The following is a 57,671-nucleotide window of genomic DNA, read 5'->3' as shown; positions in this document are numbered from 1 at the left end:
TACTGGCGTTGATTTTGTGATTATCAACGCTGCTGGGTGCGGCCACACTTTGAAAGAATACGGTCATATTTTAGCAGATGACCCTGATTATCGGGAGAAAGCTGAAAAATTTGCTGTTAATGTTAAGGACGTGCAAGAGTTTTTGGCAAGTGCAGGAATTACGGCGAAACTCAATCCTTTGATTGACGGAGATTTGACAATTGTTTATCAGGATGCTTGTCATTTGTTGCACGGGCAAAAGATTAGTTTGCAGCCGCGTCAGTTGCTGCAACAAATTCCGGGGGTGAAGTTAAAAGAACCTGTGGATGCGGCTTTGTGCTGCGGGAGTGCGGGGGTTTACAATATGCTTCAGCCGGAGATTGCTGATGAATTGGGAGTGCAAAAGGTGGAGAATTTGCTGAATACTGGGGCGGAGTTGATTGCTTCTTCTAATCCGGGTTGTTCTTTGCAAATTAAGAAGCATTTGGAGTTGCAGGGAAAAACAGTTACTTTAATGCACCCAATTGAGCTTTTGGATTATTCGATTCGCGGGGTGAAGTTGCTGAGGAAGTAGTTTTGTAGGGCGGGCGGTGTCTGCCCTATTTTCGATGCGCCCCGCCTGTGAATGAGATTTTTTTAATGAATTGCAGGAATTCACAAACGGGACACCTGTTCCACAGAGGAGCGGCAGGTGAAGAGTGGCAAATTTATCGCCCTGACGGTCCACCGTTTACAAGTTATGAGGAGGTTTCTCGCAGCTTGGAACAAGCCGAACAGCGGGCAGAACAAGCCGAACAGCGGGCTGCTTTACTGGCAGAAAGACTGCGAGCGATGGGAATTGACCCGGAACAATTGTAAACTAGATTGGGAAAAGGGCGATCGCACTTTTAAATTTTAGCAAAAGTGCGATCGGCATAATAACTAATAACTAATGACTGATGACTATTTCCCCTCTTCTAACCTCAAAAAATGCACCTGTCCCGAAGCTTCCGCCACTACGATTGTCACCCCATCAGGTGCAATAGCGCAAGCTTTCAAAGCACTATCTCCCCTGAAACTAGCAATTACTTCTCGACTTAACAAATCCCAAACTTTGAGAGTATTATCGTCCGAAACAGAAATTGCCTTTGTTCCCATAGTCGCCACAGATGTTACCGCATCAGCATGACCTACCAAAGTAAAAACTTCTTTTCTACTTGACAAATCCCAAACTTTCAAATTGTGTTCCCGCCCGCCAGAAATCGCCCCTTTGCCATCCGCCGTAACTGCCACAGCATTCACAAAACTCTCATGACCTTTGAGAGTAAAAAGTAGATTTTTGACGGCTAAATTCCATAAATTTGCCAAAATATTCTTTTCTTTTCCCAAACTCCAAATTTTCAGAGTTTGGTCGCCGGAAGCCGAAATAACCCGCTTGCTGTCGGGAGTAACTGCCACAGCTTTTATCCCGTCCTCATGACCTGAAAAAGTAAAAAGTTCGTCTCCTGTTTCTAAACTCCAAACTTTAATAGTTTTGTCTCCCGAACCGGAAATCGCCATCGTTCCGTCCGCAGTCACTGCCACAGAATTTACCCAGTCTGTATGACCAGTGAAAGTAAAGATTTCTTTTCCGGTTTCTAGATTCCAAACTTTCACAGTTTTGTCGCCGGAACCCGAAACTACTCGCTTGCTATCCGGTGTAGTTGCGATCGCTTTTACCCAATCTTGGTGTCCAGAAATAGTAAAAATTTCCTGTCCGTTTTTGAGATTCCAGACTTTAATGCTGTTGTCTCCTGAACCGGAAATCGCTTTCGTACCGTCCGCCGTCACTGCTACAGCATTTACCCAGTCATCGTGACCTGCAAATGATAAATTTTCTTTGCCTCTTTCTAAGTGCCAAACTTTGAGAGTTTTGTCAGAGGAACCAGAAACTATCCGCTTGCCGTCGGGGGTAACAGCCACAGCATTCACTGGGGCGATGTGATTGGTAAAAGTGAAAAGTTCTTCTTTTGTTTCCAGATTCCAAACTTTCAGCGTTTTGTCACCTGAAGCCGAAATTACCCGTTTGCCGTCGGGACTGACTGCCACAGCTTGAACGAAACTGCTGTGTTTTCCTAAAGTGAAAAGTTGCTTTCTTTCTGACAAACTCCAGACTTGAACAGTTCCGTCGTAACTGCCGGAAATTATGAGTTCGCCGTCGGGAGTAACTGCTACACTTTTTACCCAGTCTTCATGACCCGTGAGAGTAAAAAGTTCTTTTCCAGTTTCTAGGTTCCAGACTTTCATGCTGTTGTCTCCCGACCCGGAAATCAACCGTTTGCTATCAGGAGTTACGGCTACGGACTGGACAAAACTGCTGTGACCTTTGAAGTTAAAAATTACTTCTCTGCTTGTCAAATCCCAAACTTTAATACTGCCATCCCAAGAACCTGAAATTACTCGCTTGCCGTCGGGAGTTACTGCTACTGCTTCTACGGCAAAAGTATCGCCTGCAAAGGTAAATATTTCTGTCCCTGTTTCTAAATCCCAAATTTTAATCGTATTGTCCCAAGAACCGGAAATTACTTTAGTGCCGTCGGGGGTGACAGCTACAGCATTGACGTAGGTAAGATGACCTTTTAGGGTGGCAAGTTCTTCTCCTGTTTCTAAGTGCCAAATTTTGAGATTGTGGTCGGAGGAGGCAGAAATTGCCCGCTTGCCGTCGGCGGTGATTGCTACAGCTTGTACCCAGTCTGTATGTCCGGTGAGGGTACGCAACAATCTCCCGCCAGGAGGGGTAAAGCTGGGCGTTAGCGGTCGCAGCCAGGGGGTTGTTTGGTGTTGTGCCTGTGCTAGCATTGCTTGAATTTCTGGACTTTCAAAGCACATCAAGCGGGCTATTAGTTGGGTGGCTAGTTGGCTTTTATCTGTGGCTAGAATGTGGGCAGACAGCCGAATTGCTTCTTGGATTAATTTGAGTTGGTCGGCTTTTTTGTCTGAGATAATATCGGGACTTGTTGCTAAATCGTAATCTTCTATTAGCGCCTGTACTCCCGATGCTGACAGCTTGGCTTTAATAAAGTTGTAATCTATTAGTAAGCTGTATAATTTTTCTGAGTCTGAATTCGCTGCTAGCTGACTGGGCACGATTCCCAGGTAGTGCGTCTGTTCTGCGGGCTCCATTTTATCCAGCCCTTGTTTAAACTCGGTCATAAATTTACGGATGTGTTTTTTAAATGTATGCGATCGCTAGCTGCACCCTACCGAAAAGCCGATCGAGAATCTTGTCTCTTAGACTTAGCATGACATATTTGAATGCTATGTGCTACGGGCTTGCTGTCCTCGGTTTGGTGATGGTTCGATGAATTGCTTGTTTTTTAGTCGGAGTCTGCTTTGAGAATTTTCAAGCAGTGCGATTACAATAAATCGTCGCTAATATAATTAAACTCAGCAACGCCCAATTTACCGATCAATTGACAAAAGCTCACATATATCGTTGCTTTTCTTAACATAGCTGGTGTTTGGGCGATGATGGTCGCTCGATCAGCACTGTCAATCGATTTTAGATTTTAGATTTTAGATTGAAGCCTTGACCCCACGGATAAATTCGGGGGGCAAGTTTCTCGGATACAAGTTTTTTATTTCTGGACGGATGAATCCGGGGGCTTGTATCCTGGAGGCTTTCGGTCAAAGCTAAAAAATTTCAGGTATCGTAATCCTATTTAATGTGCGAAAAAGACTTTTTATAACGAAAATATGATGGCGGATGCTCTAATTTTCTGTCAAGTCGGCCACATCAGCGAGGCAGATGTCCCCCTGGTTGGGTTTCGTACCAGGGCGGCATCTGCAATCTGTTTCACCCAAAGCTCTCAGAAAGCTTTGCAGGTGCGTCCCCTTCCTCTAAAATATAGAAAAGGACTTGCACTCTTAAACCGGGTTTCTAGACAAAATCATTGGTTTGACCGCTAGGTACGTAGGAAGAAACCGGGTTTCTGACTCCATAGCGCGCAAGTCACGATCGCAAATAAAGCAGTATTGACTTTAGAGACAAATTTCATGGATGTTATCGAGTTTTTCGAGTTAAGTGCAGGCAAATGGTTTTCTCAGCGTACCGTACACAATCTCAATTCTGGGGAATTGCAGGCCGGTAAATCCGACCTCAAAATAGAACTACTGACAGCTAGCGATGCAGCAGTCGTCAAACTTTGCCAACAACACTCGATTAACCCGGCTTCAACTGGGCTAACCAGCGTTCGGATTAGTTGGGACGGTATTCCCGATCGCGACAAAGCTAAACAAATCGGTTCTACAATACTAGCGATCGTACCAAATCCCGACAATCCAAGCGAAGGCAAAGTGTTGCAAGACAAGGGTAATAGTCGCTACGTGATGGGCGACGACGTGCTGACATTGATTACAGAATCAGACACCCTCCATGCCGAAGAAAGGCTGTGGTATCTCATGCCCAATTTGCGGCTGCGGACTAGCTTTGTTAAGCAAGCTAACGGTACGGAACAAGCTTCTTTTTGTTCGGAAATTCGGATGGGAGTAAGTGCCCCAAGTGAAAAGTGAAAAATAACTATCTATAGCGGTTCTTAAGCGTTGTGAGGTATGGGGGCGAGTCCTATGCCCTATTATGCCCTATGCCCTATGCCCTATGACCACCTCATGTTACTGAGAAAGGCTATAGTTCCCAAAGTTTAAACTCTATTTCTGCTTTCTCCCTTCTTTCTTCGGCCTTCTCTGGCAATCGCTTTTAACTTGGTATGAAAATCAGTGTGTTTGACAACTGGGAATGATTTTGCCACAGGTTTGTCCGCTAATTTTTGCTCGGCTTCGGCTCGATCGGCTAGGGCGGTAACAGCCACATCTTCATATACAACAAATTCTGTATTTTCTTTTGTGCGATCGTCGGCTGCGGGCAATTTTCCTGTTTCCTCTGCCTCTGTGTTTGGGACTTCTGCATGAAGCGCCACATCAAGTGGCGCCTCTGAGCTCCCAAGCAAATCTAACTCTGCGGCAGTTACTTTGGATTCCGGGTCAGATAAAAGTATATCTTCCTGTGGTAGTTGAGCAGCATTTTCCCCGGTTAAATTTTGAGGAAAATTATTGCATACCAAGCGTTCAAACTCGCGATTGAAATGATAGAGAGGTTGACCTATCCGATGCCACATACTCAATAGCTGTCCCACAGAAACAGCCTTGTAGCGGCCTTGATAAAGCGCTTCAACCACTGCTAAACGCAGCCAATAGCCGGGATACTTGGTCAGCCATTCACCCGCCAATTTCTCGGCTTTTTTGCCACCTAGGTCAAAACCGTAGTGAACCAGCAGAGCCGCTGCTTGTGCAGATATTGCGGTCACTTCTGTCATTTGTTGTCTATTGACTGTTGACTGTTATCTGTTGACTGTTGACTGTTGACTGTTTTCTGTTGACTTTTGACTGTTGGTTCCAAATTCCCAATGACCAATGCCCAATTAGCAAATTGAATTAATCGGATAAACGCACCCCTCCTTCTACAGTTCGCGCGTCCCCGGAAAAAGGTTCGGGAGTCCCATTCCAGTTGAAGTCGCTAACTCTAAAAGTCAGGCTGCCGACTTGACGCTCAGGATTAAAACGCAAAATGATTGCGTAGCTGCGGCGACTGTATTCTAAAGTGTAATTCGTACTGATTGTTTCCCCGCTTTCTAAATTAATAGCACTTTGAAATCCAACTCGAAAGCCTCCGTAAACTTGCTGGACAAGTCCAAAAGACAGGACTCTCAAATCTACTAAGCGATCGAATAAAAACGGCGATATACCGTCCCGTCCCACCTGGGTATAAGTCACGTTAAAACCAGTGTAATCGAGGAAAGGGCGGGAGAAATGGCCGAACTGCCCTTGAATGCCGACGCTGCCGGCGAGGGAATTTTGTCTGTCGCCACTGCTGTAATAAGTTCCAACCCCCCGGAGTCCCAAGGCCAGTTGCAAGAAAGGAACCACCGGCGTCCGCGTATACCTCAAACCCTGGGTGGGAGTGCGAGGCAGCGGTTCGCCCTCCCACAGGTTGAAGCCGCGACTCAAGGCAAAGCTGAGCTGGGAACGCCCCAGATCGACGCGGTTGTTTTCCCGCACTGGTTCGAGCAAGTCTGCTTGATCGGTGTCAGCATTGATAAATTGATACCCAGCTTGGTAGCTGAGATTGATGCCCGTGCCTCCGAGTGGGATGACTGGGGAAGTCAGGACTGCCCCGAGACTGCTCTGCACGGTTTGATAGCCCAGAGAACCGTTAAACAGCCGATCGCGATAACTGTATTCTGCTGCCAGAGTGTGAGTGCCGATCAACTGTCGCAGGCGCAAATTGCCCCTAAAGCTGTCTTCCGGCAAGTTCGGGAAATTTTCAAAACTCAGAAATATTGCCGATCCGTCCAGGCTGGTGCGCGGGCCGAGACTAGCGCCCAACCTCGCTTTCAGCCCGTAGCTATCGGGAGACAACGGATTGCCACCGTTCTCTGCCACGATCCGCTGCAGGTAAATTTGGGGTGTCAGAGTCAGTCGCACCGGCCCGTTTTGCAACACCTCAAAACCGCACTCGGCATACAAACCGCCTCTTTCGCCCCCGTCGTAGCCAAAGGTCAAACACGGGCCGTTTTGCTGCCGGCTGTCAAACACTTGCCTGCGGGGATACACGGGTATTTTCACCCGGTTGTCGAACACCAAGCGGGGTTTAGTTGTGACCAATTCCTCTGCCGTGGGCGAAATCCTTCTAATCGTCGCCCTCCGGGCCCTGTATTCAAATTCCGGCGGGGAAAACGGGTCGTTAGTAAGCCGAATGTTGGTTGCTACCCTCGCGCCGTCTGGTAGCAGTTCGATGCGTTCTGCTTCAAAGCGGATGCGGTTGACGGCACCAGTAACTTGGGGGGCTGCTAGCTGTCCACCGCCACCGAGAGTCACTGTAGCAGCGCCGGGGGATTTGACTCCGCGCAGGGGCTGCTGGCTGGTAATTCGATCGCTCAGGGGCTGTTCAAGAATCGTCCCGGCACTGATATCTGTCGGCAGTGTGGGAGTCAATTCGCTACCTGCTGCGGGCAGGAATATTTCGCCCCTGGCTTGTTCGACTGCGCCGCTGTTGAGGCCAAGATTGAACTCCATCCGCTGACCGCGCACTACTTGTTGGCCGCGGGTATAGGCGACATTGCCGGATGCTACCACTTGGCGGGTGACTAAGTTGACGATCGCTCGATCGGCATCAATCACAGTTTGCCTGAACCGCACAACGACATTACCAACCGCCGTGACAATTTGCTGCTTGTCGTCGAATTCTTGGCTGTCAGCCTTAACTTCGATAGTATCGGCCGGACTCACCGGAAAAGGCACCGTCCGCTGAGAAGGGGCGGTGCGGACTCCCGGCGGCGCGGCTGGTTTAGGTTTCGGTGTCGGGGCAGCGGGGGTTCTGGGTGCGGGGGCAGTTCCTGGTGTGGGAATGTCGAACTGCTGTTGCCCGCTGGGTGCTGGTTCTAGCGCGGGTTCTGGAACGGGAATCTCCGCAGGTTCGGGAGAGTTATCTTCTAACTGCCGGCCTTGGGTCTGATACCAACTTTCCTGCTTTCGGACAACATTCCCATCCTGTTGTTTCTGCGCCTCTGCGCTTCGTTTTTGATTGCGAATGGCAATGGCATTTTCTACCGAACCCAATGGGTAAGCCGTAAACGAGGAATCTTTCGGATTTTCCGCAGTTTCGGGTTCTCTCACAGGGGCCTGACGCTGAAATCCCACCACTGCCTCGCCGCTTTCCACTGCAGCTAAGGGGTCGGCGATTTCTGGAAGCTGGTCGGTGGCTGGGGTGGTGCCCCGGAGTGTGGCTGCGGGTTCTTCTGGGGCCGGTGTGGGTTCTGGCTGAACGATATCTGGGCTTGGTTCCGGTATTTCTGCGGGGTTGCGGAGGGTGTCTCCATCGCCGGCCGCGACAGTGAGGGCGACTTTTTTTGGCTTTGCGATGTAGATGATGCCAGGGGGTTCTGGCGGCGGTACCGGATAGGGCATAGTTACAACAGGTAAGTCATCCGATTTTAGATTTTAGATTTTAGATTTTAGATTTTATAGGGTGCAAATTATTGAAAATTTTGCATCTAGAAGGCAACTGTTTAAACATTAATCTGATATCTAAAATTCCCCGTGGCTTTGGTGCGCCGGAATAGGGCTGCTTTCAGAAGTTGCTTTCGCCACAAGATAACCTCGCTGGCGGTGCGAGGTCAAGTTTTGTCCGACTAATTTTTGCGGGTTTGTCGGCTGTTGCAGGGGCTGCGGTGGCGCGCCCCTACTCTGCGGGCGAGATAACTTGTTTATTCCATGTCTCTGCGGTTGGGGTTCCGGGCTGGGTCATTGGACAAAAATCCAAATACAAACAGGGAAACAAAAAATAGGACAACTACATTAACTACGATTTTGAGGGTTAGCACTGTGGGAGTCTCCAAAGATGGCATAATACTGAGCTGATTTGCTGCTGTTGCCGCAACTTTTTTATCATAAGCTAAAGATTAGTCAATTTTATCTTTGCTTTTGAGGATTTTGGGCAAGTTGATTTTTGCCCAATTCCAGAGTTGCTCGGCGATGTTTTCTAGCCGCAGCATAACTCGATCGAGCCATTCGAGCACTTGTTCTAGGGGGTGCTTAATGTATCCCATCGATTCTGCTTTTGTTTCTAAGTAGTCGTCTTCTGCTGGGACGCCTGGGCTGGGATTTTTGGCTTCTGCTGTGGGGGGGGTTGCGGCGGTGTATCTGGTAGTTTGGGCGGTGATTGCTGGAGAGTGGTTGTTTTGTCGGGTGTTCGGGTTTGTGTTTTTTGGCACTTCGGTTTCCTGTGCACGCCCTGGGGTTGATTCTGCTGCGAGTGCAGAGCTATTTTTGTGAGTAACTGCTAAATCAGATAAATCAGATGGTGTTTGGGGTTGACTTGTTGGGCTTTTTGTCAGCAAGCTCTGTTTTAGCTGCCCCAGCAGGCGGTGAAGTGCTTCGGGGTATGGGGATATTGAGACTGCGGTCGATCGACCTTCTGACAATTTTCCTAATTCTGCAATTTCTTGCTTGACTTTTGGACTGCTTTGTGATAACACGGGCGCGGAACTTTCCTCTATTAAATGCTGCGGTGCTGGTTCCCCAAATAAGTCTTGCCAATTCAGCCACGGTCGATCGACCTCTTGGCTTATTTGCGTGTTTTCTTGTTCTTGTCGCTGTTTCAAATAATACTGAATAGCGACGGATTTCTCCGTATTATCGCTGGCAGCCGTTTCTTTGCCCAGGAGGTGGTCTACTGACGACCAAATCACTTGTTCGATGTTTCGAGCGTATTTTTCGAGGATGTCGCGGGCGGACAAATCTAAATTGGTTTCGGTGCCCGAGGTGTCAATTTTGACTCCGGGGTTTTCTGTGGGTGCGGGGGTTGTTTTTACCGAGGGGGGGAGGGTAAATTCTTCGAGGTTGACGGCGGCGCGATCGAGTAATGTAACAAAGGAGAGAGGACTAGGGGGTCGATCAAACTTTCTGTTAAAATTAGTTTCTAGTTTTGGGGTATTGTGGTCGATCGAATTCGATGCCGCAATTGACTGCTGTGCGGTTTTTGATTCAATCTGGGCGCGGGCTTTTTGGACTAGGATGGCATTGCGGTCGATCGATTTTTTAACTGCGAGGATTGATTCTCCAAACTGATTTCTTTTGAGAGCAACCGGGCTCGTCTGAAGCCAGGCCATCAATTCCCAAAAACGACGCATCGGCGGCAACTGCGCTTTTTTGGCTGCCGACTCCAAACCGAGATTAAATTTTAATTCTTTTTGGGTAATTTCCCGCCGTTCGGGCCCGCCGTTGGCAATTTCCCAAGTTATGCGACCTTCGAGCAGTTCTTGCTGTTCGGGTGTCAAAATATCTAATATCTGATTTTCTTTTCCGACTAATACTAAAGTGCGGGCTGGGATAAAACTGGCAATTCCCTCAACTTTGGGTTGCGGTTTTAATTCAGTTTTAGCAAGCGGATGTTCTAAGACGGAAGTGGTTTGATGCTTTGTGATTTGTCCCTTAAAAGTGATTGCCGGAGGTAAATCGCTAGCAGTATTTCCCTGATTAATTAACAGCGGGAAGCTGGCTAAAGTTTTCGCGGTTTGCGACGAGGTTAGTAAATTTTCGGCTAGGTGCAAAATTTCGGCGATCGAACTTTCCTCGGAAACTTCCCCCTGATACCAATTTTGTGGCAAATCGGGGTTTTCGTCGCCGCCAAATTCTTGCAGTTCCGGTAAATCTACTTTGTGACTTGATTCCCGCAACTGTCGGCCCAGCATTCGGGAACTTTGCACAAGCAAATAAGCTGGATAAAGCAGAATTTGGGTAGCCGTGAGAGTTGTTTCTTTAATTTGACGCCAAGTTCGATCGCAATTGTCAGCGATTTGGCGGGACTGTTTCGATATAAAATTTAATAGTCGGCTTTGGTAGGGGCCGTAGTAACCGTTGGACATAAGTTTTATTCTTGAATTCAGATTTTTGATTCGCGCCGGAATTGCTGAATATTGCTGTAAAATCAAAGCGAGATCTTAATCGCAGCTTCAAACCCTCTGAAACCTTTATTTCTTCGCGTCCTTTGCGTCGGGGCGGTTCAATCCGATTTTTGATTAATACACAATTCCTAGTTTAGCTAAATATGAGCGCTTCTGTGTCACCTGCTAGCAACAATATTTCTGCCACTGTCGAGAAGTTGCGCCGCCTCAGCCAAGTGGAGGTTCAGTCTGGTTGGAGGTACTGCGATTCTGACTCTGCTGTCTCTTCAGTAAATATTTGTAACAAGCCGATTGCCGAACTTAACGGCAAAGGACATATTGCTTGGCCGTCGGGGAAGCAAGTTTTGTATTTGGGTCAGCAAGTTGTAATTCCTGACAATTTGCACGGCTATCCTGTCGTTGGTTTGCGGTTGCTACTGGGCTTGACTTGGTGGGCGGAAGATGCTCAAATTTTTGTCAACGGCGAGTTAGTCGGACAGGGAGATTTATTTGATTTTGCCGATCGAGTTTTGTTGAGTTCGTCGGCCAATCCCGGAGATGAATTTTTAGTAATTTTGCGGTTGGTAAGTCCGGGTCACGATAACGGTGCTTTAGTGCGATCGATTTGTTTGTACGAAGCTGCGGACTCTTCTTGTTTCGATCCGGGTTTTGTGGCTGCCGAATTAGAGATTTTGCAGAATTCGCTAAATCGAAATTTAGAAAATGTAAATTCCCAATACCTCTCCACTGAAACAATAGCAAGTCGCCCACTGTTTGTCAAGGGGGAAACGCTGAAATCTGAGATTGATTTGGCGATGGATTTGATTGATTGGTCGGCGGTGGGCGATCGCGAAAAGTTCGATCGCTCGCTGTCTGTTTTGCGGCACAATTTACTGGGATATCTGCGGGCTTTTTCTGGGGGTTTAGATGAGGGAACCGCAGAGGCCACAGAGGGCGCAGAGGGAGGAAGAAGAGAGGAAGTTTCTCAGGTTGGAGAAAATAGCAATTCTACATCTATATATATAGGAGAAAGTGGTGAACTGACATCTTTTTCTGGGGATTTAGATCGGGGAACCGCAGAGGCCGCAGAGTCCGCAGAGGGAGGAATAAGGGAGGATGTTTTTGAGGTTGGAGAAAATAGCAATTCTACATCTATATATATAGGAGAAAGTGGTGAGCTGACATCTATATATACAAGTAAAATCTATTTGGTCGGTCACGCTCATTTAGACTTAGCATGGCTGTGGCCTGTCCCGGAAACTTGGGAAGCGGCAAAGCGAACTTTTGAGTCGGTATTGAAATTGCAATCCGAGTTTCCCGATTTAATTTTCTGCCATTCAACTCCCGCACTTTATGCTTGGATGGAAGAACATCGCCCGGACTTATTTGTTGCGATTAAAAAACAGGTGGCGGCGGGTTGTTGGGAAGTTGTCGGCGGGATGTGGGTAGAACCGGATTTAAACTTGATTTCCGCTGAATCAATGGTGCGGCAAGTTTTTTACGGACAGCGTTACGCAAAAGAAAAATTTGGGGAATTGATGCGGGTGGCTTGGCTACCGGATACTTTCGGTTTTGGGTGGCAATTACCTCAGATTTTGCAACAAGGTGGAGTTGAATATTTTGTGACGCAAAAGTTGCGTTGGAATGATACAACGGAATTTCCCCACGGTGCGTTTTGGTGGGAAGGGTTGGACGGTACTAAAATATTTAGTATGATGTCTCCTCCAATTGGTGAAGGCATAGAATCTGTGAAAATGGCAAGTTATGCTTTTGACTGGCAAGCTAAAACTAATTTGCAAGATGCTCTTTGGTTGCCTGGGGTTGGCGACCACGGCGGTGGCCCGACTCGTGATATGTTGGAGGTGGCGAAACGCTGGAAAATGTCGCCTTTTTTCCCGAAGTTGGAGTTTGCGAAAGCGGTTGATTATTTGTCTTTGATTGAGAGTCAGTTTTTGCCGGAAGTTGTGGGAACTAAATCCGAAAGTTATGTTCCCGAATCCGAGAATCAGGAGAATTTACAGGCGCGAGAATTGTCAAAGTTGTCGGCTATTTCGGATGCAAATCCTCCCATCTCACAAATCAAAACTATTTCGCGCACTCTCCCCATTTGGAAAGACGAACTTTACTTAGAATTCCACCGGGGTTGCTACACGACTCGCGCCGACCAAAAACGCCAAAACCGCCGCTGCGAAGAATTGCTCTACCAAGCGGAGTTGCTGTCTTCGCTGGCAACGATTTGTACTGGTGCGGTTTATCCGAAATCAGAATTAGAATCTGCTTGGAAACAAATTTTGTTTAACCAGTTTCACGATATTTTGCCCGGTTCTGCGATCGCCCAAGTCTACGCCGATGCTAATATAGCCTTTGCCGAGGTCGATCGCACTTGTCGCGAAATCCTGCTAAAATCTTTGGATGCAATCTCGGCTCAAATTTCTCTGCCGAATCCTCCGCAGCCCGACGCTCAACCGATTTTGATTTTCAATACTCTCAATTGGTCGCGCTCTGAGGTTGTCGCCGTACCGCTTCCCGATTCTGTTGATTCAGCTTGGCAAATTTACGATTTTTCCCGACGGCGATTGGCTTCACAGATTGTCAAGGGCGATCGACCGCAATCGCAATCTACACTGTTATTCTGGGCAAATAATCTCCCCGCCGTTGGCTACCAGGTGTTTTGGCTGTGTCGTGAAGAGCCTCAAACTGTGGATAATGCGTCCGCGAGTCCAGAAACCGAAAAAAAGACAGAGTTATCAAAACTTACATACGGTATAGCACAAAAAAACACAGCTAGTCAAGAAACGCCTTTTGCAGCCGCACAAATGGTTCTAGAAAATGAATTTATTCGGGCAACAGTAGACGGCAAAACTGGGAATTTATCCAGCATTTGGGATAAACTAAATAACCGAGAAGTCCTGAATGCAGCAGGCGGAAATCAACTGCAAGCATTTCAAGACAGCGGCCAATATTGGGATGCTTGGAACATAGACCCAAATTATGAAAAACATCAACTAGCAGCGCCGATACTCAAAGATATTTCTTGGATAGCACAGGGAGAAATACGGCAGAGTTTGCGCGTAGTCCGACAAATTGGCAAATCGGAGTTTTGCCAAGATTATATAGTAGAAATAGGTTCGCCGCTGCTGAAAATCAAGACAGTTGCAGATTGGCAAGAAACTCACGTTTTAGTAAAAGCAGCCTTTGGGTTAAATGTAGAAGCAGATTTGGCAACTTGCGAAATTCCCGGCGGTGCGATTCAGCGCACAACCAAGCCGCAAACACCCGCCGAAAAAGCGAAATGGGAAGTGCCGATTTTGCGCTGGACTGATATCAGCAATGACGGTTTTGGAGTGAGTTTGCTCAACGATTGCAAATACGGTTGCGACCTTCAACCAAATCAAATTCGGCTGACTTTGCTTCGGGGTTCGACTTGGCCGGATGAACAAGCAGATGTAGGAGTTTCGGAATTTACTTGTGGAGTCTATCCCCACAGCGGAAATTGGCAGGATGCAGGTACTGTTCGACAGGGCTACGAGTTGAATTTGCCGCTGCTAGTAAAGGTGTTGCCACAGTCGGGAGAAAATCGAAACAAGAGTTTACCCGCAGTTGGTAAATTCTTGGATTTGTCTGCCGACAATTTAGTTTTGATGGCTTTCAAACAATCGGAAGAGGATTCTAATGTGTGGATTTTGCGGTGTTGCGAATCCGAGGGGAAGGAGGCTGTGCTAGAATTCAAGAGTGATTTGGGATTAGAGATTGTAGAGCCAGTTGATTTGTTAGAACGACCTGCAAATTTGTCGAAAAAGCTGCCAGAAGAAGGAGGATTTAAGATAGAGCCTTGGAAAATCGCGAGTTTTGCAGTTGTGCGCCAAACAGAGACCTAAAGACTTTATACCAAATCCGGGTTTCTTACCCCCTTTATCTCTTAGTCGCCCTTACTGCAGATTTTGTTCGTGTGGACGCGGTTTCAACCGCCGAGTCATAACAGGGATATCTAACCCGGATTTAGTATAAAACATAATTCGAGGTGACTATAATGTGCACCTCTTTGTATTTGATCGCGAGCATACTCTACCTCATCTTTTATTTGTTTTCGTAGGTCTTCAGCTTCTTGACAAATACAAAAGTGAGACTCTTCTGCATCCCTGCAAATTTTTTCGTGTTCCTCAATTTCCCAGTAGTCTATAGCATCGCGAGCATACTCTACCTCATCTTTTATTTGTTTTTGTAGGTCTTCAGCTTCTTGACAAGTACAAAAGTGAGACTCTTCTGCATCCCTGCAAATTTTTTCGTGTTCCTCAATTTCCCAGTAGTCTATAGCATGGAAACAGCCACTAGCATCCCTACCAATCTTTTCGTAAACTAAATCATCAAAATCATAATATGTGACTGTTTTTCCGAGAGCTACACATTTCACTGTACTAGCACCTGCTTTCAGAAGTAACTCTTTGCCTGCGCGTAAAGAATTACCAGTCGTTGATACATCATCGAGCAAAAGAACATTTTTATTTTGAATCAATTCTAAATTGATTACTTTCATTGATTCAAAATGAATGTCGAGTTCCCGATTGCCTCCTGTAGATAATCGATCGATGTTTTTAACTCGTATTAAGCAAAGAGTTGCGTCAGTGATTTTTTCTGGGAGAGATTTAGCTAATTTTTGGGCTACTAGATGGATACCCGATACTTGATTACCTGACGAATGTGAAGGGACTACAGCAATGGCAAAGCTCTCATCCATCTTTAAATGCTTTTTTAGCTCCTCAAACCAGAAATCCATACTTGTTTTTTCTTTGTTTTTCAATTCAAGTATTTTTTCACTAAAGTAATCAAAACAATCATTCTCTTCGCCTTGCCACTTAAGAGGATGATAGTTCCTTAAATAATAGATATCTTTAGAATCGCTGAAGATTATCATATCTCATGACTTGGTGATATTTTTTTTCCCATTATAGCATACGCCATCGGAGGATAAAGGGGTTTTATTTCCCGGATTTTGTATGATACCGAAATCTGCGATAGGCTATAAACCTACATCTTTTTATCTCATTTATTCTCTTCTCATCTCCCCTCTGCGCCCTCGGCGCCCTCTGCGGTTCATGAAAAACAAATCCAGTTCGCACAGGTAAAAGCCCAAAGCTAAAATTTAATTGTAGGAGCATCATAGCGTTATGATTATCCTCTTTTAGTACAGCCAAAAATAAGCTATTCCCAAAGTAAAGAAAGTCAGCGGCAGCCCGAACCGCAAATGTTCTTTAAAAGTCAGCCGATCGCCTGATTTTCCTGCAACTTCGGCTACAATTAAATTAGCCACAGAACCCAACAAAGTTAAATTCCCCGCCAGAGTAGAACCCGCCGCCAACAACAGCCAAGCTTGTGTATCTGTTTTGACAATCACCGATTGCAGAACTAACACTGCGGGTACGTTAGAAATTAAGTTAGAAAGAATAACCGTTACTCCCAACAAACTCAGTGGCGTATTAGTCAAATTAGTTAAATTGTCCAACAAACCGAGTTGTTGAGTTGCTTTAGTCACTACAAATAATCCCGCAAACATCACTAGCAAATTCCAGTCAACGCCTTGCAAAATGCGATCGGACTTGACGCGCCTAGTAATTAACAATATACTGGCAGCTATCCAGGCAGATTCTGCTAAAGATGCTCCCGCCAAAAAAGCTACCAAAAGTCCTGCTGTCACCCACAAACTTTTTGCTAGTAAAGGCTTGAATAAGCGATACCTGACTTGAGTAACCTCCGGCAAAGATTTGCAAGAACGCACTTCTGGATAAAGCAAGTATAGCCAAGCTACTTGAACCAGCAAACAAATTAAAGCGACTGGGGCGAGAGAGCCTGCAAATTCTAAATAACTAATTCCCGAAAAAGAACCGACGAGAATATTTTGCGGATTCCCACTCACAGTCGCCACCGAACCTAAATTAGTTCCTCCGGCTAAAGCTAAAAGATAAGGGATAGGATTGAGAGACAAAGAGCGAGTCAGACTCAGTGTTAAAGGAGCCAGCAAAATAGCAGTAGTGTCGTTGAGAAAAAATGCCGATAGAATGCCGCTGCCAAAAGTAACGGCCACCATAATGCCGAAAGGAGAACGAGTAAAGCGAGTTAAAAACTCCAAAGCGAGTTGAAAAAAACCCGATGCTCCCAAAGCGGAATTAACGACCATCATTCCCAGCAAAAAAACTATCGTATTTGGGTCGATCGCCTCCCAAGCAGTTTTGAGGTTAAGTATTCCCAAAGCCACCGCAAAACCTGACCCGACAATTGCAACCGCCGCCCGGTTCATCCGCAGCCCCGGCAAATATCCCAAACCGAATCCCAAGTAGGTCAGTCCCAATACTAGGTATTTGAGTGTTATCATATATACTTAAAACCCTTAATTGCCGCTTTTTTCCATTGTCTGGGATGCTAAAAGTACAGACCGGGTAATTGCAGCTAAACCTGCTGGCATTGCAACTAGCGCTAAATATCGCCGTGAAAAATAGCCAGTTTTGCAGTAAATTTATCAATACCAATTGAGATATAATAATATCTTATCCCTAATTTATCCAACCTTTTGAGACTTTGCGAACTTAGTGCGAACAAAATTTGTCAACCTACGCCAATTAGCTTTCACAACTTTCTTCTGATCTAAAATATGCAAAATCACGAACGCTAAAAATGTGTACGCCAGCCAAAAATGCAAACTCCTTCCCAGATCAACCATTGCGGAATTCTGCGGAAACAGCTCCGGCAAAAGAATTCCGAAAAATTTCACATTGTTACTTTTGTAAGAGTTAGAAAGCAAGAAACCAGCAACCGGAACTAGCCACATAAAAACGTACAAACTTGCGTGCAGAGCAAAATTTTTGTACCATTCCTTCGTAAACTTTGGCAGGCGTTTCGTATATTTTTTCCACCATACACGGAGCAGAGTTAAAATCCGCCAAGTCAGCAAAGCCATTGTCAGCACTCCTACGGATTTGTGAAAATCGTAAAGGGGGCCTCGAATAAACAATTCTCCCGGCAATCGAGCCATAGACGTACCGGTAATAAACAGCACTAAATAGCAAGCTGACATTACCCAGTGTAAGGACATCAGTTGTTTGAACGCAGAATTAAGTCTGGGTTTCGCAGCGGGTTTTAGGGTAGTCACTCTTTCTTACCTCCTTAGCGTTTGCTGCACAAGATTAAGTATAAACTATAGGACTAAAGCCCGTGGCCGATTGTGCATTATAAGATTTACTTAACTCAAGTATTATAAATATTTATTAAACAGTCAAATTAACTATATTCACGATCGTCATTCCCAACACAAAACATCGTACTGGGGTCGATCGCCTCCCAAGCAGTTTTCAGGTCGAGTATCCCCAAAGCCACCACAAAAGCTGACCCGATAATTGCAACCGCCGCCCGGTTCATCCGCAGCCCCGGCAAATATCCCAAACCGAATCCGAAGTAGGTCAGTCCCAATACTAAGTATTTGAGTGTTATCATATATACTTAAAACCATTGATTGCCGGTTTTTTTTATTGTCTAGGATGCTAAAAGTACAGACCGGGTAATTGCAGCTAAACCTGCTGGCATTGCAACTAGCGGGAAATATCGTCTGCAGACCGTGTACCAGCTACAAATAAACACAGTGGTTGGATGGGGAAGCGAAAACCAGCACGCTGGACAAGTGGTATTTTTGTTACAACTTGTAACTTTTTTCAAACAACAGGTTTAATTTAGTTTCACAAAAAAGTTAAATTCCAGAAAGTAAAATTAATTACAGTCGAGTTAAGCTAAAAGTGTTTGCTAAAAAAAGTAATTCAAGCAACCCCGAAACCAACTATTCTCACTTGCTCGACACGGACGGCGAGTTCGCGACAGCAAAACTTTCGTGCAGCCAACAAGTCGAACAAGATTGGTATGGAACTCTCTACGAGAATTTTCCGGGCATTTACTTCGTTCTAGATGCTTTGGGAAGAGTTTTTTCGCTAAATGAATTCGGCGCGTCTCGCCTCGCCTACAAATCGCAGGAATTAATTTGTCATTCAATTTTTAACATATTTTACTGCCAAGAGCAAGGGAAAATGCAGGCAGAATTTGCCGGATTGGCCCAGCCGGAAAACGGTACGCCAACTCCAAAAATTGCCTGTTGGGAAGGCTGCTTGACTTGCAAAGACGGCAAGATTATTAGGGTAAAAGCAACAGCGCGACCAATGCCGGCGGTAGATTGGAAAATAGATGAAAATACCAAGGGTCGCTCACTTGCCAATTTCCAACGACCGGCTGTACTGTTAGTTTGCGAAGAAATTAAGGCCACTTCGCAGTCACCCATGCCGCCCAACCAGAGAGGAAATTGGCGCAATCCAACTTTGGCGATCGCAAAATTAGCCAAAAGTCAACTTAAACAACGCAACAATATAGAAGACTTCATCCGCGAAGTAACAGAAACCGCTGTCAGTATTGTCAACTGCGATCGAGCTAGTATTTGGCTGTATGGCGAAGACAAAACGCAGCTTCACTGTATCGACCTTTACGAACAAAATACTAAACTCCATTCCGTACAAATCATCATCACAGCATCCGACTGTCCGGCATATTTTCAAGCTTTAAAATCTGCAAGTGTGATCGCTACTGTGGCAGCAGAAAATGACCCCAGAACACGAGAACTTGTCGGCCTTTATTTGCTCGATCAGGCAACGACCTCCCTGTTAAACGTACCGATTATGCTAGCAGGTCAAAGGTTGGGAATAGTCAGCGCCGAACGCCAGGGTTCCGACGGTGATTGGACGGAAGAAGAACACGAATTTACCCAAATATTAGCAGATTTTGTATCCTCAAGTTTGTCAGCTAGCGAAAAGTTAAAATTAGAAGCAATGCGGCACGAACAGCAGCAAAACTTGCTGACCCAATACTACGATCAACTAGAAGAAAGAGTAGAAAGACGCACTGCTGAACTCAAAAAAGCTAATCAAAAACTGCAAAAAGAAATAATTAAAAGAAAACAAGCAGAAGCAGAACTACGCCTGCAGCAACAAGAACAGCAAATTATTTTTGATTCCGTGCCGGCGATGATTTGGCTCAAAGATACCGAAAGTCGCCTGCTGCGAATTAATCAAGCCGCCGCTGCATCAAGAGGTTTGCCCGCAGCTCAATTAGAAGGTAAATCTTTTTATGAAATCTATCCAGACGAAGCAGAGCAATATTATTTAGAAGATTTGGAAGTAATCAATTCCGGCATTCCCAAGCAGGGGCAAGTCGAACTGCTACCAACAGTTTCTGGTCAAAAATGCTGGGTGCGGACAGATAAAATACCTTACCGTGATGAAACAGGTAAAGTCGCTGGTGTAATCGTGTTTGCAGTAGATATTACTGATTTAATTAAAGTCGAAAGAGAACTGCGAGAATATCGCGATCGCCTCGCACAAAAAGTCGAAAAACGTACTGCTATGTACAGGCAAGCCATGACCGCTTTGTACTCGGCAAATACGCAATTGCAACAGCTAATTAACAACAGCTATTCCTCGGGCGAAAATGGCAGCAGTTACTCAGCAGCGCGCTTGCTCGAATGCGAAGCTTATTTTGAAGCAGTTGCCGTGGCTGACCGCGACACAATTTTGAGCGTCAGCAGTAATTTTGCCCAACTTTTCGGTTACGAACCGGCGGAAATGGTGGGAATGAGCTTGCTGGAACTACTGTCGCCGAAATCATACAAACAGGCGCCGCAAATGATTTCAGCAGCCAGCAATACAGTCTGTGAAACTATTTTTCTTAAGCGAGATGGAACTGCTTTTCCTGCTGACGTTCGCAGCAAATTCGTATTTTGGGAAGGTCGTTTAGTACAGGTGAAAGCAGTCCGAGACCTCACGGAACGCAAATTGACCGCTGCAGAATTAGAGCGATCGCGCTCTTTGCTGCACGCTACCTTAGAAGCAACGGCAGACGGCATTCTCGCCGTTACTACCGCCGGAGAAATGATTAGTTATAACGAAAAGTTAGTTCAAATGTGGGGGATTTATGAAGAAGTTAGAAACTCAATGGATAGAACGGTGCGGCTGGCATTTCTCACTAAGCAAGTGAAAGATCCGAGGGCTTTTTTGCAGAGAGTTAAAGAATTTTATAGTGATGCGGAGTCGGAAGGTTGCGATATTCTAGAATTTAAAGACGGCCGCACTTTTGAGCGCTACACGCAGCCAATTAGAGTCGGACAAAATATTATTGGCAGGGTGTGGCGCTTCCGCGATATTACCTCTCGCGAAAAGGTGACGGCAATGTTGGGAGATTCTCAAAGGCGCTTTCGGGCAATTTTTGATTCTTCTTTCCAATTTGTGAGCTTGTTGAAACCGGACGGCACTCTGCTGGAAGCTAACCAAACTTCTCTGGATTTTGCGGGAATTAAGCTGCGGGATGTGGCTAATAAACCGTTTTGGCTATTGCCTTGGTGGGGAGATTCTGAGGAAGTTCAGGAACAGTTGCAGGAGGCGATTTCTCGATCGGCACAAGGTGAATTTGTCCGCTATGAAGTGGAAGTTCAAGGTGTAAATCGGACGGCAATTGTTGATTTTTCTCTCAAACCTGTCGCGGATGAAACTGGCAAAATAGTATTGTTGCTGCCGGAAGGTCGGGACATTACTAAAAGTAAGCAAGCCCAAGTCGCGCTGCGGCAACAAATAGAACGGGAACGCCTGATCGGGCAGATTCAATCGCGCATCCGTTCTTCTCTGGATCTCCAAGATATTCTCAACACTACAGTAGCGGAAGTGCGGGAGTTTTTGGCAACCGATCGCGTGCTGATTTTCCGCTTCCGACCAGACTGGAACGGAGATGTGGTGGTGGAGTCGGTTGCAGAAGGCTGGATGCCACTCAAAGGGATGGGAATTGACGATTGCTGTTTTGCCAATACTTACATCGGACAGTATTTAAAGGGCCGCATTCGCGCCATAGAGGATATTCATGCTTCTAATTTGAGCGAGTGTCACCTTAAGTTTTTGGAGACTTGTCAGGTGAAGGCAAATTTGGTGGTGCCGATTGTCCAGCAGGGCATAGAACCTAGGGAAGGTAACGGTTCTTGTCAAGTGCCGAAGTTGTGGGGTTTGCTGATTGCCCACCACTGTTCGGCACCCCGCCAGTGGCAGCAGTTTGATGTGGATTTGCTGAGTCAGTTGGGTACTCAAGTTGCGATCGCGATCGAACAATCTTTACTTTACCAGCAGCTAGCTGCGGCCAACCAGCGGTTGGACGGGTTGGCGAATTTGGACAGTCTGACTCAACTAGCTAACCGCCGCCGTTTTGACGAGGTGATCAACCGAGAATGGGAGCAGTCGAGCTCTTCGGAACCGCTATCTTTGATTCTGTGCGACATTGACTGTTTTAAACTTTACAACGACAATTACGGCCACCAAGCCGGGGATGCTTGTTTGCAGCAAGTGGCGCGGGCGATCGGGGATGCTTGCACAAAGGCACCCGCAGAACGCCTCTATTTGGCTGCTAGGTACGGTGGCGAGGAATTTGGGGTAATTTTGCCAAATACGGATGTCGTCGCTGCACAGGCGGTTGCGGAGGCAATCCGCAACCGCGTCAAAGCATTGGCCATTCCCCACATCAAGTCTGTTGTCAGTGATTGTGTGACTCTCAGCTTGGGAGTGGCGGGCGTTTCGCAAAGTCAAAACTCCCCGAAAATGTTGATTGAAGCGGCGGATAAGGCACTGTATCGAGCTAAGTCTGGCGGGCGCGATCGAGTGGCTATTAATGAGTAGTTGTTACTTGTTACTTATTACTTGTTACTTGTTGGTGAGTAGTTATTTGTTTCCCCTAACTCATAACCAACAAATAACCAATAACTAAAGTAAAGTGATATCGCTAAGTGCGATCGCACTAGCTTCCACTCCTACCAACAGAACCAACCGTTCCCCATTTGCTTTACTAATTAAAGAGCCTTCTGGAATTTGAGTTATTGCCAAATTCCCAATAGTTCCGCCTTTATATTGTAGCACATCCAGCCCTTTCGTGAAATCAGAAATAATATCAAATCCGCCGTTACTTTCTAACACAAATGTGTCATTTCCTAGACCCCCAATTATAGTATCATCCCCCAAACCGGAGATTAAAATATCATCGCCCAAACCGCCAGTGAGAGTGTCACTACCAGCCCCGCCAAAGATAGTATCATTTTCCTCGCAGCCATCCAGCAAATCGTTACTTTGATTCCCACTTAAAAAATCCTTGCCAGCACCTCCGCAGATAGTATCGCTGCCCGAATTGCCGTAGAGAAGATCATTGCCTTTGCCACCCAACACAATATCATTACCTTTGCCACCAAATGCAGAATCATTACCTTTACCGCCGTCGATAAAATCAGCACCTTCATTGCCAAAAATTAAGTCGTTTTCTTCCTTGCCATTTATGGAATCATTGCCACGATTGCCAAAAATAATATCTTCACCTTCACCACCAAAAATGATGTCATTATTCTTTCCTCCAAAAAGGATATCATCTCCCTTGTTCCCGTCAATAAAATCATTGCCTCGGTTCCCGTAAAGGATATCGTTTCCTTCACCGCCATAGAGGTTATCGTCGCCTAAATTCCCATCGAAAAGGTTCTGATTTGGACTGCCGTAAAAAGCATCATTTCCTGCAGTGCCAAACTGAATTTCACCGCTACCATTGCTGTTGATAATATTGTCAACTTGATTGGGTTGGTTGAAATTGGGCTGCGGAATAGTATCGCAAATGCAATCGCTTTCAGTGGGCGTTGGCGTAGGCGTTCCGGCTGGGGTCGGCGTCGGAGTTGGTGTTCCCGTTGGAGTTGGAGTCGGTGTTCCCGTCGGAGTCGGAGTTTCCGTTGGAGTTGGAGTCGGTGTTCCCGTCGGAGTCGGAGTTTCCGTTGGCGTGGGAGTCGGTGTTCCCGTTGGAGTCGGAGTTTCCGTTGGAGTCGGAGTTTCCGTTGGAGTCGGAGTTTCCGTTGGCGTCGGAGTCGGAGTAGGTGTTCCCGTGGGAGTCGGAGTCGGAGTTGGTGTTCCAGTTGGCGTTGGAGTAGGTGTTCCCGTGGGAGTCGGAGTCGGGGTTCCCGTTGGCGTTGGAGTCGGAGTCGGGGTTCCCGTTGGCGTTGGAGTCGGAGTTCCCGTTGGCGTTGGAGTCGGAGTCGGAGTTTCCGTTGGAGTCGGAGTCGGAGTTTCCGTTGGAGTCGGAGTCGGAGTTGGTGTTCCGGTTGGAGTCGGAGTCGGGGTTTCCGTTGGAGTCGGAGTCGGAGTTTCCGTTGGAGTCGGAGTCGGAGTTTCCGTTTCCGTTGGAGTCTGAGTTTCCGTTGGAGTCGGAGTCGGAGTCGGAGTTTCCGTTTCCGTTGGAGTCGGAGTCGGAGTTTCCGTTGGAGTCGGAGTCGGAGTTTCCGTTGGAGTCGGAGTCGGAGTGGGAGTCGGAGTGGGAGTCGGAGTTTCCGTTGGTGTGGGAGTTGGTGTGGGAGTGGGAGTCGGAGTTTCCGTTGGTGTGGGAGTTGGTGTGGGAGTCGGGGTGGGAGTTGGCGCGGTAATATTAACGCTGAAAGTTCCTAAAATCGTAGGATTTACAGGATTCCCAGCAGTATCTTGAATTTGATTACCTTGCAGATTAATACTGTAAGTTGGATTATTATCTGCAATATCCCAACTTCCCCCAGGCGGAGTAAATGAATAAGTAGCTGTCCGCGTCAAGCCATTCGTATTAGTATCAATACTGACAAAGTTAACAGGAATACCACCGCCCGACCAATTGATTAAAAAGTCAGAACTGTCTAGAGTTGTAACATCGATCGCGCTATCATCGTTAAAAGTAACAGTAAAATCTTGAGTGGTTCCCCCCGCGACCGTAATATCAGCAATAGTTGTCGGATTTACAGTTGGGGCAATGCCATTTATTACTATTGCCTTATTTTGACCCAAGGAATTAGCAGCAGCCGGATTCGGCAAAGTCAAGACAGCATCACCATTAGTCAAATTCCTAATACTACCGCCGTTGAGAGATAAGGCAGTTGCGGAGGTATAATCTAAGTCGAGACTGCTATTGCCTGCTGTGACTGTGTAATTAAATGTCAGAGTATTGCTGCCGCTGCCACTGGCATAATTAATCACAGTACCTGCACCGCCTGTGGCTAAGGTAAGCTGCGGCGTACCCGTAACAGTAACTGGTTGACTGAATGTGACGGTAATGGGAATTACTGCACCGATGCCGTAACTTCCATCTGCCTGATCTGATGTGATATTAGTAATAGCAGCTAAAGGACTAACTGTAATGCTGGCTGTTTCGCTGGCTGTACTAAAAGGACTAGAAACGCCATTATTTTCTAAGTCCCCTGTCACATCTGCCGTGCCGCCGTTAGTGCCGGTAATTCTATCCCAACCATTAAAGGTAATGCCGTCAGTAACTGTTCCGGTGTAGTTGCTATTGGGAACGAACCGGAGGCGAGTTGTCGCGTCTGCTGCTAACAACAGGGCAGTTGCAGCGGTAGGAACAGTAGTAATATTGTTCCAATTTGTGCCGTCTGTCGTATACTGCCAACTGCCATTTGTAGTATCTAAATTTGTGAGAGCGATGCCTCTCGGACGAAGGGAAATGGCGTCGTTTGGGTCGGTGATGCTGCTGCCGATAATAGCAGATATTAATGTGCCGCTGTTGTTGGTTTCGTTTACATTAATCGCTGTTAAATTAGGCGTGCCCGAGTTGTCTAAGACTGGGGAATTGTTGACGAGGACGCTGACTTGTGATGTTGAGGTACTGTAACCGTCGGTAGTTGTGTAGGAGAAGGTGTCGAGGCCGTTGAAAGTGGGCTTAGGAGTGTAGACAATGCTGCGTTTGGGGTCGATCGCGATCGCAAAGACTGTACTATCGGCATTGGGGTTAAAAGCAGGATCTGCTGTGCCATTGGTGCTGTTCAACCGGGCAATATAGTTGCGCGGTTGCCCGCCGATACTGGTGAATGGGCCACCTACTACTGGGTTGTTATTAGCATCAAGTGCGATCGCTATGACTCTATTATTCGCATTGGGATTAAAAGTAGGATCTGCCAACCCAGTGCTGCTGTTCAACCGGGCAATAGAATTGCGTGGCTGCCCGCCGATATTGGTGAAAAGGCCCCCTACTACTTGGTTGCCGTTAGCATCGATCGCGATCTCATCGATCACGCTCCCAGCGATACTATTATTCGCGTTGGGGTTGAAAGTAGGATCTGCCAACCCAGTGCTGCTGTTCAACCGGGCAATATTGTTACGGGGTTGCCCGTCGATATTGGTAAAAGTGCCCCCGACTACTGGATTGTTATTAGCATCGATCGCGATCGCGAGGACACTATTATTCGCATTTGGGTTGAAAGTAGGATCTGCCAACCCAGTGCTGCTGTTCAACCGGGCAATATAATTGCGAGGCTGCCCGCCGCCGATATTGGTGAATTCGCCCCCTACTACTGGGTTGCCGTTAGCATCGAACCCGATCTCCCTGACATAATAATTAGCGTTGGGGTTGAAGGTAGGATCTGCCGTGCCGTTGCTACTGTTGAGTCGAGCAATATAGTTGCGCGGCTGCTCGCCGATATTGGTGAAAAAGCCACCTATTACTGGGTTGCCGTTAGTATCGAACGCGATCTCTCTGACACTATTATTCGCATTGGGGTTAAAAGTAGGATCTGCCGTGCCGTCGCTGCTGTTCAACCGGGCAATATAGTTGCGCGGCTGCCCGCCGATATTGGTGAATTCGCCCCCTACTACTGGGTTCCCATTAGCATCGATCGCGATCGCCCAGATCCAACTATTCGCATTGGGATTAAAAGTAGGATCTGCCGTGCCGTCGCTGCCGTACAATCGGGCAATATAATTGCGTGGCTGCCCGCCGATATTCGTGAAATTTCCTCCTGCATAAATCCAGTCATCAACAGTAACAGTGCCGCCTGTTGGTTGAGTAACACTCTGCACTCTCAGTGCTTTTGTGCCGCCCGTATCGTTGGTCAGGACTTGAATTTTAATATTAGGAGTGCCGACAGTTGTTACCGCATTGTCTGGAGTAGCAACAGGCAAGTCATTAACAGCTATCCTGCCCAAGCGAAATGTAGCGCTTCCCTGGTCAGTATTGTCCCCAAAAAATAGGAAACTCGGCAATGTGTAAGGATTGAAAGGTAAAGGAGGAAAAGTTTGATTGGGGTTAAACTGAATTGGACGCAGCGGCCCTGTTAGGATTGGGGCGGCGGAATTATTAGCAAAAAGCTGGTAAGTAGTGCCTTGTACTTTCAGGACATAATTGTTATTAGCAGCGGTATTAAAATTAACTGTTTCAGACTCTTGAAAATTTGCTGACTGACCGAATATTCTGCCATTTTTAAAACCCAATTCTAAACCGTTCAAGCCGTCGCTGCTAATAGCTGTGACACTAAAACCCGCGCGGTTGGGGTTGCTAGTTTCTGTGGGAATTGCTGCATTAAAAGATATCGTATAACCAGCGGTGCGGTCTAATGTGGAGGTGGTGAAAGGCGGCAGTATCGCTGGTGTCGGAGTAAGTAGCGATTGCGGATCGTAATTGTTGTAACCCGCATAGCCAGCATTGCTATTAGGAGTGTAGATGGTACGAGTATTGATACCCGTCGAGTTTGGCGTAAACGCACCCGTAGCCAGAGAAGCAGGGGGGAAAGGGGCGGGAAGTGCCGTACCGGGCGGGGCTATTTGTCCGTAAGCAAGGGCGGTGGCGTTGGGCGTCCCTATGCCGGGGGGCGTTCCTGCTGGAAGGTTGGTAATCGCGTCGTAGAGGGTAAGATTGGGCATGATGTACCTAAAGGTAGATGATTTTGCTGAGTTTTATAATGTGAAAGCCTAGCAAATTTACTGATGAGTGTCATCGTTTTTCTACCTGCTGTCAAAAAATTTACGCAACTTTAACTTGTGCGTAATTCTAGCACCACAAAAAAACGATCGCCCTAACTGGCATAAAGTTAGTGCGATCGCGGTACTATGAATCAGCTATTTATCTATCAGAATCGGCGCGGAATTTTTACGCATTTCCACGGATTTTTTTACAAAACTTTACCGTGAGTAGCGTACAAATATCCAGAAACCACGTTTCTCTACCTAAGCTCTCTTTTTTTATTGAACCGCAGAGAACGCAGAGGCGCAGAGGAAGAGAAGAGAGGTAGGAAGGAGTTCACAAGTAATGAGGAATTCCTATAGCAATTCCCTACCTATTTAGCTAACAGTTTTTGAAACACCTCATACATATCCTCAGCCAACTTTTTAGGATTCCACAAAGGTGCGAGATGTTCTGGCTGTTTAGATTTTACTAAATGCTCTTTCACCGCATTTCTGAAACCCGCATCGCGACCAAACTTAACTCCCCACTGCGTGTATTCCTCCCAAGTCCACGCCGCACCAACATCAACATTTGCACTTTTCAGAAAAGCGTAACCCATGCGCGAAAGATATTGGTCGCCCGATCGAGTTACCACTGGCAAATTCGCCCACAAAGCCTCTAAATTGTGAGTCCCGCCGTTGTAAGGATAGGAATCTAAAAGCACGTCGGCTACATAATAAATAGCCCGATGTTCTTCTTCACTTCGGGTTTGCCCTATAAACTTAATCCGAGCAAAATCTACTCCCTGAATTTCGCATTCTTGGCGGTAAGTGCTGTGAATAACATCGGGGTCGCCTTGACCTTTGCGGATTAACACACTATCTGGTACTTCCTTAAGGATTTGAACTTGAGCTCGTACCATTTCGGGATTAGTTTTTCTCCCTGGCGCAACGCACAGATAAGTCATTTGATCCAACCCAATTCCCAGAGCATTTCTAATCGCCTCTCGATTTACAGGAATGCTTTGCAGTGCGCCAATTGCTACCGAACAAGCAGGCAATCTTACTAACTGTTCTAAGTAATTTTTTTCCACACCAGGGGGGTGAGTGTGTTCGTCGCAGAGAAAGTAGTGATTATCTGAAATGTAGGGTGCGTCAAATCCTAGCCAAGAAACGCAAATACCCGCAGGATATTGATACAGCACTTCCACATTTGTTGGCACTGTCATCGAGTCTAAGTCTATCAAAACATCCAAGTTGTCTTGCGCTACTTCGGCGAAGATTTCACCGCCATCAGCAAAGCCGTTTGGATATTTTTTAGGCCAGTAAAACTTGCCCGCCATGTCTTCAAACCGCTGCGTAACTTCATCTCGGTGGAGTTTGCCGGTGACGTAAAGGTGCACGTGGGGGGTGATGTGGCTTAATTCGCGAATTAGAGCTTCGCTGCACCAGCCTACTGAGTGGCGGCGGAAGTGTTTGGAAAGAAAGCCTATTTTTAAAGGACGCTGTTCTTTTGTTTGGTAATTTGCTAAGTTGATTCTGTTAATGTCTTGGCGCTTAGGGACGGCTTTTTGGTAGTATTCTTTGGCAATTAGTCTGTAGAAGCTGGCATTCTTTTCGCGGTTGTCTCGCAGGTGAGAAACTGCAAACAGGAAGATTTCGTAGAGCAGTTTTAGTTCGATAACACTAAAGGTTTCGACCTTTTCGTAGCAGAGTTTTTCGATTTCTTCGAGTTTTTGAATTGCGTGTTGGCTGACACCTGATTGCAGGTAGGAAAAGACGTAGGCTGTAGCTGACATGATTGGGGCATTTTCGCCACAGTTTTCGCAGTATTTGTCGGCTATGCTACGGGCTCCGGCGAGGTTGGTGGAATGGCTTAGCAAGTCGCACAGTTGTTGGTAGGCTTCGCTAAATTTGGGGTTGCATTGGATCGCTTTTTCAAAATTGGCGATCGCCTCCAACGGCTTATCTTGTTTCTGAATGTGTCCCATCCGGCAGTAAACCTCTGCCCAATTCGGTTTTAATCCCAAAGCTTGCTGATAGCTGGCTAAAGCTTCTTCCAGCCGCCCCTGCATGGAAAAACAACTGCCGAGGTTAGCGTGAACTTCCGGCCAGTCGGGCTTTATTTTCAGAGTGTTTTGATAATTAGTAATTGCTTCGTCGTACTTGTTTTGCTGTAAAAAAGAATTGGCTATATTGAAGTGCAAAACTTCTAAATGCGGCTTTAAAGCTACAGCTTTCTGATAGTAAGCGATGGCAGCATCGAGATTGCCTTGTTGCGATCGCGCGCTGCCGATGTTACCGTAAGCTTCTGCCCAATCCGGCTTAATGGCGATCGCATTTTGGTAGCTTTCGATGGCTTCCTCGCGCTTTCCTTGGCTGAAAAGCCGATTACCTAAGTTAAAGTGGAAGTCTGCACCGACTAGCTGCGGGTTGAGTTCGGATGTTCTTTTAAAACAGGCGATCGCAGCTTCGATGTTGCCGTGTTGGTGATATACTTTCCCTAAATTCCAGTGAGCTCCCGCTAAATCAGGACTCAGGGCAATGGCTTGCTGGTAATGGGCGATCGCTTCTTCCAAACGCCCCATTTTGAAATACATACTGCCGATATTGGCGCGCACTTCCGCAAAATTTGGCTGCAATTCTAGGGCTTGAGAATACGATCGAATTGCAGCTTCAGTTTTGCCTCCTGCTTGCAAGGCATTGCCTAAAGTGACGTAAGCGTAGATGAAATCCGGTCGAATTTTTAGCGCTTGCTGACAAGCTGCGATCGCCTCTTTAATTTTACCTTGAACTAAAAAGTTTTCGGCGAGTTTATTGTACGGTTCTACTTCTTCAAAATTGGCAACTTGTCCGCTATCTGGAACGTTGAGCGAGGTAACTTGTTCGGAAAGTTCGGCGGGGTTTGTAAAGGGAGTATTTAAAGTCTCAGTGGTGGGGGCTGGCGGCAAATTGATGCTCGAAGGCTGCAAGCCGTAGCCTTCATCTTTGTTGACAGATACTGGTTGCGCTTCCCCTGATTCTGTTTCTAATTCAATAAAGTTGCTGTCAGTATTTTCCCGCTCTTTTTGTGCGATCAAACTCGATAGTTTCTCAGCAGCGCTGGCATCTTCCGGTTGCTGTTGCAGCACTTTTTGATAGCAAGCAATGGCTGCATCTAACTTTCCTTGCTGCTGCAAAACGCTGCCCAGCATCATATTGACCGAACACAATTGAGGATTAATCGCCAGAGCTTTCTGGTAATAATTTGCCGCCTGTTCCAATTGCCCTAACTTGTAATACATACTGCCGATATTCGCGCTGGCTTCAGCAAATTCCGGCTGAATTTCTAAAGCTTGCAAGTAAGCTTCAATTGCCCTTTCCAGCTTTTCTTGACTGTGCAGGGCATTGCCCATTGTCAAGTAAGCGGCAGCAAAATTAGGTTTGAATTTAAGAGCAAGATTGCAAGAGGCGATCGCATTTTCAAATTCTCCTTGCAAAACATAAACTTCCGCCAACTTTTTATGAACTTCTGCATCTCCTGGATTAAACTCTAAAGCTTTCTGATAGTTCTCGATTGCGCCACCGAGATCACCTCGCTCTTTCAGCCAATTTCCCTTTTGAAAATAATCTCTCACTGCCTCTAAACCTACTAAAGAATTCCCGATCATTTGCTCTGCCACTCTTACAGGTTTTACACTAATACTATTCAGCCATTCTACCCACTATCGGGATCGCACAGACCAAGTACACCCTCGATTTATATATTCTACCTGCTGTCTCCGATGATTTTCAGCAGTGGCGCCGCCCGCACCCCTGGCCTCATTTAAAACTCGGACTACGGCCTCTGAAAACCGCCTTGTATATCCCTCCCAATCTGCTTTGCCCGCCCGCTTCTAATTAGTGATCAATGCAAAATTTTCCACCCCTGACATTGAAACTAGACGGGCAAATCCAGCAGTTGTTTCCGGCAAAGCTGCCAATTCACTCGTCACAATCCGGCAACCACTGGCCATCGCCTCCATCACCGCAATAGATGAGGTTTCCAAATAGGTATTCGGGTAAGCTAAAACCGCAACTGAACGCAGTTGCCGGACGAGTTCGGGTTGGGGTATGGAACCGACGTACTCGACGCCTTCTGTTCCCTGACACTGGCGGTAAAGTTGACCGAAAAAAAGCTGGTTATCATTGTCGTCTATTTGGTGTACTTTCATGCTTGAAAATACTTTTAATGTGGTTCCGGGGAAAGCTTGACGAATTGCGGGAAAGACTTTTAACAAAATATCGAGTCCGCGAAATGGAGTGCTGGTGTAAGCTAGAATGGGCGGCAGAGATTTTTGAGAGAGGATAGAAATATTATCGGGGAAAATGTTAGCAAAACAAGGTGTAATCGCATTTGTTAAAACACAACTGCGATGGAATTAACTCCCAAGGCGCTGGCAAAATTGCTCGCGCTGCCAGTCGCTGACAAATACAAAGGCATCGCAAGCATTGATTTCTCGCTCATTCTTAAAATTTTCGAGGAATACAAAGCCGGGTTCGTTATTAATCCACAAAATTAATTTAGTTTGTTCCCCCAAAAGCCGCTTAACTTCCAGCGCTTTGCCGGCTATATTAACTATAACTAAAAAATCGAGCGATCGCAGCAATTATAAATTAGATTTGTCCCCCACCCTGCGCCTGCAATCAACACCGTGCGACATCCCCGACTCGGAAGTATTGTTGAGCAAAAATACCTCGTTTCCCTGTGCAGCCAACGCCTCAGCTAAGTAACAAATAGCAGACTGAGTGCCTCCCAAAGGTTCGCGGTAAGGAGTTGCAATATTGTAATCCCAGGTGTAGGTATCGAGAAAGCCGATTTTCATTCAATGGTATAATCTTAAAACTATTAAGGAGTACCGAACATGACCACAGAACAAGATCCCGTAAAATTGATGAAACAGCAAGTCGGCTTTGCTGCTGCCGATCGCGTAAAATCTGGTATGATTGTCGGACTAGGCACCGGGTCAACTACAGCTTATACTATTCAAGCATTGGGCGATCGCATAAAATCCGGTCAACTCAAAGATATCAAGGGAGTGCCGACATCTTTTCAATCAGAAGTGTTAGCCAAACAGTACGGAGTACCGCTGACAACACTAGATGAAATTGACAGAATTGATGTGGCTATTGACGGCGCTGATGAAGTAGATCCCCACCTCAACTTAATTAAAGGTGGCGGCGCAGCCCACACCCGCGAAAAAGTAGTCGATTACCTCGCCACTCAATTTATTGTAGTAGTTGACAGTTCTAAAATCGTAGATAAATTGGGTTCGACTTTTCGCGTCCCCATCGAAGTTATACCGATGGCATTAACACCCGTGATGCGCGCCATTGAAAAATTGGGTGGCAAACCCGAACTCCGCATGGGCGTGAAAAAAGCAGGCCCCGTAATTACCGATCAAGGTAATATGGTAATTGATGTCAAATTTGATGACATTGCCAACCCCGGAGAAATGGAAAAAAGCTTGAATAACATTCCCGGTGTGTTAGAAAATGGTTTGTTTGTAGACTGTACAGATTTGGTTTTAGTCGGCGAAATCCAAGACGGAAAACCCGTAGTCCGGGAGATTTCTAAATAGTCAAAACTGCCCCACTGGCGGTCAAAAACTCTTGGTGGAACAGGCATTTTGCCTGTTCAGGAGAATGCTGCAATATGCGAGTTAAGCTGTTGGGCATCTAAATTGTATTTTTAGGGCGGGCTTTCGGGCCCAACCCCTACTCCCCACAAGACTTTTCTTAAATTTGACTATACAATTTAAATGCACTTGGGCTTACCTTGACTTTGATTGTCAAAATTCAGGGGTTTAAACTCCTGTATGGCGGAGGAATATTTTTAGGGTGGTTTATAAATCTCCATCCTAAAAACCAGGCGATTCATCTGTCAACTGTCAACTGTCAACTGTCAACTGTCAACTGTCAACTGTTTATGATGCAATATCGCAGATTCGGTCGCACAGAATTATCCATGCCCGTCTTTTCCTGCGGTGGCATGAGATATCAGTACAAATGGCAAGACGTGCCAGCCAATGAAATCCCCCCAGACAATCAACAAAATCTAGAAGCAACGATTCGCTACTCAGTTGAATGTGGCATCAATCACATAGAAACTGCTCGCGGTTACGGCACTTCCGAGATGCAATTGGGGCTAATTTTGCCGAACTTTCCCCGCGAAAACTTGATCGTGCAAACGAAAGTTAGCCCCAAACAGAACTCCCAAGAGTTTCGCGAAGAATTTGATAAATCCTTAGCTTATTTGCAACTGGAATACGTCGATTTACTGTCGCTACACGGTATTAATACGTGGGAATTGTTAGAGGAGTCTATCCGTCCGGGCGGCTGCATGGATGTGGCGAGAAAGTTGCAAGCAGAAGGGAAAGTTAAGTTTATTGGTTTTTCAACTCACGGCCCGACGGACGTGATTGTCAAAACAATTGAAACCAATCAATTTGATTATCTTAACTTGCACTGGTACTACATCAATCAAAGTAATTGGCCTGCTATTGAAGCTGCTAAACGTCACGATATGGGCGTTTTTATTATCAGTCCTTCCGACAAAGGCGGTCAACTTTACAACCCGCCACAAAAATTAATCGACTTGTGCTATCCGCTGAGCCCGATGGTGTTTAATGATTTGTTTTGTTTGTCGCATCCGCAAGTACACACTTTGAGTTTGGGTGCAGCGAAACCTGAAAATTTTAACGAACATCTCAAAGTTTTAGAATTGTTAGATAGATCAGATGAAATTTTGCCTCCGATATTAGAAAAGTTAGAAAAAGCAGCAATTGATAAATTAGGAGAAGATTGGTTTAAAACTTGGCACGTCGGTTTACCAACTATAGAAAATACTCCCGGAGGTATTAATATTTATGTGATTTTGTGGCTGTGGAATTTGGCGCAGGCTTACGATACGATCGACTATTGCAAGATGCGCTACAACCTTTTAGGTAATGGGGGCCACTGGTTCCCCGGCCAAAAAGCCGTGAACCGTAGCTATCCCGTAGGGAATCGCCTCGATGAATTAGACTTGCGCCGCTGTCTAGCGCACAGTCCCCACGCTGCTAAAATTCCCGGTATTCTTCAAGCAGCCGATCGGCTTTTTGGGGGCGAAGCCATCCAGCGCTTGTCCCAAGAATAATCAAAAAAAACCCGGTTTCGAGACAGAAACCGGATTAGTGAACCGGAGCACGTGAGTTAGTTACGCGCACACAATTAGCCTATACTTGAGAAACTCTCACAACCATCGCCCATCCGTCTCATCCATTCGGGCGATACCACTTTTTTTCTCAACTCACTCCCATTTTGCTTTAATCTGAGATAAAACAGTTAATAATTCACTTAGGTACTTTTTATGACTCTCAAACGCCGAGATTTCTTGTATTTAGTGACAGCCACCGTCGGAGCTATTACCGCAGGTGCTTGCCAAGCGTCAGGAAATAATGTATCGCAAGCAAGTCCAATTGCAGAAAGTCCAAAAATAGCCCAAACTCCGGGGCCTTTTACACTACCACCTCTGCCCTACGAATACAATGCTTTAGAACCGCACATCGATGCGCGGACAATGCAATTTCACCACGACAAACACCACGCCGCTTACGTTAAAAACCTCAACGATGCTGTCAGTAAATACCCGCAACTCAAAAATATCTCTGCGGAAGATATGCTGCGAGATTTGAGCAAAGTGCCGGAAGATATTCGCACAACCGTGCGTAACAATGGTGGCGGACACCTAAATCACAGTATGTTTTGGGAAATCATGGGTCCCAACGGCGGCGGCGAACCCACAGGGGCACTTGCAACAGCAATTCAGCAAAATTTCGGCAGTGTTGACGATTTTAAAACAAAATTTAACGATGCCGGCGCCAAGCGTTTTGGCAGCGGTTGGGTGTGGCTAGTCCGCAATAAAGCTGGCAAACTTGAGATTACAACTACGGCAAATCAAGACACTCCTTTCATGGAGGGCAACTATCCAATTATGGGTAACGATGTTTGGGAACACGCTTATTATCTCAAATACCAAAACCTTCGCGCCGACTACTTAAAAGCTTGGTGGAATGTTGTTAATTGGGCGGCAATTAACAAGCGCTACGAAAAGGCTATCGGGTAGTTTTCAATTAGATGAAATACAGGACACGGCCGATGAAATACAGGACACGGCACTGCCGTGTCCCTACTAGCGCACGGGACGCTCGAACTGCTGTACAACTTTCCGCAAGTAAACGCAGTGCCGCGCCCCCTGACTCGTCGGCGTTGTGAATGCTTCGACTGACTCAACTGTGCCGCCCAAATGCTCGCTCGCCCTTTGCAACTCGGTTTCTTCCTCCACCGTCCAATTCCCTCGGTAAAGTACAGCTAAACCGCCATTTTTCAGCAGAGGCAGCGCGGATTTAGCGCAGAGAGGAGCGGCTCCCACTGCTCGAAGAACTGCTAAATCGTAAGCTTGTTTGTGCTGTGGCTGTCGGGCAATTTCATCGGCTCTGCCCAACAAAGTCGCCGCATTTTCTATCCCTAAAGACGGCACAACTGTTTCCAAAAAAGTAATTTTTTTGCGAGTAGAATCCAGCAAAGTAACTGATAAATGCGGCAGGGCGATCGCGATCGGCAACCCCGGAAAACCCCCACCAGTGCCAATATCAATAACTTTATGCACCGAATCTAGGGGCAATTCGCTATTTTTTCCTGCACTGTTATTAGCTGGCAGCAGTCTCGCAATTCCCCGCAGAGAATCCCACAAATGTTTTTCCCAAAACTCCATCGGCTCAGTAATTCGAGTTAAATTCAAGGAGCGATTTCCCTCGACAATTAACTCATAAAGCCGCTGAAATTTTTGTTGCTGCGACTCATCCGGCTGCCAATTCAGCGTTTTTTGCCACAACTCGTTCATCTGGGGCAACACAGGCATTTTAATCTCATTCATCAGATTCTATTTCCACTCTTTTCTTTGAGTCCGCACAGGCGGACTTTGTTTGTGTAGTCGCGAATTATATTCACCGAGAATTTCTTCAGTCCGCGCAGGCGGACTTTGTTTGTGTAGACGCGAATTATATTCGCTGCCAATTGATTTAGACGCGAATTCTATTCGCCGGGAAACCATTGGAAACGCCAGAAAAATCAAACGCAACTCGTTTCCTTAGCTTCTAATTTAGCCCGATCGACCTCCTGCAAATCCCCGTGATCTAAAGTCCAAAATCGGTCAGCAACGCTCAGCAAATCGCTAGCATCGTGAGTGACAATCAACAAAGTCCAGTGACTTTTCAACTTACTCAACAAGCTTACCAACTGCCGGCGCATCGACCAATCCAAACCCGCCGTCGGTTCGTCCAAAAGTAGCAAATGCGGCTGCCGAATTAGCTGCACCGCCAGGGCTACCCTGCGCTGTTGCCCGCCACTCAAAGCGTGGGGGGAAGCGCGCAGCGGCAAATGTCCGAGTCCCACTTCTGCCATTGCTTTGTTGATTTGTTCTTGTCCCAATTCAGGATGCCCCAGTCGCAATTCTTCTAAAATTGTGCCTCCGCAAAAATGCCTTTCTGGAAACTGAAATACTAACCCTCCTAATTGTTGCAAGTGTTCCGGTGTTAATTCTTGTTCCCGCCAACGGATGTCGCCGCTAGTTTTTTCCGCTAAACCTGCTAATATTTCTAATAGCGTACTTTTGCCTGAACCGCTGCGGCCCACAATCAGCCCCATTTGCTGCGAGGGAAGTTCTAAGTTAATATTTTTCAGAATAGGATTCGGACAGGCGGTAGGATGATATACTAAGTTTTTTAGATAAAGCATTAATGGCAGTTGTTAGTTGGCAGTTGGCAGTTGGCAGTCAGAAAAATAGTTATTGTTGGATGAGGTAACTCCTGGTTGTGCTATTAATAGTTAAGGCTATTTCTGGTTGTTGCCGATCGCACACAATTATTTTACATAAATCTTTACAAAAATTTCCTTTTTTTTCAGGATGGGCGTTTGATTTTTTGGTTTTTTTATGGTATATTTTAATAATGCAAATCTGTCCTTTAATACATTACAAGTCACACTTCCATTATTAAAATATACCTCAACAACCACAAAAAATCAAGCAAATTTTACTTTTTTGTTGGTCGCGGCCCGAAAGTCTGAAAATTTAACTCTCTTGTTTCTAGTTTACAGTATATTACATTGAGAGAATTGACGATGACGAAAACCCCTTTAGCATCGCTTGGCAAGCAAATGTTAAGTTCTAAACAGACAGTGCGGGCGATCGCCTGTGCAGGAGCGATCGCCCTCAGCATCTGCATTAACTCAGCAGTAGCGGGCGATCCCTTTCGCAGCAGCAACGCGCAGGCGATCGGGCCCAACACCGAAACTGCTTTCAAAACAATGTTTCAGCAAGGAAACTACAAACAAGCAAAAACTCAAATTCAACAAGCACTATCAACCGAACCAAACGAGCCGCTAGCCTATGCAATGGCAGCCTCCCTATCCTACATCGAGCAGGACTTAAACTCGATGAATTCCTACGCACAAAAAACCCGCGAAGTCGGCGAAAAATTGACTAAAACTAATCCATTGCGCGGCAATATTTACACAGCAGCAGGTCACTTTCTAGAAGGGGCGAACATTATAGCCAAAGAAGGAACAGCCAAAGGCGCGCCCCAAGCGTTGAGTAAATTGCGAGTAGTATTTCAATACCTAGATGCCGCCGATAAAATAGCGCCCAACGACCCCGAACTCAACCTGCTCAAAGGCTACATGGACTTAATTCTAGCCACAAATCTGCCATTTTCCAACCCTAACGAAGCCATTCAAAGACTCGAACAAAAAGCCTCTCCTCGCTACTTAGCTTATCGCGGCATGGCAGTAGGATATCGAGACTTAAAAAAGTACGATCGCGCTTTAGAGTTTGCCAACAAATCTCTAGCAGAAACGCCCAACAATCCCGAAGTTCTCTATCTAAAAGGACAAATCTTGTTTTCCCAATCCCAAGGGAAAGACAGCAACAAAACCTTACTTGAGGAAGCCCGAAAACACTTCGACGCAGCCTTAGCAAAACCCGACCAACTGCCACGCAGTTTAGTAGCAGAAATTTTCTTTCAGCAGTGCAGAACCCGTAACCGTCTCGACAGCCAATCTCGCGCCTGCGACCCGATGCGCGATAAAATTAGAGATGCAGATGGAGTCTGGGGGCCGGCGGCCTTACCACCACTATAAAAACACCAAAAAACTATGCAAGTAGAGTTTCGCGAGTTTAACCCCTTTGACCTCTGGATTTGGCTGAAGTTCAGCAACGTGCCTTCAAACGGTGAAAAACAGTATGTTGAAGAAGTGTTTGACTCTTGGTTTTTCTTGGGAAAACTGGGAGGATTTAATGCAGAAAATTTGCAAGTTCAAGATGAAGGCTTAGATATCAGTCAGATGAATTACGATGTTAATCTAGCCGACCAAAGCATGATGGCTTTGATGCACAATATGGGAGAAATGGAGTATCAAGGTTCTTGGGCTCGCTGCTGGTTTGATTTGGGTACTAGCGATGCAATTGGCCTCGATGTCTTGATTAATGTTTTCCAGCAACTCAGCAAAGAATTCGTAACCATTGAAAAACTCATTATTGGCGGGGAAAATAGAAACTGGCCCGTTGACACCAGTCGCCGTCGAGAGACTTTTGCCGCCGATAATTAGTGATTAGTGATTACTCATTAGGGGCGGATTCTACTCGTTACTACGCTCTGCCTGGTAACACATATCCGGAGGCTCTGCCTCCTATTTTGCTGCTCCGAAAGCGAGGCAGAGCCTCTGGACATTGATTCCTAGACATAGCCTAGGAACCAGTTAAGGATTGATCACTAATGACTGATGACTAATTATGCAAAAAGGTAAAGTTCGCGTAATTGTTTTAGGATTAATTCAATCGGGCGATCGCATTTTCGTGTCAGAATGCGAAGATCCGGTCAAAAAAGACACATTTTACCGCGCTTTGGGCGGCGGCGTAGAATTCGGAGAACACAGCATCGACGCTTTGCAAAGAGAGTTTCAAGAAGAAATTCAAGCCGAGTTGACAAACATCAAATATTTGACTTGTTTGGAAAACTTCTTTATTTATAATGACCAAGCCGGACATGAATTAATACAACTATACCAGTGCGATTTTGTCGATTCCAAATTTTATGAATTGGATAGTCTGGATTTTGCAGACGGAGATGGGGAGCATACTGCATTTTGGATGCCGATCGAGCGCTTTCGATCGGGCGAATTGCGCCTAGTTCCAGAGCAATTTATCGACTACTGCGAAGGCAAATAACTCAACCAATACCAAAAAACAAATACCTGATATGGGGGAATTCAACCTAAAATATTTGCCGAAGAGGCGAGTTTCACCTGAAATATTTGCGATAACTAACAGGATGAATAAACCCGCCCCTTCCTTCCGCCCCCCGCATTACCCGGATCTACCTTACACTAGGCAGAGTCCGCAACAGCTCATAGAGCAAAGAGTTGATAAAACCGAGGGCGATAGCCCCCAGCAAAGCACTCCAAATTCCCCAGCGCAAGCGAAATCCATCCACTAGCCAAGCCGCCAATCCAAAGATAATCGCGTTGATAACAATTATCCACAAACCAAAAGTTACCAACACCAATGGAAAACCCAAAACCACAAAAAGCGGCCGCACCAAAGCATTCAGCAATCCAAAAACCGCCGCCGAAATCATAGCTTTTCCAAAAGTGTCAATATCTACCCCGATGGGCAACTTGGAAATGATAAAAAAGCTGACAGAAGTAACCAGCCAAGCAATTACCAGCGAAATGATATCCATGTGCCAATCTCCTTAAAAAAGCTAAACATTAAATCGGAACAACAGCACATCCCCCTCTTGTACAACATACTCTTTTCCTTCACTGCGAACTAAGCCTTTTTCCTTAGCTGCATTCATCGCGCCCGTAGCAACCAAATCTTCATAACTCACAGTTTCGGCCCGGATGAAACCCCGTTCAAAGTCCGAGTGAATAACCCCTGCAGCTTGCGGTGCTAACATTCCCGCGATAATCGTCCAAGCGCGAGTTTCTTTCGGCCCGCTAGTAAAATAAGTCCGCAAACCCAATAATTCGTAAGTAGCTCGAATCAGAGATTTCAAGCCCCCTTCTTTTACCCCCAGAGATTCTAGGAAATCCGTTCGTTCTTCCTCGGATAACTCCACCAATTCTGACTCAACTTGCGCCGAAACTATGACAACCTTAGCATTTTCTTTAGCTGCTACTTCCCGCACTTGTTCGACATAGCTATTCCCTGTTGCTAAATCGTCATCAGATACGTTAGCAGCATAGATAATTGGTTTGTTGGTCAGTAATTCCAAACCTTTAACTAATTCAGCTTCTTCATCTGTGAAATTGTACTGCCGCGCTGGTTTCCCGGCATTCAAAACCACCACTAATTTTTCTAGCACATCCACTTCGGCCTGAGCTTCCTTGTTGTTGCGGGCTAGCTTGCGAGTGCGATCGAGCCTACGTTCAATTTGAGCTAAATCTGCTAGAATTAATTCGAGATTGATAATGTCAATATCTCGGATCGGATCGACAGAACCCGCAACGTGAATAATATCGTCATTCTCAAAACAGCGGACCACGTGGACGATCGCATCTACGGCCCGAATGTGAGACAAAAACTGATTTCCCAGTCCTTCCCCCTGACTCGCCCCCTTCACCAAACCCGCAATATCCACAAACTCCATCCGCGTCGGGACAGTTTGCACGGAATTGGAAATATTGCTCAGCACCTTCAACCGTTCGTCTGGCACTGCCACGATACCCGTATTTGGCTCGATCGTACAGAAAGGAAAATTAGCAGCAGTCGCCTTGGCATTAGCAACCAGAGCATTAAACAAAGTAGATTTGCCAACATTAGGCAGTCCGACAATTCCGGCAGTAAGCATAGCTATTTAGAAACATATCACTGTTTCAAAATATCATAAGCAATAGCAATATATCTGACTTGTCCCTTCTAACTTCTACAGCTAAGCTTGAATAAATATCTAACTTGAGGTAGATGGCTCAATGGTTAACAAGTGGTTAAGCAAAGTAACGATCGCTGCGGGGCTGTCGCTGCCCCTGTTAGGGCTGACAGCAGCTAGCGTTTTCGCTCAGATGGTCAAAATTTCGGTGGTTAACAACAGCGGCCAGACGATGACAGCAGTCTATATGTCTCCTCCCGATAAGGAGACTTGGGGAGAAAACGAGCTAGAGGCCCCCATTCCCGATCGGGAAAAGGCAGATTTTGAGTGGAATCAAGCTGACTACGGCGGCTCGGATGCGGGCTGTATTTTCGATGTCAGGGCGGAATACTCTGACGGCAAATCCACTGATTTGGAGGCTGTTGACCTTTGCAAAGAGACGGCGCTCAACTTCAATTAATTCATAATTTAGGCAAAAACCGAGTTTTTTCAAGTCTGATATTCAACAAAATGATTGGGGACTTTGGAGAAAGCCGGTTTTTGCGATCGACCTCACAAACAATCTTAAATTGTGCGATCGACTAAAACATAATTTAAACAGGTTCCGGGATTGTCTGAGGAATAGGCTCCGGCACTGTCTGAGGAATTGGAGAGGGTACAGTTTCCGGCACCGGTTCGGGAATTGGCTGGGGAATTGGCGCAGGTACCGGCTCCGGTACTATCCCGGGAATCGGTTCGGGAACGGGGCCCGGCACTGGTGGCGATGCGGGTATAGTCGGCAGCCCCGGTTCGGTACTGGGAATCTGCGGGCCGGGAAATGGAGTAGGGTTGGGAAAAATCACGGCAATTCTATTAATAACTCAATACAATCATCGTAGATAAAAAACTCAAATTACGACATCTATCTAAATAGTTAAAGTTTATTAAATTTGACATTTTGCATTATTTTAAATCAGCTTTTTGGAGTAGAGGAAAGCAACCGGGTTTATCTGTATTTGATTTTTTATGCTGACCGGAAGCAATTTGGTCATAGCCCCTCGGTACAGGCAGTGAACCCTTGAAAAAAGCGTAGCGTACTCATCACCTGCGATCGCTACAGCCCGTGGGAGCAATTTTTTAATCTAAAATCGCGCAATCGATCGCCGTCTGAAAAGCCTTGCCAGCCTGTAGTTTGGCACGACACCTAGCCAAAAGTACAGGTTCTGTCCTGTACTTACGGCCAGTTGCGAGCTGGCCTTTTGGCTAATTTAAGACTCAACTAAAAGCTAGGAACTTTTTGGGGATTATTCTCTTACGATTGAACCTAGCATCTTACCAGTCCACGAGGTAAAGAATGAACACCCTAGAATATACATTGCGTTTTAAAGACAATTCGGTGCTGAAAGCTCGCCCACTCGACACATCACTATTATCTCCAGATCAAATGCTCAAGTACAAAGCCGGAGAGGAAATTTTTATCAGTGCGTACACCCCTAATTTGCAAGGTAAGTATATTCGGGTTTATCTCGATGAATTTGATATTCGTTCACCAGAAACAGCCCCAAAACAATATTACTGTTTTGGCGATGATGTTGAAATCTCCTTAACGGCTGTTCCGCGAGGTGAGTCAGTTGCTCAACAGTACCAGCCGGTACTGCCGCCGAAAGTTGATTTAAAAGTTCCTTACCACTCTCAGCTCAATAATTTAAAACGTCCTTCAGGGGCGTGTAATGTCACTTGCATAGCAATGGTTCTCAAGTATTATGAGGTGGATTCTCGAACGCAAGAAGATATTAAAAACGATGTACAGCTTGAAGATGTGCTGTTCCGAAAAACAGAAGAGTGGGATGAAAAGGAGGGTTATCCTCTCGCAGACGGCACTTGTACGCGACACATCCCCATTTATCTTCAGCGGCTTCTCCGGGAGTGGGGTCAAAAATATGGCAATGGAAAACTTCAGAATACTTACTTCAAAAATGTTACCTCTGAACAGGAAATAAAACAGCATTTAGCTAAAGGTAATCCTGTTGTCATTCACGGTTATTTTACAAATGGTCATATCATTGTCATCAAAGGTTATGACGATGCAGAGGGAGTTTGGATCTGCAACGATCCCTATGGCAAATGGCTAGGTTATCAGGGTGGATATGACAATAACGCTAGCGGTGGAGATGTTCGCTACACTTATTCCGACCTTCGAGCTGTTTGGGATGTGGGTGGCGAGAGTTGGTGTCATTTTCCCGTTCCCTAAGTAAGCCTTGATATTTGTAGTGTCGGGTCTCCTAGATTGATAGTATCAAAACAATCGCTCTTCTCAACCCGCCCTTTCTTTCACCTTGTAGTCGGTCACAACAACTTCCCTAAAGTTATGACGCAAATTGATGAAGTAGCGCAAAAATTGCTAGACCTTGATGAAGATACTCTCAAGGCACAGCTTGGGATTCGGCTTCAAGAAATAGGGCAAGATACAACCGCACGTTCTGCTTCTATTGAGAGTCTGGAAGAGGAGCTAAACGCAACTCCCAGAGGTTTTAGTTCAGATAGTCTTGCTTTGAAATTTGGCGACCAATTCTTCAAGAAATTCAATATCAAATCCTATGAGTTGATGTGCGGCGAACTGTTAGACCCAGAACTGATAGCCAAAATTCAGGCAAGCTACAAAGAAAACTCTGAGAAAGCAGCGACATTTTTAGCCCCAGCTTTAGCAAGTCAACTCAATTTACCTTTTTCGATCGCCATGATTGTTGCGGTATTGATTATCAAAACCCTGGTTTCGGCAACTTCTACAGTTGCCGAAACCACATCGGAAACGGTCTGCGAAATTTGGGAAAAAAATCTGCCTGAAGAGACAGATACATTTAACGGCAAAGAATCGCCAACAGCAAACAGTGTTGCACAACAGCCAGTGAATTAATTATAGAGCTTATGCTTCACGGTTGAATTGAAACATAAAATCCAAAAAGTAAGGATAAATCACGATGGAACGGGTGCTGGAAATCTTCCCTGATGGAAGTCTTTATGAAATGGAAGGCGAGGTGGCGGTAAAGGCGATCGCCACCGAAGGACAAGTTAAATTGCTTTCAAAAGCTTTGCGATTCACATTAGCTAAAACCTTTGGGATCGCTCCTCCCGATAAAGTTCCTCCTCAAGTTATGGAAATAGCCGCTCGCGGAGGGATGACAATCAATCAAGACGGGGTGAATTTGATTAAATCCTTTGAGGGAATGGAGGTAGAAGCCTATCTTGATGCTGTTGGCGTTTGGACAATTGGATACGGACATACCCAAGGCGTATATGAGGGAATGACTATTACGGAAGCACAGGCGGAAGAATTGCTGAGAAAAGATTTAGCAGAATTTGAAGGGTATGTGTCTGAGGCTGTGCAAGTTTCTATCAATGAAAATCAATTTTCGGCGTTAGTGTCTTTTACTTTTAATCTGGGGCCTGAAAATCTTTTTGATTCAACTCTTTTAAAGCTTTTAAACCAAGGAGACTTTCAGGGAGCGGGCGATCAATTCCCGCGATGGAATAAAGCAGGCAGTCAAGAATTAGAAGGATTGACACGGAGGCGGAAGGCTGAAAGAGCTTTGTTTTTAGGGGAAGATTGGACAGTTTTTTAGGTTTTAAACTGTTGTTTAAGCCTCCTCAATAAACTAGAGAACTTTAAAAACCATAAAAACTGAAGAAAAATATGGCTAACGCAACCGATTCGACTCGCTCTAATTTCCACGCATTACTTATAGGAATTGATTGTTACCTACCCAATAAATTATCTGACGGTAGTTACTACAAAAGCTTGAAGGGATGTGTACGGGATATTAACCACGTAGAAGCTTTTCTGAAAAATAGGCTCCAAGTACCCGAAACCCAGATTGTGAAGCTAACAGCTTCTAATAATGCTGACGCTTCAATTGAGCCACCGGAACCAAAAGAACTGTGGCCAACCTACGAAAATATGATAGCCAAATTTAAGGAAATTACCGAGAAGGCTCAAGCTGAAGACCAGGTGTACATTCACTACTCTGGTCACGGGGGACGTGCGGCGACGATTTACCCCAACCTGAAAGGAGAGGATGGAATTGATGAGTCGCTAGTTCCCACAGATATCGGCGATTCAAACGCTCGCTATCTCCGCGACATGGAGTTAGCAAAACTTCTACAAAATATGGTGGATAAGGGGTTAGTCGTTACAGTCGCTCTGGATAGTTGTCATTCTGGAGGGGCTGCGCGAAAGATTGGAGATGACTGTGATATTCGTCGTTCAGAAGGGGGCGCTGTTGACACAACGCCGCGACCCATAGAGAGTTTAGTGGGATCTGCGGATGAATTGGCTCAAACGTGGAAAAGCTTGGCACAAAACAACCACAATACTCGCAACGTTACAAGTAGTGGTTGGCTACCTGAACCCAAAGGCTACACTTTATTAGCTGCTTGTCGAGACAATGAGTATGCTTACGAGACAGATTTTGATGGCGAGCGTAATGGAGCGCTGACTTACTGGCTCTTGAGGTCTTTAGAGAAATTTGGAACAGGAGTTACTTCCAAAACACTTCACGATCGCATTTTCGCTAAAGTCCACAGTCAGTTTGAAAAACAAACACCGATGTTGCAGGGAAAAAGCGATGGCACTTTCTTTGGAAATAACTTGGTATCTACCCAGTTAACTGTACCAGTAATACAAGTAAATTTAGAAGAGAATCGGGTTCAGTTGAATGCTGGTCAAGCTCATGGTTTGCGTCAAGGTGCAGAGTTTGTCATCTATCCATCTCAAACCGCAGATTTCACACAAACCAATCAGCGATTAGCTTTGGTTCAAATTACACGACTCGGTGCGGTGAATTCTTGGGCTACTATTACCCAAATGCTAGGAGAAAGCAAGATAGAGGATATTGAAGATGGCGCTCCCGCTTTATTGCTGTATCCTCATGTCCAACTTGTCAGTAAAGTACATTTGGTATTGCCAGAAGAAAAAGACCAACCTTTAGGAATAGATGCAAAAGTTGCACTGCAAGCCGTTGAGTCTGCAATGCCAGAAGGCAAAGGTTGGGTGGAGTTAGTATCTGGAGATGAAGCTGCTGATTACCAAGTTTCTATCAACTCAGCAGGTGACTATGAAATTTTGGATCGCACTGGAATACCAATTTCTAATTTGCGACCTACTCTGAAAGTAGACAATCCTAATGCCGCAGTTAGTGTATTAAAACGTTTGGTGCATTTGTCTAAATATCACGCCACTATAGATTTGGATAACCACGATCCGGAGTCTCCTCTTAAAGGAAAGATCGAGGTAGAGTTATTTGCCTTACCAGATGACTACGTACCTGGAGATAAGGAAGAATTAAAACCATTTAACAATCCTGGCAACGTACCAACCCTTGATGTGGATCGATACAGTTATTTGATTATTCGCAACAAATCTTCCCTATTTCTCAACATTACGGTGCTGGCAATTCAGCCGGATTGGAGTATCATAAAAGGCTACCCAACTGGCGCACCCTTTCAAACTGTAGATCCTGGCAAGGAAGTCAAGTGGCGGATTAATACAAGCCTTCCCAACGGTTCCCAGGAAGGTACGGATATTCTGAAAGTTTTTGCCACAATTGATGGGACTAGCTTTGATTGGCTGGAACTACCCGCATTAGATAAACCCATTGAGAGTAGAAATCCAGATAGAGCGACTACTCCATTAGCTAAATTTTTGGCTGCTTTCTTTGCTAGCGAAGATGCTCCTCCCACAAAAAATGTCAATTCTGCGGCTTATGCCAGTGAAGAATGGACAACAGACCAGGTAACGCTTGTTGTAAAAAGAGGTGTAAGCAGCCAAAGATAATTTTCAAAGCTTAGACGTAAAACTGTTTTTTAAGTGCATCTAAATTGTAAATTATTTAATCAATTATAAGATGCACCTTCGCTTTTTTGTAAATAAAGGTGAGGTAAGGCAATGAGTTGGAGCCCAGATAAAACAAATTTCGATCGCAACATAGCAGTCGTTATAGGCATCGACAATTATCAAAATGGAATTCACCCACTGAAAACAGCCGTCAATGATGTTAGAGCGATCGCAGATATTTTAGAACAAGAATATGAGTATCAAGAAGTAATCAGACTATTTTCCGAGCATGGCGAAGCTACATTGGCAGAAATCAATAAACTATTGTTTGAAACACTGCCCAATGAAGTTAAATTGACGGAAGGCGATCGCTTACTATTCTACTTCGCTGGACATGGCATTGCACGTAATAGTGAAGATGGGCCAGCAGGAGCTTTAATTCCTCAAGATGCCAAGTTAGGAAAGTGGGAGACTTATCTACCCATGCGGAAGTTGAATGAAGCACTTTCTAAACTCGATTGTCATCATTTATTAGTGATTTTAGATTGTTGCTTTGCTGGGAATTTTCGCTGGTCGAGTAGTAGAAATGTTATTTCCGCTTTAGAAACTATTCACAGAGAGCATTACGATCGTTTTATTCGGTATCCAGCTTGGCAAGCCATCACCTCTGCTGCTCATAATCAAGAAGCCCTAGACTATACTGATGAGCGAGGAATAGATAAAGATTCTCTGCATTCGCCTTTTGCTAAAGCCCTAATTAATGGGTTGAAAGACATGAAGGCAGATTTAACTGGGGATAAGGTGATTACAGCCCCAGAACTTTATCTGTATCTGCGCGATAGTTTGATCGGTAAAGATGGCTATAGCGAATTACAAACTGCTGGACTTTGGCCTTTACAAAAGCATGACAGAGGGGAGTTTATTTTTACTTTACCAGGTTTTGTGCGAGAAAAATTAAAGCCTGCTCCCCCACTGGATGAAAATAACAATCCCTACCGAGGTTTGCAATCCTTTGACGAGCAACACGCACGTTTCTTTTTTGGCAGACAACAGCTAGTTAACCAATTATCGGTTCGAGTGTCTCGACCAGTATCTCAACCAGAACAACAACTGACAGTTGTTTTAGGAATATCGGGTTCCGGTAAATCGAGCTTAGTAAAAGCTGGGTTGATTTCTGATTTACGAAAAGCTACCAACTCATTCGATATTACTCTCATTTATGCTTGCATAATTACTTTGGCAATTTTGGAAGTTAATCCTGATATTTCTCTCAAATTTCTGCCTATAAGCTACGCACATCAATGGGAGATTTTAGAACCAATGCGTCCGGGTGAATCCCCCTTTGATGCCTTAGCAAAAGCAATTCTTCCGCTCGTGGAAACTCAAGATAAGTTAGCTGATAACTTAAAAGAAAATCCTGAACATCTTAGCTTGTTTTTATCTACTTGGAGCCAAACCAATCCAAATCGCAAACTCTTACTGGCAATTGACCAATTTGAAGAGTTAATCACAATGAGTCGCCAGGTAAATCCTGCTAACAACCAATCTGAAGAAAAAGAGGATATTCAGAAGCAGTTTTTAGCCTTGCTTGTCAACGCTCTAAAGAAGTGTCCGCAACTTCATATTGTGTTAACTTTGCGTTCTGACTTTGAGCCTCGGTTTATTCAATCTGCGCTTAAAGAATATTGGACAGAAGCGCGTTTCCCAGTGCGAGCTATGAATTTGGATGAGTTACGGCAGGCAATTGAGCAGCCAGCAGCTGAAATGGCATTATATTTCGAGCCAGCTAACTTAGTGAATCAGCTGATTGATGAAGTGAGTCAAATGCCGGGAGCTTTACCGTTGTTATCATTTACCCTCAGCGAACTTTATATTAAGCTGCATCAAGCATGGGTAAAAGATGGTAAGCAAGAACGTGCCTTAACTGTAGATGAAGAATTTTACAAACAGGGTGGTATTGCGGGTTCTTTGAGTCGCAGAGGCAATGAAATCTATAATAGTTTACCGGATAATGCTCACAGAGATACGATGCGTCGAGTAATGCTGCGGATGGTGGAGATCGAAGGTGGGGAACCAGTACGGCGACGGGTGCCATTATCAGAATTGAATTACGCCAACAAGCAAGAGCCAACCCAACTAGATGAGAAAGAAAATCAGCGAGTCAAAGTAGTCCTAGAATCTCTTGATAAAGCTCGCCTTGTTGTTAGTGGACAGGAAACGGGAGAACCTTATGTAGAGCCTGCCCATGATTTCTTAGTTAAAGGGTGGGATAAATTACAGAAATGGCAAGAGGAGGAGCAGGAAAATTTGCTTTTGCAACGGCGACTGACACCTGCTGCTTTGGATTGGAAAGAGAAGGAACAGCCCCCAAGTTTGTTAGCAAAAACTGAACCTTTTTTAACGAGTTTAGACAAGAAGATCGATCTTACGCAAGACTGGTTAAAACAAATCCAAGAGAAAGATATCCAACAACTGCTGCAAGAGGCAAGAGTGCGGTTACAAAGCACTACCTTGGAATACAAAAGCCAGGAACAACCATCAACTTTTTTAAATAAGACTAAACCTTTTTTAAATTTGTTAGACCAAACATTCGGCTTTGCTGAAGACTGGTTGAGCAAAGTCAGACAGAAAAATACTCAAGAAAATCCGCGTGAAAAGAAGGCACAGTTTCTTTGGAATGGGAATCCTTATCTTGATGTCTTAAGAAAGACTCTTAAATCTCGCGACTACTGGTTTAACCAAGTGGAAGCTGAGTTTGTGCAGCAAAGTATTTGGCAGAGGCGCAGAAATGTTAATTTGCGTTGGGGAATTGCAACTGGAGTAATTCTGGGATTGAGCTGGTTAACTGTTTGGGCTTTGAGAGAGCAAAGAATAGGTGTAATTGGTCAAATAAACACTGCTAGGCAATCCTCAGAAACTGGCTTACGCTCAAATTATCTAACCCTAGACACTTTGATTCAGAGTTTACAGGCTGGCCAATCCAGTAAACACTGGCTGTTGCGAGTAGCGCCACCTGACTCACAGCTACAAAGTCAAATCGTTGCTACCTTACGTAGGGCTGTTTATCTCAACAAAGAGCAAGAACGTTGGCAACTCCCTCCCGATGAAGTGGTACAGGATACCCTTGTCAGCCGGAATCGCAAGCTATTGTGGGCTACTACAAAAAACAAAGATACTATCTGTGTCGGAGACATAAACAATAGGCAATGCAACAAAATACCAACAACTCTTGGCTCAGTGATTGATGCCAAGTTTAGCCCTGATGGTACAAAACTAGCGTTAACCAGTGAGAGTTTTCGAGGAATCTATCTATGGGACTGGGAAAACGGACATTTTTATCAATCATCAAGGCTTCCTGGTGCTGTAACAAGCATCAGTTTCAGTCCAGGTAGCAAAACACTGGCTTTCATTAGTAATTATGTCGTGTACTTGTGGACTTGGAACAATCCACAACCATATCAACTATATCCATTAACAGACTCACAAGTAAAGGCTCAAGGGATTACTTTTAAAAAGGATGGCACTTTACTGGTAGCTACCAGGGATACCAATGGGACGGATCTCTTTTTATGGAACTGGAACTATCGATACAATAAATTCACAGGCCCAAGTAAGTTCACAGGTGAGTTTTCTCAGTTTCCAGTTGATGATGTCATCATTAATCCCAATGGTGAGAACTTGGTAATTACCTTTGGGTCGGAACGAACAGTAGGACAAATTAGTCAGTTTTGGAATGTAGGAAAACGCACTCCCAAAGAAGAATTAGGTCAGGTTTTTAGAGTGAGTTATAGCCTCAATGGCGAACAATTAGCTATCACAGATTATGACGGCACTGTTCGCTTGTTAGATGGGTTTGGCAACCGAGTAACTGAATTAAAAGGTCATCAAGGCTTAGTCTCTAGTTTCAGTTTTAGCCCTGATGGTAAGCAATTCCTCACGGCTGGAAATGACAATACTATCCGTCTATGGAACCTAGAGAGTGAATCATTGAGCCAACCACAAGAAATGCAAAACTTAGTTCAGGCAATAAGTTTTAGCCCTGATGGTAAGAGATTAGCAACTTTAGAAGAGGGGAAAATTCACCTACGAGATTTATCATCAGGCCAAGATTTGAAAAATTTATCTCCGAAGTATAGCCCAGAAAGTAAATTGATTTTAGCTCCTGACGCTAAGCAAGTGGCAATCATTCAACCTAAAGACATTCGTTTATTGGATTTGTCATCAAACCAAGAACAAAAGCTTCTAGAACATGATGAATCAGTAAACAGCGTAAGTTTTAATCCTGATGGGACAAAATTAGCAATTTTTGAGGGAACTTCGGACGCGCCAAATTCTTTGCGCGTGTTGGATTTTAAACGCAAACAAGAGAAAAAATTTAATTGGGATGAAGGCTTCATTCAAAGCGCAATTTGGAAATCCGATACCAAGGGAGAAAAACTGTTAGTAGCTATGGCTGATGTTATGTCCACCTACGGTAGTGTTGCCATTTGGGATTTCTTTTCTCGTAAACAGTTGGCAATTTTACGTCTGGGAAGATTGAGAGTTAGAGATATTGACAATATTAGCTTTAACAATGATGGCAGTTTAGTCGCCATTAAAGCGGGACAGACTATGATCTTATGGGATTTGCAAAGCAATCAGTCTGTTGATTTTAATTTAAGTTCTAACGAAACTAGCTCTGATGACAATACTAATCAAGTAAAGTTTGGCGAAATTAGCCCCGACGGTAGTGTCATAGCTACTATTGACGAAAAAGGTAATGCTAAGTTGTGGCATTTGGGAGGATTTGACAATTTATTAACCAAAGGTTGCACTAGAGTACGCAAATATCTAGCAACCTTTAATGAAACAGACAGCGATCGTCATGTGTGTGATGGGATCGAAAATTCTCGCCCTTAGAGTAATATTAAGCTTTCTAAGAGGGACATTCATTATTCCAGCCAATGAGACGAGCAGGAGTGCGATCGCCCTTCCCAACCACAACCAATAGAAATAGCGATCGCACTCTCTATCTCCCTTAGAGGATGTTTTAAAAGTCCAGGAAGGTATAATTTAGCCCTTCTGATTGGGCTTAGCTGAGACGATCAATCAAGGTTTGGGCCCATACTTAGATGCTTCTTTGTGCCAACTATGAGGTCAAACGACTCTTTTAAAACATCCTCTAACCCAAGAGTCGTATAAACAAAGGCCGATCGCCCTCCAAGACGCGATGGGGCGATCGGGCGGAGTAAAGGCCGATATTATCGAACAGATTGTATTGACTCGAAAGCAGGTCTTGGCTGAAAAAAAAGCCGCAGACTGTGGTATGATTTTGTGCTGTAACTGAAACCACAGCCCCTAGACAAACCATAAGTAAAGCAGTAGCCAGGATTTTCAAATGTTGGAGTATCATACTTAAGCAGTCGATGTTAAGTCATTTTAGAGAAGTTTGAAATTGAGACGGTGTTGCTTGTGGGCGATTGCAACGAAACAGGAAGCAGTCGATGCGATCGCGGAATTTCCAGCAATGGTTTCAGCAATTAATAACGTCCAGTGAAACCTCAGCGGTTGCTATAATTCCAAATATTCAAATCAAGATTAAGCGTGTCACCAGCAAACTCTCAACAACAAACGCCTCTATTAGATGCCTTGCGCGATCGCACAAATCAGCCACACGCCCCATTTTATGCCCCCGGACATAAACGCGGACAAGGAATCTCTCAACCCCTAATTGACTTATTCGGTGCGACAGTATTTCGATCGGATTTGCCGGAATTGCCGGAATTAGATAATCTCTTTAACCCAGAAGGTGCAATTGCCGAAGCTCAAGACTTAGCCGCCGCAGCTTTTGGAGCCCACTCAACTCGGTTTTTGGCTAACGGTTCGACTTGCGGAATTATCGCCGCCATCTTAGCAACTTGCGGCCCCGGCGATAAAATTATCTTGCCTCGAAATATCCACTCCTCGGCGATTTCAGGTTTAATTTTATCCGGTGCAATTCCAATTTTTGTCAATCCAGAGTACAACCCGGATTGGGATATTGCCAACAGCATCACCCCAGAAGCCACAGCCGCAGCATTAGAACAACATCCAGACACGAAAGCAGTAATGATAGTTTACCCAACCTATCACGGCGTCTGCGGGGATTTGCGGGCGATCGCCCAAATTACCCATCAATACAACATACCGTTATTAGTAGACGAAGCCCACGGCGCACACTTTAACTTTCATCCCAATTTGCCAGAACCGGCACTATCAGCCGGCGCCGATTTAACAGTACAATCAATCCACAAAACCCTCGGTGCAATGACACAAGCATCGATGCTGCACGTCAAGGGCGATCGCATAGATATCCAAAAATTAAATAGAGCATTGCAGTTAGTACAATCTACCAGTCCGAGTTACATACTATTAGCATCTCTAGACGCAGCCCGCCAACAAATCGCACTGCACGGCAAAGAGTTAATGGCGCAAACTTTACAGCTAGCAGAAAAAGCGCGATCGCGCATCAGTCAAATTCCCGGCTTATCAGTTTTAGAACTGTTAAATACACCGGGTTTTGCAGCATTAGACCGAACCAGGCTAACAGTAAAAGTATCAGATTTAGGAATCACAGGATTTGCCGCCGATGAAATTCTGCACTCTCAACTCGCCGTCACCGCAGAACTTCCCATGCCCCGACATTTAACATTTATTATCAGCTTGGGAAATACAGAAACAGATATCGACAATTTAGTTAAAGCTTTGACGATTTTAGAAGGAAGAAGGAGGAAGGAAGAAGGAAGTTCGGCAACGGATTCTGTAACGGATGTAACGGATGTAAAGGATAGAAGGAAGAAGGAAGAAGGAAGAGAGAAGAAGAAAGAGAGAAGAAGGAAGAGAGAAGAAGGAAGATTTGCCCAATCTCCCACTCTTCCACTCTCCCCCTCTCCCCCTCTCCTATCCCCCCGCGAGGCCTTCTTTTTCCCAGCGGAAACAGTACCCGCAGACAAAGCAGTCGATCGCCTGTGCGCCGAACTCATCTGTCCCTACCCCCCAGGAATACCAGTCCTGATGCCCGGTGAAATCATTACCCCAGCAGCCGTTGACTACCTGCAACAAATCCTTGCCGCCGGCGGAAAAATCACAGGTTGTAGCGATAGAAACCTCCAAACTCTCAAGGTTGTGCGACAGTAAATATTAAGGCTTGGGGGAAATTGGGAGAATTTCTACTTCTTCCACGAGTTCCAACTGCCGTCTTGCTTCAATCAAAAATCAAAAATCAAAAATATAACTATGCTTTGGCCCTACGTCACTCCAGGCATCCCGGATGACTTATTTGAACGTTTACCGGGAATTCCCATGAGTAAGCGAGAAGTCCGACTGCTGTTAATCTCCCACCTGCGGCTGCAAGCAGATTCAGTCGTGTGGGACATCGGTGCAGGTACTGGTACGATCGCCGTAGAAACAGGTTTGCTGTGTCCCAAAGGTCGGATTATTGCCGTCGAAAGGGACGAAGAAGTAGCAAGCTTGATTCGCAGAAATTGCGATCGATTCGAGCTCAACAACGTAGAAGTCATAGAAGGCAGTGCCCCGGAATGCCTGGAAAACCTGCCCCAACCCCCCCACCGAGTCTGCATCGAAGGAGGTCGCCCCATTAAAGCCATTCTCCAAGAAGTCTGGCGGTACTTGCAACCCCACGGTAGAGTTGTCGCCACAGCCTCGAATTTAGAAAATCTTTACGCCCTTTCCGAAGGGTTCGCCGAGTTGCAAGTCCGCAACATCGAAGTAGTCCAGTCCGCCGTCAACCGCTTGGAGACTCGCGGCCTCAGCCAAACCTTTGCCGCCGTCAATCCCATATTTATTCTCAGCGGCGAAAAGCTGGATTAGAAGTTAGTTGACAGTTGACAGTTGACAGTTGACAGTTGACAGTTAACAGTTAACTTTAACCTGGTTCCTCGGCAGATCCTGGGAATACATACCCAATGCCCCATGCCCTATGCCCTATGCCCATTCCTAAATGTAATTCTTAATCTTTTTTAAGTTCACTTAACCTTCATACTTAGAATAAGGGCGACCATAGCTGGATTGACCCCCTGAGTTGAGATTTTGGATCATCGCCAGTTGAGTATTCGGCTTGGCTGTGCAAGGGAGGAAACCGTACCCTAACAATCCTTACATCCTTGCGTCGAATGACACCGCCCAAAAACGGGTACAAGCCGCCGACAATCGTCGTGAACCACCCAAAATTTTAGACCAAGGTTCAATCTCCCAGATTCATCTGTGGAGTAAATGTAGAATCTAAAATCTAAAATCTAAAATCTAAAATCGAATGATCCACCGCCGTCTGCAAGAGAAATTCATTTTATGCCTTGGTCTCGTATCCTGAGTGGAATAGTTGCGATCGCCCTTGCTTTGGGAATGATTATTATGGGCGGATGGTACTTCACCGTCGGCTTCGGGATCATCGTCTACCTAGGTCAATTGGAATATTTTCAATTAGCCAGGGCTAAAGGCATTGCACCCGCTGCCAAAACTACTTTAGCCGTCAGTCAAGGGCTATTAATTACTGCCGCCCTAGCGCCGGAACTCGTAGATGCCATGTTCCCCTTAGCGGGAACCTTAATTTGTTTCTACCTGTTATTCCAGCCTAAATTATCGACGATCGCCGATATTGCCTCCTCAGTTTTAGGATTGTTCTACGGCGGTTATTTGCCCAGCTATTGGGTGCGGCTGCGAGTCGGCCTCGACCCAGGGAATCTTGCTACAACCCAACTTTCGCAAGCAGTAGCAAGCAATTTGTCGGTTAACATTTACCCGTCCCCGTCTTGGACAAATTCCAGCCACATATCTTTAGGATTGACTTCGCTGCTGCTGGCTTTCTTCTGCATCTGGGCCGCTGACATTGGGGCTTATTTTGTCGGCAAATTCTTCGGGCGCACTAGCCTATCCCACATCAGCCCCAAAAAAACCGTTGAAGGTGCCGTATTTGGAGTTTGCGGCAGCATCGCCGTGGCAGCCGCTGGGTCTTGGTATTTACACTGGCCGGGGTGGCCGTATACTGGGGCTGCTTTTGGTCTGTTGATTGGGGTTGCTAGCCTGTTGGGAGATTTAACTGAGTCGATGATGAAGCGAGACGCCGGCGTTAAGGATTCGGGACAGTTGATCCCCGGTCACGGTGGCATTCTCGATCGCACCGACAGTTATGTTTTTACCGCGCCCTTAGTCTACTATTTTGTGACTTTATTTTTGCCCGCGATCGACTCTTTTTTAATTAATCGGTAATTGGGAATTGGGAATTGGGAATTGGGCATGGGGAATTGGGCATGGGGAATTGGGCATGGGGTATGTATTCCCAGGCTATACCGAAGAACCTGGTTAAAGCCAACAGTCAACTGTCAACTGTCAACAGTCAACTAACTAAGGCAAAACTCTAATTCCTCCCCGACACACAATCTCCCCCTGACTCAAAATCAATTCTTCAATCTCAACTTCCGGCCCAAAATCAATTTTAAAACCATTGAAATCACTGCTCTTTAATTCTCCATCCATTTTGATTTCTGGTGATTCAAACATCAATTCGCGACCGCTGGCTATCCGCAAACCCGTCCGCAATACCAAAGGCATTTGCCTACCGCCAGCGCGCAAAATTGCAGCCGAAAGCGTCAACAAACCCGCCTCAATTGCAATCTGCGAATTTTGCAACTTCAGCGACTGTTCCCTATCTGTCAGTGGCAGCATTGGCAGCAAAAATTCGCTTAAAGCATCAGCCAGCAAAGGCGCTTTCAGCGACGCATTCAAATCCGCTTGGCTAAGCCTCAAAACGCCTGCCACGGGAACGGATTCCAGGAGGCGCAGGGGTTTGCCTTTGAGAGCTTGACCGAGGTTGATGCGAATGCCGCAGCCCTCTATCGCAACTTCAGTTAGGTGTAGTCCTTTATACACAGCACCGCGAGCTGCCGCCGTGACTTTGGGGATCGCACCGCTGAAGATTTGTCGATCGCTCCCCTCAATTTTCACCTTCAACTCATCCACCTGCTGAACTTGCGATCGCAGCCACAACTGCACAGCCGGAGACAGCACTGCGCTCGCGATCCGGCTGCCTGGACTCGCCGAAGGTCTCCCGGGTTCCTCGCCGAGATTAACAGTCCCACCAGAGCCAGCAGCGCCATCTCTATTGTCAAATTGAAGAGAGTTTCGATCGACAGTCATAAACAATTTCAGAATATAAACCTTAATATTCAAGCACATAAATTTAACTAGAACTTGCACATCCAGCCTCAAAAATCCGGTTTCTGCACAAATATACGGCTATCAACCTCTGATTTTCGTGAGAAACCGGGTTGATGAACACAAGTCCGATTAACTCCAAAATCAAGCATCAATCTGGCATCAGCAAGGCCAGAAGCAGAAAAATTCTCACCTTTGTCCCCTTGGGATATTGGGGTAGTTCACGAGTTGTGCGATCCCGATGAAAAATTCGCGATCGAGCGTATAAATTTAACCAGGAGTACGGGATTTATGGTAGTGTTGGTTTATGGTCGGGTCAGACCCACACCTTTCAAACCAGCCGCAAACCAACGGTGCAAACCTGTGCCTGCAGCGAGTCTTTTCGTCGTAGTTTTTGCACAGCATTCAGGGTAATGCCATCAGGACAATCTGCACCGGGCACAAGGACAATCTGCACTCTTGCCGGGCGTCCTGTAATAATTGGTCAGCATTATAATTTATTCCCAACCAGGAATTGAGCATTGCTAGTACGGTTAAT

The 57,671-nt window shown here is 45.6% G+C and carries 40 protein-coding genes (1 of these 40 only partly in view); 20 read left to right on the top strand and 20 right to left on the bottom strand.

Annotated features, from left to right (window positions below; all coding sequences use genetic code 11):
• Together QUA07_RS08070 and QUA07_RS08065 are read left to right on the top strand one after the other, a co-directional pair.
• Positions 1–553: the 3' portion of a heterodisulfide reductase-related iron-sulfur binding cluster gene (locus QUA07_RS08070; RefSeq protein WP_333323954.1), read on the top strand. It extends 857 nt beyond the left edge of the window; the window shows 553 of its 1,410 coding nt (coding positions 858–1,410); its start codon lies beyond the left edge, outside the window; the stop codon is at positions 551–553.
• A 65-nt stretch (positions 554–618) separates the two neighbouring features.
• Positions 619–837, top strand: a complete 219-nt coding sequence (locus QUA07_RS08065; protein WP_333323952.1) for a hypothetical protein — start codon at positions 619–621, stop codon at positions 835–837.
• Between the two features lie 84 nt (positions 838–921).
• On the opposite strand, the gene QUA07_RS08060 is transcribed toward QUA07_RS08065, so the two are convergent.
• Positions 922–3,162, bottom strand: coding sequence for a beta-propeller domain-containing protein (locus tag QUA07_RS08060; protein ID WP_333324007.1), 2,241 nt, complete (start codon positions 3,160–3,162; stop codon positions 922–924).
• A gap of 831 nt (positions 3,163–3,993) precedes the next feature.
• On the opposite strand from QUA07_RS08060, the gene QUA07_RS08055 reads away from it, so the two are divergent.
• Positions 3,994–4,509 carry a phycobiliprotein lyase gene (locus tag QUA07_RS08055; RefSeq protein WP_333323950.1) on the top strand — a complete coding sequence of 172 codons (516 nt, stop codon included), beginning with the start codon at positions 3,994–3,996 and terminating at the stop codon, positions 4,507–4,509.
• A gap of 128 nt (positions 4,510–4,637) precedes the next feature.
• Here the strand turns inward: QUA07_RS08055 and QUA07_RS08050 are convergent, their stop codons facing one another.
• From QUA07_RS08050 to QUA07_RS08035, 4 genes are all read right to left on the bottom strand, one after another.
• Positions 4,638–5,309 (bottom strand): hypothetical protein, encoded by a 672-nt coding sequence (locus tag QUA07_RS08050; protein ID WP_333323948.1) that lies wholly within the window; start codon positions 5,307–5,309, stop codon positions 4,638–4,640.
• A gap of 118 nt (positions 5,310–5,427) precedes the next feature.
• Positions 5,428–7,959: a DUF3769 domain-containing protein gene (locus QUA07_RS08045; protein WP_333323946.1), complete on the bottom strand. Its 2,532-nt coding sequence runs from the start codon at positions 7,957–7,959 to the stop codon at positions 5,428–5,430.
• Between the two features lie 299 nt (positions 7,960–8,258).
• The gene (locus QUA07_RS08040) at positions 8,259–8,375 is read right to left on the bottom strand and encodes a photosystem II reaction center protein I (protein WP_106151135.1); all 117 of its coding nucleotides are present in this window, start codon (positions 8,373–8,375) and stop codon (positions 8,259–8,261) included.
• Between the two features lie 78 nt (positions 8,376–8,453).
• A complete protein-coding gene (locus QUA07_RS08035) occupies positions 8,454–10,418 on the bottom strand; it encodes a hypothetical protein (RefSeq protein WP_333323944.1) in 1,965 nt (654 codons plus the stop codon).
• A 182-nt stretch (positions 10,419–10,600) separates the two neighbouring features.
• Between QUA07_RS08035 and QUA07_RS08030 the strand changes: the two genes are divergently transcribed.
• Complete coding sequence (locus QUA07_RS08030; protein WP_333323942.1) at positions 10,601–14,314, top strand: alpha-mannosidase; 3,714 nt, start codon at positions 10,601–10,603, stop codon at positions 14,312–14,314.
• A 110-nt stretch (positions 14,315–14,424) separates the two neighbouring features.
• On the opposite strand, the gene QUA07_RS08025 is transcribed toward QUA07_RS08030, so the two are convergent.
• From QUA07_RS08025 to QUA07_RS08010, 4 genes are all read right to left on the bottom strand, one after another.
• Positions 14,425–15,348 carry a phosphoribosyltransferase gene (locus QUA07_RS08025; protein WP_333323940.1) on the bottom strand — a complete coding sequence of 308 codons (924 nt, stop codon included), beginning with the start codon at positions 15,346–15,348 and terminating at the stop codon, positions 14,425–14,427.
• Between the two features lie 267 nt (positions 15,349–15,615).
• Positions 15,616–16,803 (bottom strand): anion transporter, encoded by a 1,188-nt coding sequence (locus QUA07_RS08020; RefSeq protein WP_333323938.1) that lies wholly within the window; start codon positions 16,801–16,803, stop codon positions 15,616–15,618.
• A 183-nt stretch (positions 16,804–16,986) separates the two neighbouring features.
• Positions 16,987–17,577 carry a cytochrome b gene (locus QUA07_RS08015; protein WP_333323936.1) on the bottom strand — a complete coding sequence of 197 codons (591 nt, stop codon included), beginning with the start codon at positions 17,575–17,577 and terminating at the stop codon, positions 16,987–16,989.
• A 128-nt stretch (positions 17,578–17,705) separates the two neighbouring features.
• Positions 17,706–17,918: a hypothetical protein gene (locus tag QUA07_RS08010; protein WP_333323934.1), complete on the bottom strand. Its 213-nt coding sequence runs from the start codon at positions 17,916–17,918 to the stop codon at positions 17,706–17,708.
• 296 nt (positions 17,919–18,214) lie between these two features.
• Between QUA07_RS08010 and QUA07_RS08005 the strand changes: the two genes are divergently transcribed.
• The gene (locus QUA07_RS08005) at positions 18,215–22,168 is read left to right on the top strand and encodes a PAS domain S-box protein (RefSeq protein ID WP_333323932.1); all 3,954 of its coding nucleotides are present in this window, start codon (positions 18,215–18,217) and stop codon (positions 22,166–22,168) included.
• A gap of 84 nt (positions 22,169–22,252) precedes the next feature.
• On the opposite strand, the gene QUA07_RS08000 is transcribed toward QUA07_RS08005, so the two are convergent.
• The 5 genes from QUA07_RS08000 to QUA07_RS07980 form a co-directional block, all read right to left on the bottom strand.
• Positions 22,253–27,187 carry a choice-of-anchor Y domain-containing protein gene (locus QUA07_RS08000; protein ID WP_333323930.1) on the bottom strand — a complete coding sequence of 1,645 codons (4,935 nt, stop codon included), beginning with the start codon at positions 27,185–27,187 and terminating at the stop codon, positions 22,253–22,255.
• Between the two features lie 413 nt (positions 27,188–27,600).
• On the bottom strand, positions 27,601–30,870 hold the full coding sequence (locus QUA07_RS07995) for a tetratricopeptide repeat protein (protein WP_333323928.1): 3,270 nt from the start codon (positions 30,868–30,870) through the stop codon (positions 27,601–27,603).
• Between the two features lie 213 nt (positions 30,871–31,083).
• Positions 31,084–31,509, bottom strand: a complete 426-nt coding sequence (locus QUA07_RS07990; RefSeq protein WP_333324005.1) for a glycosyltransferase — start codon at positions 31,507–31,509, stop codon at positions 31,084–31,086.
• Positions 31,510–31,608: 99 nt separating this feature from the next.
• Positions 31,609–31,836: a hypothetical protein gene (locus tag QUA07_RS07985; protein ID WP_333323926.1), complete on the bottom strand. Its 228-nt coding sequence runs from the start codon at positions 31,834–31,836 to the stop codon at positions 31,609–31,611.
• On the bottom strand, positions 31,837–32,052 hold the full coding sequence (locus tag QUA07_RS07980; protein WP_333323924.1) for a hypothetical protein: 216 nt from the start codon (positions 32,050–32,052) through the stop codon (positions 31,837–31,839).
• A 39-nt stretch (positions 32,053–32,091) separates the two neighbouring features.
• On the opposite strand from QUA07_RS07980, the gene rpiA reads away from it, so the two are divergent.
• From rpiA to QUA07_RS07965, 3 genes are all read left to right on the top strand, one after another.
• Positions 32,092–32,808 carry a ribose-5-phosphate isomerase RpiA gene (gene rpiA / locus QUA07_RS07975; protein ID WP_333105598.1) on the top strand — a complete coding sequence of 239 codons (717 nt, stop codon included), beginning with the start codon at positions 32,092–32,094 and terminating at the stop codon, positions 32,806–32,808.
• Positions 32,809–33,155: 347 nt separating this feature from the next.
• The gene (locus QUA07_RS07970; RefSeq protein WP_445305877.1) at positions 33,156–34,364 is read left to right on the top strand and encodes an aldo/keto reductase; all 1,209 of its coding nucleotides are present in this window, start codon (positions 33,156–33,158) and stop codon (positions 34,362–34,364) included.
• Positions 34,365–34,577: 213 nt separating this feature from the next.
• Positions 34,578–35,333, top strand: coding sequence for a Fe-Mn family superoxide dismutase (locus tag QUA07_RS07965; RefSeq protein WP_333309030.1), 756 nt, complete (start codon positions 34,578–34,580; stop codon positions 35,331–35,333).
• 66 nt (positions 35,334–35,399) lie between these two features.
• On the opposite strand, the gene rsmG is transcribed toward QUA07_RS07965, so the two are convergent.
• Together rsmG and QUA07_RS07955 are read right to left on the bottom strand one after the other, a co-directional pair.
• Positions 35,400–36,143 carry a 16S rRNA (guanine(527)-N(7))-methyltransferase RsmG gene (gene rsmG, locus QUA07_RS07960; protein ID WP_333323922.1) on the bottom strand — a complete coding sequence of 248 codons (744 nt, stop codon included), beginning with the start codon at positions 36,141–36,143 and terminating at the stop codon, positions 35,400–35,402.
• A gap of 194 nt (positions 36,144–36,337) precedes the next feature.
• Positions 36,338–37,003, bottom strand: a complete 666-nt coding sequence (locus QUA07_RS07955; RefSeq protein ID WP_333081148.1) for an energy-coupling factor ABC transporter ATP-binding protein — start codon at positions 37,001–37,003, stop codon at positions 36,338–36,340.
• A gap of 384 nt (positions 37,004–37,387) precedes the next feature.
• On the opposite strand from QUA07_RS07955, the gene QUA07_RS07950 reads away from it, so the two are divergent.
• The 3 genes from QUA07_RS07950 (at position 37,388) to QUA07_RS07940 (ending at position 39,491) form a co-directional block, all read left to right on the top strand.
• Positions 37,388–38,404, top strand: coding sequence for a Sll0314/Alr1548 family TPR repeat-containing protein (locus QUA07_RS07950; RefSeq protein WP_333323919.1), 1,017 nt, complete (start codon positions 37,388–37,390; stop codon positions 38,402–38,404).
• A 15-nt stretch (positions 38,405–38,419) separates the two neighbouring features.
• Positions 38,420–38,872 carry a DUF3531 family protein gene (locus tag QUA07_RS07945; protein ID WP_333038358.1) on the top strand — a complete coding sequence of 151 codons (453 nt, stop codon included), beginning with the start codon at positions 38,420–38,422 and terminating at the stop codon, positions 38,870–38,872.
• Between the two features lie 184 nt (positions 38,873–39,056).
• Positions 39,057–39,491: an NUDIX domain-containing protein gene (locus QUA07_RS07940; RefSeq protein ID WP_333323917.1), complete on the top strand. Its 435-nt coding sequence runs from the start codon at positions 39,057–39,059 to the stop codon at positions 39,489–39,491.
• 148 nt (positions 39,492–39,639) lie between these two features.
• Here the strand turns inward: QUA07_RS07940 and QUA07_RS07935 are convergent, their stop codons facing one another.
• Together QUA07_RS07935 and ychF are read right to left on the bottom strand one after the other, a co-directional pair.
• Complete coding sequence (locus tag QUA07_RS07935; RefSeq protein ID WP_333323915.1) at positions 39,640–40,005, bottom strand: phage holin family protein; 366 nt, start codon at positions 40,003–40,005, stop codon at positions 39,640–39,642.
• A gap of 21 nt (positions 40,006–40,026) precedes the next feature.
• A complete protein-coding gene (ychF, locus tag QUA07_RS07930; RefSeq protein ID WP_333076677.1) occupies positions 40,027–41,118 on the bottom strand; it encodes a redox-regulated ATPase YchF in 1,092 nt (363 codons plus the stop codon).
• A 121-nt stretch (positions 41,119–41,239) separates the two neighbouring features.
• Between ychF and QUA07_RS07925 the strand changes: the two genes are divergently transcribed.
• Positions 41,240–41,596 (top strand): hypothetical protein, encoded by a 357-nt coding sequence (locus tag QUA07_RS07925; RefSeq protein WP_333323913.1) that lies wholly within the window; start codon positions 41,240–41,242, stop codon positions 41,594–41,596.
• 133 nt (positions 41,597–41,729) lie between these two features.
• Here QUA07_RS07925 and QUA07_RS07920 read toward each other — a convergent pair whose 3' ends face one another.
• Positions 41,730–41,978 (bottom strand): gamma-aminobutyric acid A receptor, epsilon-like protein, encoded by a 249-nt coding sequence (locus tag QUA07_RS07920; RefSeq protein ID WP_333061712.1) that lies wholly within the window; start codon positions 41,976–41,978, stop codon positions 41,730–41,732.
• 491 nt (positions 41,979–42,469) lie between these two features.
• Between QUA07_RS07920 and QUA07_RS07915 the strand changes: the two genes are divergently transcribed.
• The 8 genes from QUA07_RS07915 to QUA07_RS07880 all read left to right on the top strand — a co-directional run bounded on the left by QUA07_RS07915 (position 42,470) and on the right by QUA07_RS07880 (position 56,188).
• Positions 42,470–43,366 (top strand): C39 family peptidase, encoded by an 897-nt coding sequence (locus QUA07_RS07915; protein WP_333323911.1) that lies wholly within the window; start codon positions 42,470–42,472, stop codon positions 43,364–43,366.
• Between the two features lie 117 nt (positions 43,367–43,483).
• Positions 43,484–44,029 carry a hypothetical protein gene (locus tag QUA07_RS07910; protein ID WP_333323909.1) on the top strand — a complete coding sequence of 182 codons (546 nt, stop codon included), beginning with the start codon at positions 43,484–43,486 and terminating at the stop codon, positions 44,027–44,029.
• A gap of 64 nt (positions 44,030–44,093) precedes the next feature.
• The gene (locus QUA07_RS07905; protein WP_333323907.1) at positions 44,094–44,735 is read left to right on the top strand and encodes a lysozyme; all 642 of its coding nucleotides are present in this window, start codon (positions 44,094–44,096) and stop codon (positions 44,733–44,735) included.
• A 71-nt stretch (positions 44,736–44,806) separates the two neighbouring features.
• On the top strand, positions 44,807–46,945 hold the full coding sequence (locus tag QUA07_RS07900) for a caspase family protein (RefSeq protein ID WP_333323905.1): 2,139 nt from the start codon (positions 44,807–44,809) through the stop codon (positions 46,943–46,945).
• A gap of 111 nt (positions 46,946–47,056) precedes the next feature.
• Entirely contained in the window at positions 47,057–51,844 is a 4,788-nt protein-coding gene (locus QUA07_RS07895) for an nSTAND1 domain-containing NTPase (protein ID WP_333323903.1), read from the top strand.
• 684 nt (positions 51,845–52,528) lie between these two features.
• Positions 52,529–54,100, top strand: coding sequence for an aminotransferase class I/II-fold pyridoxal phosphate-dependent enzyme (locus QUA07_RS07890; protein ID WP_333323901.1), 1,572 nt, complete (start codon positions 52,529–52,531; stop codon positions 54,098–54,100).
• Positions 54,101–54,199: 99 nt separating this feature from the next.
• Positions 54,200–54,793, top strand: a complete 594-nt coding sequence (cbiT, locus tag QUA07_RS07885; RefSeq protein ID WP_172184729.1) for a precorrin-6Y C5,15-methyltransferase subunit CbiT — start codon at positions 54,200–54,202, stop codon at positions 54,791–54,793.
• A 477-nt stretch (positions 54,794–55,270) separates the two neighbouring features.
• A complete protein-coding gene (locus tag QUA07_RS07880; protein ID WP_333323898.1) occupies positions 55,271–56,188 on the top strand; it encodes a phosphatidate cytidylyltransferase in 918 nt (305 codons plus the stop codon).
• Positions 56,189–56,323: 135 nt separating this feature from the next.
• On the opposite strand, the gene QUA07_RS07875 is transcribed toward QUA07_RS07880, so the two are convergent.
• Positions 56,324–57,115, bottom strand: coding sequence for a DUF2993 domain-containing protein (locus QUA07_RS07875; protein ID WP_333323897.1), 792 nt, complete (start codon positions 57,113–57,115; stop codon positions 56,324–56,326).
• Between the last annotated feature and the right edge of the window lie 556 nt (positions 57,116–57,671).

Origin of the sequence: Microcoleus sp. T3_A4, from assembly GCF_036700465.1 — a bacterium.
Classification (GTDB): Bacteria; Cyanobacteriota; Cyanobacteriia; order Cyanobacteriales; family Microcoleaceae; genus Microcoleus.
This window is presented reverse-complemented; position numbering and strand designations above follow the sequence as displayed.

What these genes read in the sequence shown, in the direction of transcription:
- QUA07_RS08065 (WP_333323952.1), top strand. Translation starts at nt 619, where the DNA reads ATGAATTGCAGGAATTCACAAACGGGACACCTGTTCCACAGAGGAGCG.
- QUA07_RS08055 (WP_333323950.1), top strand. Translation starts at nt 3,994, where the DNA reads ATGGATGTTATCGAGTTTTTCGAGTTAAGTGCAGGCAAATGGTTTTCT.
- QUA07_RS08050 (WP_333323948.1), bottom strand. Translation starts at nt 5,309, where the DNA reads ATGACAGAAGTGACCGCAATATCTGCACAAGCAGCGGCTCTGCTGGTT.
- QUA07_RS08045 (WP_333323946.1), bottom strand. Translation starts at nt 7,959, where the DNA reads ATGCCCTATCCGGTACCGCCGCCAGAACCCCCTGGCATCATCTACATC.
- QUA07_RS08035 (WP_333323944.1), bottom strand. Translation starts at nt 10,418, where the DNA reads ATGTCCAACGGTTACTACGGCCCCTACCAAAGCCGACTATTAAATTTT.
- QUA07_RS08030 (WP_333323942.1), top strand. Translation starts at nt 10,601, where the DNA reads ATGAGCGCTTCTGTGTCACCTGCTAGCAACAATATTTCTGCCACTGTC.
- QUA07_RS08025 (WP_333323940.1), bottom strand. Translation starts at nt 15,348, where the DNA reads ATGATAATCTTCAGCGATTCTAAAGATATCTATTATTTAAGGAACTAT.
- QUA07_RS08020 (WP_333323938.1), bottom strand. Translation starts at nt 16,803, where the DNA reads ATGATAACACTCAAATACCTAGTATTGGGACTGACCTACTTGGGATTC.
- QUA07_RS08010 (WP_333323934.1), bottom strand. Translation starts at nt 17,918, where the DNA reads ATGATAACACTCAAATACTTAGTATTGGGACTGACCTACTTCGGATTC.
- QUA07_RS08000 (WP_333323930.1), bottom strand. Translation starts at nt 27,187, where the DNA reads ATGCCCAATCTTACCCTCTACGACGCGATTACCAACCTTCCAGCAGGA.
- QUA07_RS07980 (WP_333323924.1), bottom strand. Translation starts at nt 32,052, where the DNA reads ATGAAAATCGGCTTTCTCGATACCTACACCTGGGATTACAATATTGCA.
- rpiA (WP_333105598.1), top strand. Translation starts at nt 32,092, where the DNA reads ATGACCACAGAACAAGATCCCGTAAAATTGATGAAACAGCAAGTCGGC.
- QUA07_RS07970 (WP_445305877.1), top strand. Translation starts at nt 33,156, where the DNA reads ATGATGCAATATCGCAGATTCGGTCGCACAGAATTATCCATGCCCGTC.
- QUA07_RS07965 (WP_333309030.1), top strand. Translation starts at nt 34,578, where the DNA reads ATGACTCTCAAACGCCGAGATTTCTTGTATTTAGTGACAGCCACCGTC.
- rsmG (WP_333323922.1), bottom strand. Translation starts at nt 36,143, where the DNA reads ATGAATGAGATTAAAATGCCTGTGTTGCCCCAGATGAACGAGTTGTGG.
- QUA07_RS07955 (WP_333081148.1), bottom strand. Translation starts at nt 37,003, where the DNA reads ATGCTTTATCTAAAAAACTTAGTATATCATCCTACCGCCTGTCCGAAT.
- QUA07_RS07950 (WP_333323919.1), top strand. Translation starts at nt 37,388, where the DNA reads ATGACGAAAACCCCTTTAGCATCGCTTGGCAAGCAAATGTTAAGTTCT.
- QUA07_RS07945 (WP_333038358.1), top strand. Translation starts at nt 38,420, where the DNA reads ATGCAAGTAGAGTTTCGCGAGTTTAACCCCTTTGACCTCTGGATTTGG.
- QUA07_RS07940 (WP_333323917.1), top strand. Translation starts at nt 39,057, where the DNA reads ATGCAAAAAGGTAAAGTTCGCGTAATTGTTTTAGGATTAATTCAATCG.
- QUA07_RS07935 (WP_333323915.1), bottom strand. Translation starts at nt 40,005, where the DNA reads ATGGATATCATTTCGCTGGTAATTGCTTGGCTGGTTACTTCTGTCAGC.
- ychF (WP_333076677.1), bottom strand. Translation starts at nt 41,118, where the DNA reads ATGCTTACTGCCGGAATTGTCGGACTGCCTAATGTTGGCAAATCTACT.
- QUA07_RS07925 (WP_333323913.1), top strand. Translation starts at nt 41,240, where the DNA reads ATGGTTAACAAGTGGTTAAGCAAAGTAACGATCGCTGCGGGGCTGTCG.
- QUA07_RS07915 (WP_333323911.1), top strand. Translation starts at nt 42,470, where the DNA reads ATGAACACCCTAGAATATACATTGCGTTTTAAAGACAATTCGGTGCTG.
- QUA07_RS07910 (WP_333323909.1), top strand. Translation starts at nt 43,484, where the DNA reads ATGACGCAAATTGATGAAGTAGCGCAAAAATTGCTAGACCTTGATGAA.
- QUA07_RS07905 (WP_333323907.1), top strand. Translation starts at nt 44,094, where the DNA reads ATGGAACGGGTGCTGGAAATCTTCCCTGATGGAAGTCTTTATGAAATG.
- QUA07_RS07900 (WP_333323905.1), top strand. Translation starts at nt 44,807, where the DNA reads ATGGCTAACGCAACCGATTCGACTCGCTCTAATTTCCACGCATTACTT.
- QUA07_RS07895 (WP_333323903.1), top strand. Translation starts at nt 47,057, where the DNA reads ATGAGTTGGAGCCCAGATAAAACAAATTTCGATCGCAACATAGCAGTC.
- cbiT (WP_172184729.1), top strand. Translation starts at nt 54,200, where the DNA reads ATGCTTTGGCCCTACGTCACTCCAGGCATCCCGGATGACTTATTTGAA.
- QUA07_RS07880 (WP_333323898.1), top strand. Translation starts at nt 55,271, where the DNA reads ATGCCTTGGTCTCGTATCCTGAGTGGAATAGTTGCGATCGCCCTTGCT.
- QUA07_RS07875 (WP_333323897.1), bottom strand. Translation starts at nt 57,115, where the DNA reads ATGACTGTCGATCGAAACTCTCTTCAATTTGACAATAGAGATGGCGCT.